Source organism: Microtetraspora malaysiensis (genome assembly GCF_001528665.1).
In the GTDB taxonomy this organism is placed as follows: Bacteria; Actinomycetota; Actinomycetes; order Streptosporangiales; family Streptosporangiaceae; genus Microtetraspora_A; species Microtetraspora_A malaysiensis.
Genome location: NZ_BBYJ01000042.1, coordinates 1 through 57671, shown reverse-complemented (window position 1 = coordinate 57671; position 57671 = coordinate 1). Strand labels below are relative to the sequence as shown.

General features: G+C 67.5%; 44 protein-coding genes and 1 pseudogene (1 of these 45 running past the window's edge). 24 read left to right on the top strand and 21 right to left on the bottom strand.

The window, feature by feature from the left end; genetic code table 11:
* Positions 1 to 2061 carry the 5' portion of an AfsR/SARP family transcriptional regulator gene (locus tag AWQ71_RS37845; protein WP_067143640.1) on the bottom strand. The gene continues 879 nt to the left of window position 1, outside the view, so 2061 of the gene's 2940 nt are visible here — the first part of the coding sequence; it begins with the start codon at positions 2059 to 2061; its stop codon lies beyond the left edge, outside the window.
* Positions 2062 to 2381: 320 nt separating this feature from the next.
* On the opposite strand from AWQ71_RS37845, the gene AWQ71_RS37840 reads away from it, so the two are divergent.
* Together AWQ71_RS37840 and AWQ71_RS42360 are read left to right on the top strand one after the other, a co-directional pair.
* Positions 2382 to 8591 (top strand): DNRLRE domain-containing protein, encoded by a 6210-nt coding sequence (locus tag AWQ71_RS37840; protein WP_169806726.1) that lies wholly within the window; start codon positions 2382 to 2384, stop codon positions 8589 to 8591.
* 65 nt (positions 8592 to 8656) lie between these two features.
* Positions 8657 to 8941, top strand: a complete 285-nt coding sequence (locus AWQ71_RS42360; protein WP_157570824.1) for a hypothetical protein — start codon at positions 8657 to 8659, stop codon at positions 8939 to 8941.
* A 207-nt stretch (positions 8942 to 9148) separates the two neighbouring features.
* Here the strand turns inward: AWQ71_RS42360 and AWQ71_RS37835 are convergent, their stop codons facing one another.
* Together AWQ71_RS37835 and AWQ71_RS44170 are read right to left on the bottom strand one after the other, a co-directional pair.
* Positions 9149 to 10552: an IS1380 family transposase gene (locus AWQ71_RS37835; RefSeq protein WP_281196512.1), complete on the bottom strand. Its 1404-nt coding sequence runs from the start codon at positions 10550 to 10552 to the stop codon at positions 9149 to 9151.
* A 374-nt stretch (positions 10553 to 10926) separates the two neighbouring features.
* A pseudogene (locus AWQ71_RS44170) lies at positions 10927 to 11115 on the bottom strand (DDE-type integrase/transposase/recombinase); the annotation flags it as partial.
* Positions 11116 to 11531: 416 nt separating this feature from the next.
* Here AWQ71_RS44170 and AWQ71_RS37830 point away from each other — a divergent pair.
* From AWQ71_RS37830 to AWQ71_RS37815, 4 genes are all read left to right on the top strand, one after another.
* The gene (locus AWQ71_RS37830; protein WP_067143632.1) at positions 11532 to 12059 is read left to right on the top strand and encodes a cupin domain-containing protein; all 528 of its coding nucleotides are present in this window, start codon (positions 11532 to 11534) and stop codon (positions 12057 to 12059) included.
* Positions 12060 to 12185: 126 nt separating this feature from the next.
* Complete coding sequence (locus tag AWQ71_RS37825; RefSeq protein WP_067143629.1) at positions 12186 to 13481, top strand: MFS transporter; 1296 nt, start codon at positions 12186 to 12188, stop codon at positions 13479 to 13481.
* A 29-nt stretch (positions 13482 to 13510) separates the two neighbouring features.
* Positions 13511 to 14926: an FAD-dependent oxidoreductase gene (locus AWQ71_RS37820; RefSeq protein ID WP_218002141.1), complete on the top strand. Its 1416-nt coding sequence runs from the start codon at positions 13511 to 13513 to the stop codon at positions 14924 to 14926.
* A gap of 119 nt (positions 14927 to 15045) precedes the next feature.
* On the top strand, positions 15046 to 16503 hold the full coding sequence (locus AWQ71_RS37815; protein ID WP_067143626.1) for an aminotransferase-like domain-containing protein: 1458 nt from the start codon (positions 15046 to 15048) through the stop codon (positions 16501 to 16503).
* 172 nt (positions 16504 to 16675) lie between these two features.
* Here AWQ71_RS37815 and AWQ71_RS43535 read toward each other — a convergent pair whose 3' ends face one another.
* From AWQ71_RS43535 to AWQ71_RS37805, 3 genes are all read right to left on the bottom strand, one after another.
* Positions 16676 to 17080, bottom strand: coding sequence for a hypothetical protein (locus AWQ71_RS43535; RefSeq protein WP_218002140.1), 405 nt, complete (start codon positions 17078 to 17080; stop codon positions 16676 to 16678).
* Positions 17077 to 17328, bottom strand: coding sequence for a PIG-L deacetylase family protein (locus AWQ71_RS43530; protein ID WP_218002139.1), 252 nt, complete (start codon positions 17326 to 17328; stop codon positions 17077 to 17079). Before AWQ71_RS43530 ends, AWQ71_RS43535 begins: the two co-directional genes overlap by 4 nt.
* Positions 17329 to 17393: 65 nt before the next feature.
* Positions 17394 to 18323 (bottom strand): glycosyltransferase, encoded by a 930-nt coding sequence (locus tag AWQ71_RS37805; protein WP_218002138.1) that lies wholly within the window; start codon positions 18321 to 18323, stop codon positions 17394 to 17396.
* A gap of 800 nt (positions 18324 to 19123) precedes the next feature.
* Between AWQ71_RS37805 and AWQ71_RS37800 the strand changes: the two genes are divergently transcribed.
* A complete protein-coding gene (locus tag AWQ71_RS37800) occupies positions 19124 to 20626 on the top strand; it encodes a serine/threonine protein kinase (RefSeq protein WP_067143623.1) in 1503 nt (500 codons plus the stop codon).
* A gap of 3 nt (positions 20627 to 20629) precedes the next feature.
* Here AWQ71_RS37800 and AWQ71_RS37795 read toward each other — a convergent pair whose 3' ends face one another.
* Together AWQ71_RS37795 and AWQ71_RS37790 are read right to left on the bottom strand one after the other, a co-directional pair.
* On the bottom strand, positions 20630 to 20917 hold the full coding sequence (locus AWQ71_RS37795) for a hypothetical protein (protein WP_067143620.1): 288 nt from the start codon (positions 20915 to 20917) through the stop codon (positions 20630 to 20632).
* Positions 20918 to 21175: 258 nt separating this feature from the next.
* Entirely contained in the window at positions 21176 to 22144 is a 969-nt protein-coding gene (locus AWQ71_RS37790; RefSeq protein ID WP_067143617.1) for a sugar phosphate isomerase/epimerase family protein, read from the bottom strand.
* A 247-nt stretch (positions 22145 to 22391) separates the two neighbouring features.
* Here AWQ71_RS37790 and AWQ71_RS37785 point away from each other — a divergent pair, with 247 nt between their 5' ends.
* Positions 22392 to 22592 (top strand): hypothetical protein, encoded by a 201-nt coding sequence (locus tag AWQ71_RS37785; RefSeq protein WP_157570823.1) that lies wholly within the window; start codon positions 22392 to 22394, stop codon positions 22590 to 22592.
* A 54-nt stretch (positions 22593 to 22646) separates the two neighbouring features.
* Here AWQ71_RS37785 and AWQ71_RS37780 read toward each other — a convergent pair whose 3' ends face one another.
* The 9 genes from AWQ71_RS37780 to AWQ71_RS37740 form a co-directional block, all read right to left on the bottom strand.
* Positions 22647 to 24290: a thiamine pyrophosphate-binding protein gene (locus AWQ71_RS37780; protein WP_067143611.1), complete on the bottom strand. Its 1644-nt coding sequence runs from the start codon at positions 24288 to 24290 to the stop codon at positions 22647 to 22649.
* A 47-nt stretch (positions 24291 to 24337) separates the two neighbouring features.
* Positions 24338 to 25771 carry an aldehyde dehydrogenase family protein gene (locus AWQ71_RS37775; protein ID WP_067143608.1) on the bottom strand — a complete coding sequence of 478 codons (1434 nt, stop codon included), beginning with the start codon at positions 25769 to 25771 and terminating at the stop codon, positions 24338 to 24340.
* Positions 25772 to 25778: 7 nt separating this feature from the next.
* Entirely contained in the window at positions 25779 to 26342 is a 564-nt protein-coding gene (locus AWQ71_RS37770) for a 2-oxo-4-hydroxy-4-carboxy-5-ureidoimidazoline decarboxylase (protein WP_157570822.1), read from the bottom strand.
* Positions 26339 to 27406: a sugar phosphate isomerase/epimerase family protein gene (locus AWQ71_RS37765; protein ID WP_067143602.1), complete on the bottom strand. Its 1068-nt coding sequence runs from the start codon at positions 27404 to 27406 to the stop codon at positions 26339 to 26341. Before AWQ71_RS37765 ends, AWQ71_RS37770 begins: the two co-directional genes overlap by 4 nt.
* A gap of 55 nt (positions 27407 to 27461) precedes the next feature.
* Positions 27462 to 28247 carry an ABC transporter ATP-binding protein gene (locus AWQ71_RS37760; RefSeq protein WP_067143599.1) on the bottom strand — a complete coding sequence of 262 codons (786 nt, stop codon included), beginning with the start codon at positions 28245 to 28247 and terminating at the stop codon, positions 27462 to 27464.
* Positions 28248 to 28256: 9 nt separating this feature from the next.
* Complete coding sequence (locus tag AWQ71_RS37755; RefSeq protein WP_218002137.1) at positions 28257 to 29156, bottom strand: ABC transporter ATP-binding protein; 900 nt, start codon at positions 29154 to 29156, stop codon at positions 28257 to 28259.
* Positions 29157 to 29232: 76 nt separating this feature from the next.
* Positions 29233 to 30108, bottom strand: a complete 876-nt coding sequence (locus AWQ71_RS37750; protein WP_218002136.1) for an ABC transporter permease — start codon at positions 30106 to 30108, stop codon at positions 29233 to 29235.
* A gap of 4 nt (positions 30109 to 30112) precedes the next feature.
* Entirely contained in the window at positions 30113 to 31117 is a 1005-nt protein-coding gene (locus tag AWQ71_RS37745; protein ID WP_067143593.1) for an ABC transporter permease, read from the bottom strand.
* A gap of 44 nt (positions 31118 to 31161) precedes the next feature.
* Positions 31162 to 32796 (bottom strand): ABC transporter substrate-binding protein, encoded by a 1635-nt coding sequence (locus tag AWQ71_RS37740; protein ID WP_084259741.1) that lies wholly within the window; start codon positions 32794 to 32796, stop codon positions 31162 to 31164.
* A 104-nt stretch (positions 32797 to 32900) separates the two neighbouring features.
* On the opposite strand from AWQ71_RS37740, the gene AWQ71_RS37735 reads away from it, so the two are divergent.
* Positions 32901 to 34472 (top strand): PucR family transcriptional regulator, encoded by a 1572-nt coding sequence (locus AWQ71_RS37735; protein WP_067143591.1) that lies wholly within the window; start codon positions 32901 to 32903, stop codon positions 34470 to 34472.
* Between the two features lie 28 nt (positions 34473 to 34500).
* On the opposite strand, the gene AWQ71_RS37730 is transcribed toward AWQ71_RS37735, so the two are convergent.
* A complete protein-coding gene (locus AWQ71_RS37730) occupies positions 34501 to 35796 on the bottom strand; it encodes an aminotransferase class III-fold pyridoxal phosphate-dependent enzyme (protein WP_067143588.1) in 1296 nt (431 codons plus the stop codon).
* Between the two features lie 3 nt (positions 35797 to 35799).
* Positions 35800 to 36807 carry a phosphotransferase gene (locus tag AWQ71_RS37725; RefSeq protein ID WP_067143585.1) on the bottom strand — a complete coding sequence of 336 codons (1008 nt, stop codon included), beginning with the start codon at positions 36805 to 36807 and terminating at the stop codon, positions 35800 to 35802.
* A gap of 652 nt (positions 36808 to 37459) precedes the next feature.
* On the opposite strand from AWQ71_RS37725, the gene AWQ71_RS37715 reads away from it, so the two are divergent.
* The 10 genes from AWQ71_RS37715 (at position 37460) to AWQ71_RS37670 (ending at position 49252) form a co-directional block, all read left to right on the top strand.
* Complete coding sequence (locus AWQ71_RS37715; protein ID WP_067143580.1) at positions 37460 to 38347, top strand: polysaccharide deacetylase family protein; 888 nt, start codon at positions 37460 to 37462, stop codon at positions 38345 to 38347.
* Positions 38344 to 39264, top strand: a complete 921-nt coding sequence (locus AWQ71_RS37710; protein ID WP_157570820.1) for a polysaccharide deacetylase family protein — start codon at positions 38344 to 38346, stop codon at positions 39262 to 39264. Before AWQ71_RS37715 ends, AWQ71_RS37710 begins: the two co-directional genes overlap by 4 nt.
* 262 nt (positions 39265 to 39526) lie before the next feature.
* Positions 39527 to 40771: a hypothetical protein gene (locus AWQ71_RS37705; RefSeq protein WP_067143574.1), complete on the top strand. Its 1245-nt coding sequence runs from the start codon at positions 39527 to 39529 to the stop codon at positions 40769 to 40771.
* Positions 40772 to 40884: 113 nt separating this feature from the next.
* Positions 40885 to 41895 (top strand): ABC transporter permease, encoded by a 1011-nt coding sequence (locus AWQ71_RS37700; RefSeq protein ID WP_067143571.1) that lies wholly within the window; start codon positions 40885 to 40887, stop codon positions 41893 to 41895.
* A gap of 5 nt (positions 41896 to 41900) precedes the next feature.
* Entirely contained in the window at positions 41901 to 42926 is a 1026-nt protein-coding gene (locus AWQ71_RS37695) for an ABC transporter permease (protein ID WP_067143568.1), read from the top strand.
* A gap of 5 nt (positions 42927 to 42931) precedes the next feature.
* Complete coding sequence (locus tag AWQ71_RS37690; protein ID WP_218002135.1) at positions 42932 to 43999, top strand: ABC transporter ATP-binding protein; 1068 nt, start codon at positions 42932 to 42934, stop codon at positions 43997 to 43999.
* On the top strand, positions 43992 to 45137 hold the full coding sequence (locus tag AWQ71_RS37685) for an ABC transporter ATP-binding protein (protein ID WP_084259738.1): 1146 nt from the start codon (positions 43992 to 43994) through the stop codon (positions 45135 to 45137). The genes AWQ71_RS37690 and AWQ71_RS37685 overlap by 8 nt, the downstream gene beginning before the upstream one ends.
* Before the next feature lie 111 nt (positions 45138 to 45248).
* Positions 45249 to 46901, top strand: a complete 1653-nt coding sequence (locus AWQ71_RS37680) for an ABC transporter substrate-binding protein (RefSeq protein WP_067143565.1) — start codon at positions 45249 to 45251, stop codon at positions 46899 to 46901.
* A 74-nt stretch (positions 46902 to 46975) separates the two neighbouring features.
* Positions 46976 to 47845 carry an ABC transporter substrate-binding protein gene (locus tag AWQ71_RS37675; RefSeq protein WP_169806725.1) on the top strand — a complete coding sequence of 290 codons (870 nt, stop codon included), beginning with the start codon at positions 46976 to 46978 and terminating at the stop codon, positions 47843 to 47845.
* Positions 47846 to 47893: 48 nt separating this feature from the next.
* Positions 47894 to 49252 (top strand): amidase, encoded by a 1359-nt coding sequence (locus AWQ71_RS37670; protein WP_169806724.1) that lies wholly within the window; start codon positions 47894 to 47896, stop codon positions 49250 to 49252.
* Between the two features lie 60 nt (positions 49253 to 49312).
* Here the strand turns inward: AWQ71_RS37670 and AWQ71_RS37665 are convergent, their stop codons facing one another.
* Entirely contained in the window at positions 49313 to 50779 is a 1467-nt protein-coding gene (locus AWQ71_RS37665) for a chlorohydrolase family protein (RefSeq protein ID WP_067143556.1), read from the bottom strand.
* Positions 50780 to 50894: 115 nt separating this feature from the next.
* Entirely contained in the window at positions 50895 to 51587 is a 693-nt protein-coding gene (locus tag AWQ71_RS37660) for a FadR/GntR family transcriptional regulator (protein ID WP_067143553.1), read from the bottom strand.
* A 206-nt stretch (positions 51588 to 51793) separates the two neighbouring features.
* Between AWQ71_RS37660 and AWQ71_RS37655 the strand changes: the two genes are divergently transcribed.
* The 5 genes from AWQ71_RS37655 to alc all read left to right on the top strand — a co-directional run bounded on the left by AWQ71_RS37655 (position 51794) and on the right by alc (position 57489).
* Positions 51794 to 52996: an amidohydrolase family protein gene (locus AWQ71_RS37655; protein ID WP_067143550.1), complete on the top strand. Its 1203-nt coding sequence runs from the start codon at positions 51794 to 51796 to the stop codon at positions 52994 to 52996.
* Between the two features lie 80 nt (positions 52997 to 53076).
* Positions 53077 to 53841, top strand: a complete 765-nt coding sequence (locus tag AWQ71_RS37650; RefSeq protein WP_067143547.1) for an aspartate/glutamate racemase family protein — start codon at positions 53077 to 53079, stop codon at positions 53839 to 53841.
* 126 nt (positions 53842 to 53967) lie between these two features.
* Positions 53968 to 55149: a DUF6986 family protein gene (locus AWQ71_RS37645; RefSeq protein ID WP_067143544.1), complete on the top strand. Its 1182-nt coding sequence runs from the start codon at positions 53968 to 53970 to the stop codon at positions 55147 to 55149.
* A 31-nt stretch (positions 55150 to 55180) separates the two neighbouring features.
* Complete coding sequence (gene allB, locus AWQ71_RS37640) at positions 55181 to 56500, top strand: allantoinase AllB (protein WP_067143542.1); 1320 nt, start codon at positions 55181 to 55183, stop codon at positions 56498 to 56500.
* Entirely contained in the window at positions 56500 to 57489 is a 990-nt protein-coding gene (alc, locus tag AWQ71_RS37635) for an allantoicase (protein ID WP_067143537.1), read from the top strand. The genes allB and alc overlap by 1 nt, the downstream gene beginning before the upstream one ends.
* Positions 57490 to 57671: the final 182 nt, after the last annotated feature.

Here is a 57671-nt window from a genome sequence, read left to right as displayed (position 1 = left end):
GTCGATGTGCCGGGCCACGTAGCAGTAGTACGCCGTGACGTAGGCGAGTTGCCAGGCGTGCGCCCGCCACCCGTGCCGGGCGGCGTGTACGACCAGCGTGACAGTGTTGTCGTGCTCGCTGTTCAGCCAGGCCATCGCGCTGTCCCGGTCGGCGAACTCCCTGACCCCGTGCGCTGGGCGCGGGACGCTCGGTGTCAGGAGCATGGCGTCCGGGTCGACGTGGGCCATGGCGGCCCTGGCGGTGTGCGCGTGCCAGCCGAGCAGCCGCTCCCACACCTCCGACTGCTCGCCTTCTTCGCCCGCGAGTTTCCTGGCGTACTCGCGGATGAGGTCATGCATGCTCACACGCTGACCGGCCCAGATCACCAGATGGGCGCGGGCGAGCGCTGTCAGGCAGCGGCGCGTGGCCTCCGTGCTCTGGCCGGTCATGGCCGCCAGAGCGTCAAGGCTGATGTCGCGGCCCGGGTGGAGGCTCACGATACGGAAGGTCGTGCGTATGGGTTCGGGCAGCGCCCGGTAGGAGGAGGCGATGGTGGCGCGCACCCCCGCGTGGGGATCCTCGGCGAAGTCGAGGGCTTCCAATCGGTTGCCGGCGCGTAGTCTGGTCACCAGGTCGTCCGCCATCGCGCCGGCGTCGCGGAGCTGCGCGGCTGCCAGGCGCAGGGCAAGGGGCAGATAGTCGCACAGGGCAGCCAGTTCCGTGATCGGCGCTGCGTCCTGTTCGCCGTCCAGGAGGGTGCGCAGCAATGCCTCAGCCTCCTCGGGCGGGAGCATGTCTAGAGTGACGACGCTGACGTCGTGGGTGGCGGTGAGTCCGCGCAGTGCATCCCTGCTGGTGATCAGTACCCGGCTCATCAGCGAGCCGGGGAGTAAAGGGCGGACCTGGTCGGCGGTGGCCGCGTTGTCAAGCACGATGAGCATGCGCTTGCCGGCGACGGCCGAGCGGTACAGGGCCGAGCGCTCATCCGCGTCCACGGGGATCTGCGCGTGCGGCACACCGAGCCCGCTGAGGAGCTGCCACAGGGCCTGGCCGGACGTGACCGGCGTGCTATGTGAATAGCCGTGTAGGTTCACGTACAGGTGGCCGTCGGGGAAGCAGGTGGCCCGGCGGTGTCCCCAGTGGACGGCCAGGGCGGTCTTGCCAACGCCGCCCGCGCCAGCGATGGCGGTTATCAGCAGGGTGCCGCCGTCGGTGGACAGAAGCGTGTCCAGAGTGCCGAGATGCCGCTCGCGACCGGTGAAGCGCACTATATCGGTCGGCAGCTGTCGCGGTATGAGGTGCGGGCGCGGCTGCGTCTCGCGGAGCCGCACCTGATCGGCGGGCTGTGCGGTGTCCGGGTTGCCGGAGAGGATGGCCTGGTGCAGCCGCTGGAGTTCGTCGCCGGGTTCCAGCCCGAGTTCGTCGTGGAAGCACTGGCGCGCCAGCCGGTACTGCTCCAGCGCGTCGGCGCGTCGGCCGTCGCGGTGCAGCGCGATCATGAGTTGGGCGCGGAAGCGTTCATGTAAGGGCGTGGTAGCGATGAGCTGCCGCAGCTCCGCGACCAACTCGGCGTGATGGCCCAGGGCCAGGTCCGCCTCGATGCGGTCGGTGAGGGCGGACAGGCGAAGTTCCTCCAGAGCGCGGCCTTCCAGGGTCTGGAACTCCAGGCGTGTACCCGTCAGAGCCGATCCTCGCCACAGATCCAGCGCGGCGCGCAGCCGTTCGGCGGCCCCCCGCACGTGGCCCGCGGCCCGGGCGGCGCCCGCGTCGGCGACTTCGGCGAGGAACGCCGCCAGGTCAGAACCGCGCGGGGGGACCTTCAGCGCATAGCCCCCGGAGCTGGTGGACAGGGCCGCGTCGGTGGCGAGGGCGCGGCGCAGGGACCACAGGTGGTGGTGCAGTGCTCTGCGGCCCGTGGCCGGCGGGTGGTCGCCCCAGAGCGCGTGTAGCAGTTCGTCGTGCGGCACCACCCGGTCGCCACGGAGGATGAGGAGCGCGAGGAGGGTCCGCTGTTTCTCGCCGACGATCGGCACCACGTTCCCGTCACGCCAGATCTCCACCATCCCCAGGACACGAAGCATCAGCCTGGTCCCCCCTTTGCGGTCACGATCATGCCCCGTGTGTCCCCATCGTGGTCCTCCTCTGTCTCGGTGCTCCACAACGGGCGATAACAGATCCACAAACGAGATCGCGACAAAGTAGAGAGAGACTCCACAGCGCCGCCCTCCATGCTGCTTTATGTCGTACTAATCCCCTCCGATCGCTTACAGATCATTATTTGGGAGGTTGGGTGTACATCCGCCGAAAGGCTTGTTTCGCCATGCCAGGAAACAGGTGGGCCTGGCGACGAGCAGCCCTCACCGCGGGGTTGGCGACCTCGCTCCTCTTAGCCACCAGCTACGTGGCGGAGGCCGCCGCCTCGGCGGTAACCGCGACGCTCGCCCCCGACCCGGCGGCCGCGAAAGCCCCGCAGGTCACCGAGCGGGCCGACCGCATCTCCGCTGCCCTGAGCGCGCGCCTGCAAGGCAGCCGGGTCCTGGTCACCGACGAGACCACGGAGACCAGCCTCACCTACGTCAACCCGAACGGCACCATCACCCTGGAGACCTCCTCCGACCCCGTACGCGTCAAGCGGGGCGACAAGTGGAGGCCTGTCGATACCACGCTCGCAGTCTCAGAAGGGCTCCTCAAGCCCAAGGCTGCTCTGGCTGATGTCTCCTTCTCGGCTGGTGGTGCGGGGCAGCCACTCGCGCAGTTGAAACGTTCCGACAAGGAGTTCTACGCCCTCGCGTGGCCAACGACCCTGCCCAAGCCCAAGGTCGAAGGCAACAAGGCCACCTATGCCGAGGCCGCGGGCCCTGGCGCCGACCTTGTCCTGACCGCGCTTCCCACCGGCTTTCGCCATGACGTCGTGCTGCGCCAACGTCCCAGCGGCCCTGTCGAGTACAAGATCCCTGTGAGGACCGGCGGGCTGAAGCTCACCGAGACTGAGCAGGGCCAGCTGAAGCTCACCGACGGCGCGGGCAAGACCGTCGCTTCGGCACCGGCACCCGTGATGTACGACTCGCCAGGCCAGGCCGCGCAGGCCGATGACTCTCGCAAGGGGAAGCTGGAGACCGAGCTCTCCGCCGAAGGCGATCAGCAGTTCCTGGTGCTCAAGCCCGACCCGGCGTTTCTCTCCGACCCTCGCACCCGCTGGCCGGTGGTCGTCGATCCCACGCTGACGCTGAACGTGCAGTCCTACCGGACCCTCTATGCGCCGTGCGACGACGGCGCCCAGCTCACCTCGGCCGAGATGGTAGCCGGCATCATCGACGGCTACTACAGCTGGGACGGCTGCGGCTCTCACAGCGAGAAGGAGCAGGACGTCCCCGCCCGGGCGCTGATCAAGTTCGACACCTCCACCCTTGCGGGAAAGAACGTGGTCGACGCTCGCCTTGACCTCAACACGACCATGGTGGGCTACGAAGGACAGCCGGCCTGCCCCGTCGGTCGCAAGCTCACGGTCCGCCGCCTGACCGGAACGTGGTCACCCACCAACGTCCGTTGGCGCAATCAGCCCGCCACAACCGACGACGGCGCCGTGACCACGCCTCCGCCCTCCGCCTGCCTCGGCGCCGACCTGGCCCAAAACGTCATGTGGAGCATCCCGATCACGCCGATCGCCCAGGCATGGGCCGGCGGCGCGGCGGGCAACGGTCTGCAGCTCAAACTGGACGACGAAGCGACGGACCGCGGCAATTTCTACTGGACCTTCAATCCCGTGACACTCTCCCTGACCTTCGGCAGCACCCCATGGACGGAGAACCTGCGGGCCGCGCCGATCACGGGTAACGACGGGGTCTTCTACACCAACACCCTCACCCCCAGCCTGTGGGCAGGAGCCAGGGACAGCGACGGCGGGTTGCTGAAGGTCGACTTCGAGGTCGAGCACGATCCCGCTGACACCGCTCACGGCACAGGTGTCATCTGGAGTGGCTCTGTCGACGGCGTCCAGGCCGGACTGAACGCCAAGGTCAAGATCCCTGAAGGCAAGATCGCGGACGCTTGGCAGATCCGGTGGCGGGCCCGTGTCTCCGACGGCGTCGAGACCTCCGACTGGTCACCCTGGCAGAAGATCACAGTGGACGCCACCCCTCCCACGCTGGTGTCGGGGAGCACGGGCTGCTCTCATCCGGAGGGTTCGTGGAAGCCGCTGAACTGGAACGGTGACTCCCACTGCTTCATGAACTCCTACTGGGGCGATCTTGACGGCTATCAGTACGGGATCGACGATCCCGCGATGCCGAAGTCGCTGGACAAGTACAGCGGAGAGTTTTCCCTCTCGTCGCTTTCCACCGGTTGGCACACCATCTACATGAGGGCCCGCGACAAGGCGCATAACACCTCTCCCGTCTTCAAGACGAGCTTCGGGATCGGGGTTGGCGGGCTCGTGCAGCATGCCTCCCGTACGTCGAGGGCGGTGACCTTGGAGACCGCCGCCGCACCCGCCCAGACCAAGGTCAGCTACGAGTACCAGATCGGCGACCCGGACGCCAACAGCCCGTGGGCGGTGTGGCGGCCCGTTCCCGCCCAGGACGTCACCGTGCCCGGCTCGACGCAGCCACTGACATCGTGGCCCCAGGTCCGCACGAACACGTCGCAGAACTTCCCGCCCCTGGTCTGGGATCTCGCGAAGACGCTCCGGAGCGAGGCGGACGACGGAGGCAAGGTCCAGGTCCGTGCCTGCTTGTCGGGCACCACCGGTGAGGAGAAGTGCTCCGACGGGAGCACCCTGATCCTCGACCAGAGCGCCTTCGGCGGCTCCTACGCCACAGCCGACATCGGGCCCGGCAAGGTCGCGGTGCAGACCGGCGACTTCGCTCTCAACGCCACCGACACCAGCCTCTTCGGCACCTCCATCAAGCGAACTCACACCACCCTTCATCCGGAGGCCGACCGGCCGGATGAGCAACTCGCTGAGAACAAGGTATTCGGACCGGGATGGCGTGCCGAGTTCCCCGCGCCGCCCACTAACGTGCCGAGTCTCGCTCCCTCGGGAGACGGTGAGTCGGGCGCGCTGCAGCTGATCGGGCCCGACGGCTCGACCTGGACGTACGTCAGGTACGGCGAAGGCTTCACGGGTGTCGGCGACGCTGCTGAGGGGTCCTTTATCACAGTCGACAACGGGCAGATGGTCTACACGGACGCGTTCGGCAACAAGACGACCTATGTCAAGGCGAACGGGAGTTGGGTGGTCGCGCGCACGGAGACGGCCGCCACCGAGTCGGCCACCACCTACTACCGGGACAACCAGGGGCGCATCACCCGGGTTCTGACGCCCGTCGCAGTGAACGTGACCTGCGGCACCGTCCTGGCCGCCGGTTGCCGCGCCATCGAACTGTCGTACGCGGCCAATACGACGGCCACCGGCGTCGCCTCGGGCTGGGGTGACTACATCGGCCAGGTCAAGAACGTGACCTACACGGCGTTCGACCCCGACACGGGCGCGATGAAGACGACCGCGATGGCCTCGTACGCGTACGACTCAACAGGGCACCTGCGGCAGGTTTTCGACCTGCGTACCGGCCTGACGACCACCTACTACTACAACGCGGAGGGGCGGATCAACCAGCTCACCCCGCCGGGGCTGGCCCCATGGCGCTTCAATTATGACAGCGCCGGCCGTCTGATCGGCGTGCAGCGGGAAGGCGGCGATATAGACCCCACCATGGCGGTCGCCTACGACATACCTATCGGCGGCGCAGGGGCACCGGTGGACCTGACCGCGACCCAGACCAGCCAGTGGGGGCAAGCCACAGACCTGCCTGTGACGGGCACCGCGATTTTCCCCGCCTCGCACGTGCCGCCGCGCCAGGAAGGCGGGAGCTACCGTCCCGGCACGTCCGACTGGGAGTACGCCTCCCTGGTCTACACTGATGCGGACGGTCGGTCGGTCAATGCCGCCCGGTATGGTGCGGGCGCTTGGCAGATCGGCGCGACACGCTACGACGACAAGGGGCGCGTCGTATGGGATCTGGACCCCGGCAATCGGGCGCAGGCTCTGGCACCGACTGAGGACACTGATCCGTACGTAGTCGGACGATCCGACTCGGCCGCTCGCGCCGACCTTCTCGCCAGCGTATCGACCTACACCAGTGACGGTGACCTCAGCACCGAGCTCGGACCAGCCAGGCTGGTTACCCTGGCGGACGGTCGCTTCGTGTCGGCACGGGCGGAGAAGATTAACGTCTACGACGAGGGCAAGCCATCCCAGGCGATCAACTACCGCCTGGTCACCACCAGTACCTCCAGACCGGTGGTACTGGATGGGACGGCCACTCCAACGGCTGAGGACAGCCAGGTGACCAAGACCGGGTACGACCCGATCGGCTCGGGCGACGCCTCAGGCTGGAACCTGCACAAGGTCACCTCCGTGACGACTGTCGTGCCGGGTGGTGCCGACATCGTGCAACGCCTGCGGTACGACGCGGCCGGACGGGAGTTCGAACGCAGAATGCCCAACTCCGCAGGCGCAGATGCCGGCACGACTGTCACCCACTACTACACCGCCAGTGCGCACCCCACCGCGCCCGAGTGCGGGAACAAACCGCAATGGGCAGGCTGGTCTTGCCGATTCGGGCCGACCGCTCAGCCGGCGGGCGCTCCACTACCGGTGCACTCCTCCACGTACAGCTATTACGGCGACACCGCCGTCCGTACTGACACCTCCGGCAATGTCACCCGCACGGTGACGTTCGGCCACGACGTTGCGGGGCGTGCCACAAGCGTCGAGACGCAGGTCAGCCCGGTAAGCGCGGGCGGCACGGCCACACCACCGACCACCTACACTTACGACGCGCTGACCGGCCTGCCCAGCCAGACCACCTCTGGCGAACAGAGCATCATCCAGCAGCATGATGCCTTCGGACGGTTGAGTTCGACCACCGACGCCAGTGGTAACACCAGTACTGTCACGTACAACATCGACGGTCAGATCGCCACCACCTACGACGGTAAAGGGCTGATCACCTTTACCTACGACGGAGTGGACGCATCCGGGCGGACGGAGCACCGCGGGATGCTCACTCGCATAGACACTGGTGCGGGGGTGTTCACGGGCAGTTATGACGAGGGCGGGGCGCTGGCGACGCAGGTCTACCCCGGCGGCTTGACAGCCATGAGTAATTATGACTCGACCGGCGTCCGAACTGGCCTGAGATACGCCAAGGACAGCAACGCCTGGCTCTCCTACGCCGCCGTTCCCGATATTCAGGGACGGATCGCCAAACGTCAAGGACCTGGTGGAAGCGCTCAGAACTACCGTTACGACGGTGCCAGCCGACTGGTCAGAGTGGAAGACGCCTACGGCGGCACCTGCACCACCCGGCTGTACTCCTTCACCCTCAACACGAACCGGCTCTCCCGAAGCGACTACTCCTCTACCGCAAGCTGCGGCACTGCAGGGACCCCCGTCGAGAAGAGCTACACCTACGACACGGCTGACCGCATCACCGGCAGCGGCTATGTCTACGACAACCTCGGCCGGACTACTCAACTACCGGCCGGTGATGCGGTCGGTGGCTCTGACGTGACCGTCGCTTACTACACCGACGACCAGGTCGCAATGATCAGCCAAGCCGGGCAGAGCAAGACCTTCACCCGGGACTCGGCAGGACGGATAACCAAGACCGTCACCACCGGCGGGCCGAAACCCGGCACGACCGTCAACCACTACACCGGAGGAGAGGACAGCCCCGGCTGGGTCGCCGAGGCTGACGGTTCCTGGACCCGGAACCTGCTCGGCCTGTCCGGCCTGGCGGCGATCCAGCGCAGCGACGGCAGCGTGACCTTGCAACTGGCAGACCTGCACGGCGACCTCACCGCGACCGCTGCCCCCACAGGCAACGGAATGGCCAGCTACACCGAGTACACCGAGTATGGCGCACCGCGTGCTTCCGCCAGCGGATCCACCCGTTACGGCTGGCTGGGCAGCTACCAGCGCGACAGTGAGGTTCTCGGCGGACTCGTGCTCATGGGCCGCCGCCTGTACAACCCCGTCACTGGACGCTTCCTGCAACTCGATCCGGTGGACGGCGGCAGCGCGAACGCCTACGAGTATTGCAGCGGTGATCCGCTCAACAAGACCGACCTCACAGGAGAAGATGATTACCTCGGCGGTCGCGGTGAGTGGTCCGACATCACGCGTGAGCGCGACACTCTATACGAGCAGGTCTACGGCACCATAGTCACGTTAACGTGCACTCGCTTTGACGTGGTATGTGGCGACAAGCTCGAGGTCTTCATCGAGGTGAATCACTACTACCGCACTTACACCCAAGTTAACCATTATCAGGAAAATAGAACGATCTACGTTTGGGTCTGTCAAAAAACCGCGCTAAGCCCCTGTGGGCGTCGCGTACGCGAGACGATACCCCAGACTAGAAGACGGACAGAGACCATCGTCACTAGCTACCACAAGACGGTCCACATAAAAGAATACAGATCGGGCAGTCTGTTAATATATAGAACTGTAAACGACTCAGGCTGGCAGGTATCGGGCCGTAAGGTGACCACCACTTATACCGCCTGGGTGAGTGGCAATGGTCCATATAGCACGAAGTTCCCGTAAGCCTCTCTGTGAATTGCTGATGCTGCACTCTCGGAGGCGGAGTGCGGCATCAGCGAAGCGTCTAAATGCATTCGCAGGAGGTGGCAAGTACATTTCTCTCAGGGTTAAATCATGTTTGGCACAGTAAGGGCAGCTCGGGCGATCACTGCATTCAATTGCTGATGACCATCCTCGGAAGCGCCATCCCGTTTCTTCCGCTCGCGATCAATGGAATCCTGCTGCTCAATTTTTTGGCCAGGGCGACGCCGATGGGTAGCAGGTTGCTCGGCTTGCGCTTGATGGGTTCGGGGTGGGGGGAAGGCTCGTTCTCGTCCGCTTCGAACATTGACGGATCAGCTGAAATTCACTGAGAAAACGTCATTATCCTCGATGACTCACGGGGTGGTCATACTCCCTAATCAGCTTCAGCTGAGGGAGGTTTCCGCCTGATCGTCACGTTCGTTGCGGGCGACTGGCACGGCGGCCTGCCCGAGACGCTCGGGTGGACGGCGGTTCCACAGGCCGCGACAGGACCGCAATCACTCCTTTCTGGGATCGACGAGACACGTTCAAGCTGGTCATGTGGGTGCCGGAAGCGCGCACAGGCGCGCCCAACACGTCAGGAACGCCTGTCTCCACGGCCAGGTAGCACTGATCTTCACAATGCGGCGGCGGGCGTGGGAGACGAGCCGGGCGGGCAGGTGCCACAGGCAGTACCGCATCGTCTGCAGTTCGGCCCGAGCCAGCTCGGCGTCGTCATACAGGCCCAGCAGGCGAGTCCAGGCGTCCAGATCGGCGGCGATGTTGGCCGCCAGCACCCACCCGACATTCACGTTCCAGGTCTTGGACGGCAGGTTCCGCAAGCCCATGGCCTTGCTGGTCCGCACCCGGTCCTCCACGGTCGCGTGCGAGCGGTGCAGCACGTCGATGAACTGCGCTTGGTGGCTACCGGGCACGCCCCGCATCCCCCGCGGGCCCATGTTGGTCGCGATGATCGAGTACTTCCACCCGGTCTGCTTCTCCAACGCCGTGAGCTTCGCCGCATGCCGGCCCGAGGGTTTGACCCGGCGCACCAGCAGACGCACCTTCCACATCCCGGCGCGGGCGTTGAGGCCGGTCAGTTCGGCGACGCCGGCCTGAGGATGCACGGTGCCGTCCTGACGCAGCGCCGCCTCCCACACCATCGTGGGCAGGGCGGCGATCGCCGCCTCATCCACCTCGGTGATCGCCCATCCGACGGTGAAGCGCACCGTCCGCCGCGTGGTGTTCAGCTTCTCCAGCCGTTCCAGCAGGTCATGGGTGGCGCCCGCACCGTCGATGCGGATCAGCAGCTTGGCCCGCCACCGGGCGGGGATCTGCTCGATCGCCGCAGCCAGCACCTCCAGGTGATCGGCCACCGTGTTCGAGCCCGCCGACCCTTTGCGCAGCAGCATCGCCAGCGATTCCTGGGCGTTGGCACACCACGCGCCCAGCGGATGAAAACCCCAGGTCTTCTTGAACGTCGCCGCCGCGCCTTCCTTGGGCGAATGCGCGGTGATGAGGGTCGCGTCGATATCGACGACGATCCAGCCGGTGAGCACCTTTCCGGCCACCTGCAGCCAGGGGAATCCGGCCTCGCGCTGCGCGATCAGCGTCCACACGTGCCGGCGCACCCGCGCCCTGGCCCGCGCGATCCAGATCCTCAGCCGCTCGCCTTCACCGACCGGTTCCAGGCTCCGCCGCACGGTGGAGTCCGAGGGTGGGGCCCCGAACAGCGCCTCTTGGTGGGCCAGCAAAACGATCTGGCGCATGCTGGTCGCCCCGAGCGTGATCGCGACCGCCAGTTGGACGAGCACGACACCCCGGTCCCATACCGGCACGGTGCCCAGCCGGGCGAACACGGCGCCCAGCGCCCCGGCCAACCCCGTCTGATCAGCGCATTTACGTAAGAGCACGGCTCCGGCGTGCCCTATCAAGCCCTTGCCGTCCACGCGCACGGACAAGCGGCGGTCCCATGCCGTACTGTTCACCCGGAAGGTGCGTCCGTTCTCTGCGATCTCGTGATCTAGGCAATCCGATCATCGCAGGCCGGAGGCACCTTCTTTCATTATTGATCTTCAGTGCGAAATGCCGACTGAATAGCCGAGGTTATCTTCATCCCGGCTGTCCGCCCGGCCCGACCAACTCGCCGCAGCCGTATGCGCCTACGCGGGCGGCCGAGCGGCCCCTGCCAGCAGCGGGGGGGCTCGGCCAGGCACGACAGCTGGGACTCACGAGCAGGCACCGCGGAACGCCCAAGGGGTCGCGACGCCTGACCTGCTTCTACCAGGCACTGTTTGCCCTGGCCTGGTTCCGCTCCAAGCCCAACCTCCGCCGCGAACTCGGCCGAGGTGTACTGACAGCCGCGGTCACCATGAAAGATCACCCCGTCGACCTGGCCGCCTCGCGCTCCGACCGCCGCCGTCAACGCGTCGCTGATCAGATCGGTCCGCAGATGGTCGGCGATCGACCAGCCGACCAGGCGCTGCGACCCGATATCGATCAGCGTCGCGAGATACAGCCACGAGTCAGTGGCGGTCGCCTTTGGTGCCGCTACCGGTCCGCAGTCGCTGCGAGGACCGGGCGGGTAAGCGTTTGACCAGGTCGGTGGCAGTGAAGGTGCCGGCCGGGGTGGCCAGGCGGTGGTCGGTCTTCACCGCGTCACATAGCGGTAGCCCAGGGTGCGGACCGACGTGAGGGTTTCCCGGCCGCCGTACACCCATGTCGACGGCGGGTTGCGGCTTGCTGAGCGGCGGAATCGGCAATCCGTCCCATCGGAGCGGAGCCACCCGAGGGACGGGACGAGCATACCGTCGCGTCGTCCGTTGACGAAGCGAGGTCAAGCGCAAGCGCAGACCAGACCAACCTTGATTGGTCTGGTGGCCGCTCCTTAGTGTGTGAGCACATCAGCCCCGCAAAAAGAATCACGGAGGAATTCGCGCAATGACCACTGTCGAAAACAGTCAACTTGTTTCCGGGATCCCGTGGCCGGTTATTCAGGGTGGTGACGATGAGGTCGTCTATTTCGATGACAAGCCGTGGGTGGAGATGCAGGACCTCGGTTATACCGGGTCCTACAGCAAGGTCATTTCGGTGGACCGGGAAAACCGCATCGTCATCTTCCTCTACGACATGGCACCCAACACGTCCTTCCCCATGCACCAGCACAAGTGCCGGGTGCTCGCCTATACGATCTCCGGTGAATGGTGGTACGACTCCCGGGAGGAGCTCGTCGAGGGGACCACGATCGTTGAGGGCATCGGGTCGACGCACATGCCGCAGTCCGGCGATCGTGGATTCCGTGCGTTCGTTGTGCTCCTTGGTGAGCGTGACGAAGAAGTTCTTCTCCGGCGGCAGCACCCGCAGACGCTGGAGACGCTCAACATGGACTTCGACTACTTCGAGCGGCTCATGACCGCCGACGGTCCTGAAGTATGTCGCGTGACCGGTTGGCCGACCGACCACGCCTGAATCGGCGGGCGCGCCCGACACCGGGCGCCGCCGCGTAGCCAGTATCGGCACATCCGCTGGCGGCGCCCGTCACACACATTCGGGGAATTTTAGATCTTCCGTGCTTCTCATTTCCCCAGGAGAGTCATGCATAGCGTCAAATCGCGCGATCAGTCGGCGCGATGGTCCAGAATCTTGCCGGTCGTATTTGTCACCTACAGCCTCGCGTTCCTGGACCGCGGAAACTATTCGCTTGGTGCCGCGGGCGGGCTCTCGGAGGAGCTCGGCATCACGGCCAGCATTTCTGGTCTGATCGCTGCCAGCTTCTTTCTCGGCTACTTCCTGTTTCAAATTCCCGCGGCGCATTATGCGGAACGGCGCAGCGCGGTCAATCTGGTCTTCTGGACGTTGATCGCCTGGGGCCTGCTCTCCTCCGTGCAGGGCCTGATCTCGAGCGTTCCGATGCTGATCCTCGCCCGTTTCTTCCTGGGTGTGGCGGAGGCTGCGGTCTTCCCCGCTCTGGTGATCCTGCTCACCCGCTGGTTCCGCAGGGACGAGCGAGGCAGGGCGAACACATTCCTCATCCTGGGCAGTCCGGTCACCGTGATGTGGATGTCCGCGGTGACCGGCTACCTCATCGAGGCGACGAGCTGGCGCTGGATGTTCATCGCCGAGGGTGTGCCCGCCATCCTCTTCGCGTTCGTGTTCAAGTGGCTGGTGAACGACTCGCCACGGCAGGCGGCGTGGTTGGACGCCGGCGACTGTGCGCGGCTGGAGTCCGATCTCGAGTCGGAACAGCGTGACCTGCCAAGGTTCGACGGTTACCTCCAGGCGTTCCGCTCCCGCCAGGTCGTCCTGCTCAGCTTGCAGTACGCGTTCTGGACCGTGGGTGTCTACGGGCTCCTCTTCTGGATGCCCACCATCATCAAGGCGGCTTCCAAGCAGGGCATCGGCAATACGGGGCTCCTCACCGCACTGCCGTACGTGGTCGCGGTCGTCTGCATGATCGCTAACAGCTATTGGTCGGACCGCTCGCAGGCTCCACGTTCCCGCTTCGTGTGGCCGTTCCTGCTCGCGAGTGCCCTCCTCTTCTACGCATCGTCCACGGTCAGCACGGACAACTTCCTGCTGGGCTACGTCCTCCTGTGCCTGGCCGTCGCGGTCGTGTACGCGCCCTACGGTCCATACTTCGCGGCTATCAGCGAACTGCTGCCGCGCAACGTCGCCGGTGCGGCTACCGCACTGGTGAACAGTCTCGGAGCGCTCGGATCGTTCGCAGGCACCTATCTCGTCGGGTGGTTGACCGGGGACTACGGGGCGCATACGGCCTTCCTCTTCCTTGCCGTATCGCTGGCCTGCTCGTCTCTGATCATGCTTCTCGTGCGGAAGCCGGACGCCGATCCCGCCGTACCCCTGCCCGTCGGCCAAGCCGCACAGTCATAGAACTACTCGGCATCTTCGGAGAAGAAAAAGTGGCACTCATCACCGCGAATCGTTGGTCTTTCTGGCTGCGAGAATCCTTGGCTTCCGAGTCGTCCCAGGACATCCAGCAAGTGCGAGGAGACACAGAGGCCGACGTCTGCATCGTCGGCGGCGGATACACCGGCCTGTGGACGGCTCTGCGCCTGATGGAAAAGGCTCCCACCATGCGTATCGCTCTCGTGGAGGCGGACGTGTGTGGAGCAGGGGCGTCGGGCCGTAACGGCGGCCTTGCCCTGTCGTGGTGGCCCAAGCTCGAGACGCTGGCGGAACGGGTCGGCGACGACGAGGCCGTACGCCTGGCACGGGCGTCAGAGGAAGCCATTGCGGAGATCGGAGCATTCTGCGAGAGGGAGGGTATCGATGCGCACTACCGGCAGAGCGGCTGGTTCTGGGTCGCGACATCGCCCGCGCAGATGAACGCCTGGTCGAGTACTGTGCGAGCGTGCGAGTCGCGAGGCGTCGTCCCATTCGTGCCCGTCGATCGGGAGGAGTTGACGTTTCGAACCGGGTCGCCTGCCGCACTCGGCGGTGTATTCGAGCGCTCGGCGGCGACGGTACAGCCCGCATTGCTGGTCCGGGGACTCCGCAAGGTGGCGATCCGCAGAGGAGTGGAGATATTCGAACGATCACCGATGATCCGGCTTGACCGTGATCGAGGTGTCGTTCACTGCCCTGACGGCAGCGTTCGCGCGCCTGTGGTCATCCTGGCGACCAATGCCTGGTTGTCCGGGGTCCCGGAACTCCGTCGCGCGGTCCTTCCGCTGTCGAGCGACGTCATCGCGACGGAGCCCATTCCAGAGCTGGCCGACGGGTCCTTGTGGACGGGAGGGGAGTGCGTTTCCAACTCCCGTCTCATGGTCGACTACTACCGGACCACGCGCGACGGCAGAGTGGTCTTCGGTCGAGGAGGTGGCACGCTCGCATTCGCCAGCCGCATGGGCACCGCGTTCGATCGCAACACGCCACGCCAGGCTGAAGTGCAGGCCGCGCTCGGCCGGCTCGTGCCCTTCGCAAGCAGGGCACGGGTGAGCGCGATGTGGAGCGGCGCCGTAGACCGGAGTACGGATGGGCTCCCGTTCTTCGGCACGCTGCCCGGCAGGGCCACCGTCGTCTACGCTGCCGGATTCTCCGGGAACGGTGTTGCGCCTTCGCTGCTTGCCGGGCGAATCTTGGCGTCGATGGTACTCGGGAGCCAGGACGAATTGTCGCGGTGCGGTCTCGCCGCGGGTGTACCTGGACGTTTTCCCCTTGAGCCGGCCCGCTACTTCGGCGGGCTCGTGGTGAGGGAGGCGGTCCGGCGGAAGGAGACCCGGGAGGACGATGGTCTGCGCGTCGGTCTCTTCACTCGGCGGATGGCGGCTCTGGCGCCGTCGGGGTTCTTCAAGATCGGCAAGGAAGACGGCTGATCCCCGTCTCGACTCCCTGTCGATCCCCCTCTCGGGGCGGCAATTCTCATCCGTCACTGGTAGATATGGGTCTGCTTGGTGCCCGGGCGATGGCCGAGCAGAGGATCGAGGAGTGAGCCGTGGCTGTTTCCGACGGCGAACGTGGGCCAAGAAGGCTCGGTACGGGCGAATTCGTTGCCCGGATCGGAAAATGGCACACAAGTTCGAAGGAGCTACACGCGGCGTTGGCCGACGCCATCCGCTCGGCGATCGAATGTGGCGACCTTCGGGCGAACTGCATCCTGCCGCCGCAGCGTGACCTGGCTCGTACCCTGGCGGTGAGCCGTAGCACCATCGTTGCCGCCTTCGAAACCCTCCGCAGAGAAGGATTGCTGCAGACCCGGCAGGGGAGTGCCACCTGGGTGTGTGACACGAGAGCGGCGACCGGCCAGACCTGGTTGGGTGTCCTCGGCATGATGCCCGTGTTCCAGCATCCGGAAGGCACCGGCGAGGCGGTCATCAACCTCGCTGCCGCTGGCGTGGGGATCGACACGTCGCTGTGGGAAGGCCGGTTACCGCGGGTTCTAGAAGCCGCTGTTCGTTGTGAGGCGGCGCACGGATACTTCCCCGCGGGACTGCCGGACCTGCGGATCGCTCTCGCCGGCCATCTCACCGCTCGGGGTCTCGCCACCGAGCCCGAGCAGATCCTCGTCACCGGCGGGGCACAGCAGGCCATCCATCTTGTGGCGGCGGCGTGGCTCCAGTCCGGCGACGTGGTACTGGTCGAGCAGCCCGTGTACGCCGGGGCGCTGGAAGTCTTCCGCGCCGTGGGGGCACGGGTCATAGGGATCCCGCCCGACGGCTCGGGACCATGCGCCGACGCTCTCTCCGCGCTGGCCGAAAGGCACCGCGCCAAGCTGCTGTTTCTCGCCCCGACGTGTAGTAACCCCACAGGACATACACTCTCCGCGGCTCGGCGTCAAGAGATCGTCCGAGCGGCTCGCAAATGCGGGCTGTTGATCGTAGAGGATGCTGCGCAGCAGGATCTGGCCTTTGGATCGGTGGAAGAGGGATACCTTGCGGGGCAGTGTTCCGAGCATGAGGTGATCGTGATCGGCTCATTGAGCAAGCTGTTCTGGGGCGGGCTGCGCGTCGGCTGGGTGCGCGGTGAGGTATCAGCGATGCGAAACCTCAGCAGGCTCAAGTCGGCGAACGACCTTGGAACTTCGGTGATCGGTCAGTTTCTCTCGCTCGAGCTGCTGGCCCGGCATCATGAGGCCCGGGTACGGCGTCACGCTCAGTTATCCGCGTTGCGTGACCTGGCCGTCGAGCTCATCACAAGCCTGATCCCAGAGTGGCAGCCGAGTCCCTGTTCCGGCGGCCTGGCACTGTGGGTTCGCCTCCCCGGAGCCGATGCCGTGGACTTCGCGCAGATGGCGTTACGCCACGGTGTGACTGTGATCGCCGGTCCGATGTTCGACGTCGGCGAAGACGCGTTCCGTGATCACATCCGTGTGTCGTTCGCGACGGAACCAGCGAAGTTGCGAACAGGGATCGAGCGACTGGCGACGGCGTGGGGATCCTACAGGCGGTGGTGAGTGAATCGCTCGTGGAGAATCGCGGCCGACGATCTGACGCTTCGCTCACATGAACCGTACGAGGCCGACGCTCGAGTGCAGGAGGTTAAGAATTCCGGAGACTAGCCGCACCACGGCAGGTAGGCGGGCTGGTGGGCGACCAGCACTTCGTGGCGGAGCGCGAGGGGGGACATCAGTACGCCAGCCGGTAGGGGATGAACCGCTCAGCGAGTGCGGCACCGGTGGCGGAGTCGATCGCGTGGATGGCCGGGATGCTCCGCGGGTGCGTGCCCTCGCGCAGCTGGGAGGCGTGGGCGGCCAGCGCCGCCTCCTTGGCCGGGCAGTGCGCTGTGGTGTCGACATACACCGTCGGAGCGGCCGCCGCCGCGTTCCAGACGACCTCCTCAGGGCCCATGTAGCCCAGGACAAACCGCGGTGTCGGCTTGGCTTCCCCGCCTGCGCGGGCGGCGGCGAAGCACGCGGCATGCACCGCCTGGTGGTCCTGGTGGAAGCCGCCCGCTGCGGGGATCAGCAGCAGCGCGGGCCGTGCCGCCGCCAGCGACAGCTCTGTCCCGGACGCGATCAGTGACGAGCTCACGCTGATGCGCGGCGGGGGAGTGGGCGTGGTCGATCGTCGGCCCAGGCGAGCAGCCGCCCGGCCACGCCGAGGGCGTCGCAGGCGGCGTTGAACTCCTTGCCGTGCAGGTCGGGGTCGCTGTAGCCAGCCCACATGGGGCCGGTGCGGCAGCAGACCGCCAGGACGTGGACGGTGACGCCGCAGTTGGCGAGCCGGTGGATGGTGCCACCGGCGCCGAGGGTTTCATCGTCGAGGTGGGGGGGCGACAACCAGGGCGACGTCGCCGGGGAGGAGGCCGAACACTACGGGCCCTGTCCGGGGAGGGGCCGTGGATCTATGCGGAGGCGGGTGGGGTGACTGCGGCGAGGAACGCCCGTGCGGACGAGGCCGGCGTGTGCCTGGCCACCTGGGCGTCCGCCTGGACGGAAGCGGCGTGGTAGGCGTCGGCGTCAAAGAGCAGGTTGAGCGTCGCCTTCCACAACTGACTGGCGGGCAGGCCGGGGGCGACCATGCGGCCTGCCGACCGGGCGAGAACGGGCACGTGCCCAAAGTCGTAGCCGACCACCGGCGTTCCAGCCGATACGGTTTCGGCGGCGGCGTTGCACCACGTTTCCGGGCTCGTTGTCGAGATGATTGTCGCGGCGGCGCCGGCGAAGAACGCCGGAACCTGCTGCCAGGGCAGCGCGGGTAGCAGCCGCACCTCGCCGGGGGAGGCCAGCGCCGCCGCGCGACGGCAGGCGGTGATGACCTCTTCCTGCATGCCGGGCCAGTACTCGAATCCGGCGGCGGCCAGCACGATCTCCACAGGCCGCCCGAGGCGGTCGGGGATCGCCTCGATGAGTTCGGCGATGCCTTTGTGGGGTTCGGCGCGGGCGACGATCCGGATCGGCCCGCGCTGGCACAGCTTTTCGCGTCGGGCGGGGCTGGGCGGCACCACGGCGGTGAGGAGCGCGTTGGGGACCGCCGCCCAGGAGCGGGTGTCGAATCCGGCGTCGCTGGCCTGGCTGATGAGGAAGTCGCTGTTGGTCATCACCACGTCCGGCCGGTGGGCGAGCGCCCGGGAGAACAGGAGGTCGGTGCGCAGCACGGCCAGTTTCAGCACGGTCCGTACGCCTGCCGGGGCGGGAGAGAGATAGCCGAGCCCCCACGAGGTGTCGGCCCAGCACACCACGTCGGCCTCGTGTTCGGTGAGCAGGTTGCGGACTTCGCGGCACACCGGCCCGGGGTTGGCCAGGGCCTCCATGAGGTCCTCCTCGACCGCCACGTTCGGGACGTGGAGGACGCCAGTCCGACCAGTCCCCCCCCCGGTCGCCCGTTCGGCGGTGGTGAGCACGGTGACGCGGTGGCCGAGCTGGCGAAGACCCTAGATCAGGGCGGCGGTGCTGCGTTCCAGCCGACGTCCCGCCGCCCCAACATATGGAATTCGAAGACGAGGAAAGGGTGCCGCCCGCGTGGAGCGGCCCTCGGAAAGACGTGCTCGGCGCCCTGATGCCCATCGAGCGGGTGTTGTTCCGCAGTGAGGGTCTGGTTTTGGTGCTCACTGGGCTCGTTTCATCCTGAAATCCCACTGTTTGCCCGCGCGCCGCTCACGGCTCAACTACAACAGAATGTGGGCCAGTTGCTCGGGTTCCTCGGCCTCGCCGATCGCATCGACGATCAGGACGGCTCCGTGACCGAAGTAGCCGCGGTGGTGGCCCGCCAGTGGGAGCTGCGGGATGCCGTCGTTCGACAGAGCCCATGGCCCGTCTGCTCGCGGGCCTGCGCTGTGACGGCCACTTCGCCGCACTGCTGGCGAGCGCCCGTGAGGCGTGGTGAGCGCCTTCCCGGCCGTGTTCTGGACGGTATCGAGGCCGAGGCGGTCGGATCTCCGGCTGATATGGCGAAGCGTCAGGTTGCCGTCCTACCCTCGGTGGGGGCGAACGCGACGCACGGTCGAGTCGTGAGGTATCCCGGGGCGGGAAGACGAGGGGAGCGCTTCATGTCGAGGGCGGCATTTCGGTTTCCTGCACTGCAGTCGCACGATCCGGACAGTCTCGGGGACTTCCGGCTGGTGGCGCGGGCGGTATGGGGCAGGTGTTCCTAGCCCTTTCCCCCGGCGGACAGCCGGCGGCTGTGAAGGTGATCCGTGACGAGTTCGCCAGGGACACGGAGTTCGGGCAACGGTTCGCGCGCGAGGTGGGCGCCGCGCAGAAGGTGCGCGGCGCCCACCTCGCCCCGCTGCTGCACGCTGACCCCCAAGCCGAGCGGCCGTGGCTGGCCACGACGTACGTGGCCGGGCCGTCCCTGCGGGACCTGGTGGTTGAGCACGGGCCGCTGCCGAGCGGTCAGGTAATACTGCTGGCCTGGGGCGTCGCCCACGCCCTCGCCGACATCCACGCCGCGAAGGTGGTGCACCGGGACCTCAAGCCCGGGAACATCATCCTGGACGAGAGCGGTCCGAAGGTCATCGACTTCGGCATCGTCAAATCCCTGACGCAGTCAGTGACCTACAACAGCCACTCCACCCGGATCGGCACCCCGCTGTACATGTCGCCCGAGCAGGCCGTGGGCCGCGCCGTGGGCGCGGCCTCCGACGTCTTCGCCCTCGGCTCCACCCTGTACTTCCTCGCCACCGGCCGCGAGGCGTTCGCGGCGGAGAACGAGTGGGCCGTTGCCCACCGCGTCGTCGCTGACACCCCGGACGTCTCCGTCCTCGCCCCGCCGTTACGCCAGCTGGTCACCGCCTGCCTGCACAAGGACCCTGATCAGCGCGCGACACCGTTACGTGTGCGGAGGTGGTGCGAGGAGGAGTTGGGTGACGCGCTCGGCCCGGGCGCCTGGATGGGCATCACCGGTGCCCGGGCGGCAATCCAGGAGCGCACCACCGCTTTGCGAGCCCTCACCGCCCCTGACACGGAAGCGGTCGGCACCGTCTCCGGGGATCAACCCGATTCCTCCGGTGTCACAGCAGACAACGAAGGCGGCAAAACACCGAAGACGACCGGGCCCGCCACGGTGCGCGGCGTGATCGCCACACATGTGACAGAGATCGTCCTGGCAGCGGGAGCGCTCGTTTGGGCGAGCTCCCTGCCGATCATGTCGGAGACCTGGAAGGAGAATTCCTCCGGCACCCAAGTGGTGCGTGTGACCGAGGCCTTCAACTGGCACCACCCATGGGAACCAATTCCCACCGGCATTCCTGGAGTGGAAACAGCCTGGCAGTTAATACCGGTCGGGATCATTGGTACAGCAGCCGCGCTTGTCCTAGCAGTCCTCTTCTTGCTGAGGCTTGCCAAGGACCATGACCTCAAGATGTGCGGCCTGGCGGCGGGCGTGATCTGTGGCATCTGGATCGTCCCCGTCACGGCCATCAGCGCTGCTGTGCTCGCTATGACATTCGGTCTGGAGTTCACGGATGGCCCGGAATATACGGTTCGCGCCATGTACCTGGCTGGGGGATGGGTGCTACTCCTGGCAAACGGCCTGATGGTCGATGCGCTCCGGCGCACACAGGGATACCTCGTGACGCGGGCGTCGGGCAGCGCCTCAGGGCCGAAGCCTGTTCACATCGTGAGCCCGAACCACTGAAGGTCATGGGCGGCGGTAGTGCTGGATGGTCTCGACGACGTTGGTCCAGCCGATGGCGCTGATCAGGCCGATCGCCGGGTTGCGGAAGGCGGCCATGGCGCGGGGTGTGGTTCCGGTGCTCACGTGTGAGGCGTCTTCGGCGTAGATGACGTCGCGGACGTGGTGCAGAGCTTCGACCTGCCAGTGCCCGCGCATGAGGTCGCCGGTCCGGGCAGGGGTGATGCGTCCGGGTTCGAGGCTGGTGACGGCAACCGCCCCGATCTTCACGGCGGACATGCCGGGGTTGGCCATCAGCGCGGCCCATACGGCGTCCGTCGGGCCGTTGACCGCCCGGGCGGTGTCCAGATTCGGCGTGACACCATCGGGACTACGCTGATTTGGGATCAGACCGCGTGTGGACGAGCCGCATACTGAAGCGCCCCGGCAAGATCCGCACCACCACCGGCCGATTCCGCGATGACCGCGGTGATCGATTCGGTCACGTTGAAGTTGAGAACCAGTATCCGGATCGGGCTCTGTGCCTTTTCGCATGGGCGAGTTCGTGATGCCTCATCGGGCCGGATCCCCTTCAGAGCACGAAGCCAGGACGGAACGCACGTGTCCGATGCTGCGCAGGAGCTCGGCGCGGCGTCCGTCGGCGTCGGCCTGGGACGAGAGGTCCTCAAGCCTCGGGCCTCGCCCCTCGGCCGCCGAGCGTTCACACCGCACCGCGGCCCGGACCAGGCGTGCCAGCTCTCGGGGGCACACGTGTGGCTCCGAGTCGAACCAGTCGTCCAGGAAAATCTCGGTGTCGAACTGTCCGCGGTGCTGCTCGAAGACAAGGTGCGTCACGGGCGAGTCGTGGACGAGGCTGCGAAGGATCGCGGTCCAGTCGAGCACACCGTCACCGCAGGGCCGTAGTTTGCGGCGAAGACCCGCGCCGGCGAAGAACAGCGCGACGTCCTCCAGATGGCTCTGATGGACGTGCGGCGCGAGGCGTCGTGTCACATCGCCCGGGTCCTCGGCGCGTACGACAAGGTTCGCGACGTCGAGGCTCACCCCGAAGACATCGGGCCCAGCGGTCTCGACAAGCTGGAGCACCTCGGTCGAAGCGAGGTCCTCGTGCGTCTTCACGTTGAGCCGGAGACCGTGTTCCATGAGCACCGGGCGAAGGGCGGCCAACGTTTTCCCGATCTCCCCGAGTTGCTCGCGATGGGAGGGGGACGTGCTCCGCCGATTCGTCATGGTGTAGGCGTAGAACTGGTCGCAGCCCAAGGCGACGGCCGCGTCGACCATCCGGGTGAGCTCGGCGAGGCGATCGGCGAGATCACCGTGCGGGCCCAGGCATCCGACTCCGACCTCGACGAAGAGGCCCTGGTGGTCGGCGGCCTGGCGGGCGTCGCGCAACTCGGCCCGGTCCAGCGACGGGCTGACCGCGCGCGGGGTGGGGAACATCACGCCGTCGAGGCCCAGCTCGCGGACCAGGTCCAGGGCCGCAGGCCAGTCGCCTTCCTCGATTCCCTGCGTCGGTCCACACATCACGCCGAGGCTCTTGGCGATGCTCCGGCGTGCGGCTCGGCCGGGGATCGCAGCGGGCTCCTCTCGAAGGGAGGCGATACGCGGGGGAATCTTCATATGACTTGGTTACCAGACGTCTGATGCTTCTGGATAGGGGGTCGATGGACTTACCTAAAAGGATTGAAACCGCCCATCACGCCGCTTCCAGCACTGCCCGGCCGGCGAGGGCGCCCACGACCACAGGGAGGACGGGGAAGTATGTGCCAACGTGAACCGCGTCTCCGCTATGCAGGCGGCGATCGACGAGATCCGCACCAAGATCCGTGAAAGGGACTGGGTTCCCGGCGACCCCGCCGACCTCGTCATCCTTTCGGGAGAAACCGTGACCAGTGCCGTGATGGACAGGCCGTACGACCGCATTGTCGTCCACCACGGCAGGGTCGTCGCCGAGAACGGCGTCCTCATGTGAGGACGCACACGACTCGGCATCACACCGCCTGAACCCGCCGGGACATCCGCGTGCCTAGCCGATCATCTGCTCCGGTTTGGTCTCGCCTCGGATCGGCGCCAACGCCTCCAGGTCCACGTCGATCAGGTAGGGCCCGTCGGAGGCGACCGACTTCGCGAACGCCGCTTCGAACTCAGCCACGCTGCTCACCCGGCCGGCCTGCACGCCGACCGACTGGGCGAGTCCGACGAAGTCGGGAGTGTGCAGGTCGAGGTCGTCGAACGGCGCTTCGGGGAAGGTCGAGGTCTGGATCCTTCTGAGCACTCCGTACCCACGGTCGTTGAAGACCAGGACGGTCAGGGGGATTCCGCGCTGTGCCGCGACCACGAGTTCGCCGATGGTGAGCATGATCCCGCCATCACCGTGGATCACCACCGACCGTTCCGCTCTGGCCAGGGTGGCGCCGATGGACAGCGGCAGGCCGGGGCCGATGGCGGTCGAGACCGGGTGCATGGTCGTGCGCGGCTCCAGCGCGGGGAGCAGTCGGTCACCCCAGTTGTACGCGGGAACGGTGACGTCGCACACCACCGCGCCGCTCTCGGGAAGTAGCTCGCGGATGATCCGCACCAGGGCTTGGTGGTCGGGTCCGATCACCTCCCGGGACTGCGTACGTCCGGCCTCGGCGGCGGCCGTCAGGCGGGTGTTCCACCCCGTCTCCGCCTGGGTGCCGGTCACCCGATCGCGCAGGGCACGCAGGGTGGTCGCGGCGTCGCCGGCGAGGGCGACCGACACCGGGTAGCTGCGTCCGAAGGCGGTGGGCTCCACATCGATCTGGATCAGGGTCGGCGGCAACGCGAGCTGCCAGGAGCACGTGTCGGTCATCCGGAACCGCGTCCCGACCGCGAGCACGAGGTCGGACCGCTCCAGGCCCTCGCGCAGCGGCGCCTGGCCCATGAACACCCCGAGCGACAGCGGGTGGTTCTCGGGGAGGGCGCCACGCCCCTGGCGCGTGGTCACGACCGGGATGTCGAGCGCCTCGGCGAGGGCACGCAGTTGCGCCCATGCCTCGCCGCGGACCACCCCGCCACCGGCCCAGATCACGGGCCGCCGGGCGGACGCCAGAAGCTCGGCCGCGCGCGCGATCCGGTCCTCCGGTGGAGAAAGCGGGGGCACGGGCACCGGGGGCGCCACGATCTCCTCGGTGGGAGCGTACTGGAGGTTGATCGGGATCTCGACGGCGGTGGGGCCCGGCCGGCCGCTGAGGGCTTCGACCCCGGCATTGACCACCGTGGCGCCCAGAGTGGCGACCCGGCTCACCGACCACGCCTCTTTGGTCACGCTACGCAGCATCGGGAGCTGCCGCTCGGCCTCATGCAGGTATCCCCGCCCCTGACCGTAGAAGCGGGTCTCCACCTGGCCGGTGAGTATGAGCACGGGGGAGGACGCGGAGTACGCCTCGAACAGCCCGCCCACCGAGTTCGCCGCTCCCGGGCCGGTCGAGGTGATACCCACGCCGAGTCTGCCGGAGGCCCGGGCGTATCCGTCCGCAGCGTGGACCACCGACTGCTCGTGCCGCATGTTGACCACGTCGATCCCGCCATGGCGTCGGATGGCCTCCAGGATCGGCAGGTTGTGCACGCTGGCGACCACGAACACCCGGTCGACGTCCAGCGCCCGCAGGGCGTCGTAGATCGCGTCTGCGCCGTTGCGTGGGGTCATCGTTCTATCGCTCCGCTCGGTCTTCGCGTTCTGTCTGTGCTTGCTCGTCATCCCGCGGCCGGCCCGCGGTACTCGATCGCCTTGAACTCGGTGAACTCGAGAATCCCGTGGACGCCGCCTTCGCGGCCGTACCCGGACTGCTTCCATCCCCCGAAGGGGGCCTGCGAGTTCCATGGGGCGCCGTTGATGTGCACCACACCGGCCCGTACGCGCCGGGCGGCGTCAAGGACCGCTTCGGGGTCGTCGCCCCAGATTCCGGCCGCGAGCCCGTAGACCGTCCCGTTGGCCATCTCGACCGCTTCCTCAAGCGTCCGGTAGGAGCTGATCACCAGTACCGGGCCGAAGATCTCCTCCTGGACCAGCCGGTGCGTCTGGTCCTCAATGTGGAAGGCGCTGGGTGGCACGAAGTACCCCTGGCCGGGAAGTGACTCGCGGGGATACTGGAACACCGTCGTCGTCTCGCCGTCCGCGGCGCAGGCCAGGAACTCCTCCACCGTCCGCCGCTGACCGGCGTTGGCGACCGGCCCCAGATCCGCCGTGGGGTCTTGCGCGGGCCCGACCTTGTATCCGGCCATCGCGCTCGCCACTGCGCGTTTGGCTTCCTCCAGCATCGGCTCGAAAACCAGCAGCCGGGTCAGGGCGGTGCAGGTCTGCCCGGAGTTGCCCATCACCGAGGCGACCGCGGCGGACGCGGCCGCCGTCACGTCCGCCTCGGGGAGCACCAGCATCGGCGACTTGCCGCCGAGCTCCAGCGAGACCCGCTTCACCGAGCCGGCGGCCAGCGCGGCCACGCGCTTGCCGGCCCGGGTCGACCCGGTCAGCGAGACCATGTCGACCAGGTGGTGTCCGACCAGGCGCTCGCCGACGTCGGCGGCCCCTGTGACCAGGTTGAAGGCGCCCGCGGGAAGTCCGATCCCGTCGATGATCTCGGCCAGGATAAGGGCGTCGAGGGGGGTGACCTCACTCGCTTTGAGTACGACGGCACAGCCCGCTGCGAGCGCGGGGGCGACCTTGTTCATGGCCTGGCTCAGCGGGAAGTTCCATGGCGTGATGGCGGCCACCACCCCGATCGGCTCATGCCGCAGGATCGAGTCCCCGTCCTGGCTCGTGAACGCGAGCCCCGCCAGCGCGTCCCGGGTCGCCACCACGATGCCGCGAGCGATGTCCACCTGGACGGCTTCGGAGCGACCGCGGGGCATGCCCATCGAATCGGAGATCGCGATCGCGAGTTCCCGCCGGCGCTCCTCAATCCCGGAGGCCAGCCGGTCGAGCAGCGTGAGCCGCTCCTCGACGGTCAGGCGATTCATCGCCGGCAACGCTTTGTGCGCCTGCTCCACCGCCAGGTCGACCTGGTCCGGCGTGCTCGCCCAAACCTCCCGCACCACCTGCTCGGTGCTCGGGTCGATCACGGTGATCCGCGAGCCGGTCTCGTCGCTCTCCAGCCATCGCCCACCCACATAGGTGCCCGGCAACGGGTTCATCGGTGGTTCACTCCTCTGTCTCCCCGCCATCGAGATCGGCAAGCTCGTCGAGCAGCTTGGGGATCCGGACCGCGAGCAGCTTGCTCAGTTCGCCTTTGATCACTTGGTCTTCTGTGGCCCGGTCGTGGTGTAGCCGGGTCTGCATCGACTCCAGGATCTGTTCGGCGGTGAGACCGGTGGCGCTGATCAGGAGCACGTGGCCGAAGCGTGCCTCGTATGCCTCGTTTCCCTCCGCCAGCCGAGCGAGCGTCTCCTGGTCGCGGCGAACCTGGGCGACCTCCGCCCGTGACCAGCGGGCCTCCCGATCATCGCCGCGCACCCCGCTGCCGATCCGGGAGAGACCTTCGTGGGCGGCGCGCACCTCATCGCTGGTCAGCGCCCGCACCCGCTCCTGGGCGTAGGCCACCAGCGACTCACGGTCCGGGAACGGGCGTGCCCCGGACACCGCGTCCGCCCAGGAGGCCACTGGCAGGTGGCAGGATCGGTAGAGCAGGTCGGCCAGACGGTGGGTCGGCATCGCGTTGAACCGGGTCATCCCTGGGGCCGGTGTTCCTGCGCCTGTGCTGGTCACTTCTGCTCCTCGATCTCGGCGAGGGCCGCCCGCAGATGGGTCGCGCTCGCGCTGATGTAGTGCAGGGCCGCCGCCTCGTCGAAGTCCTGCTCGAAGTACTGGCGCCACCCCGGGATTCCCTCGTTCCGGCAGCGGCGCTCGTACTCCATGACCATCCGCATGTACGCCGTGAGCTCTTCGACGGTCAGGTCGGGGTGAGCCTCCAGGAACCCGTCACCGTACAAGTCGACGACCATCTGGATACGGGGCGCAGGACGGTCGGCGGCGGCCTGTTCGTTCTCGATGGTGAGGTTCACCGTGGGGTTGGCGTCCCTGATCACCCGCAGCAGCCGGGTGAAGTCGATGACGCCCTCGCCGCACGGCCGCATCTGGTAGGTGAGTTCGCCGTCCACATGGGTGAGGCCGGCATCCTTGATGTGCGTCTGCCGGACGTACGGCGCCACCCGCTCCGCGGCCATGATCGGATGTTCGATCCGCTGCAGCACGTTCGCGGTGTCGAAGACGATGCCCATCACGTCAGGCCCGACCGCCTCCACCATCCGGATCGCCTCGAACGAGGTGATGTCCTCATGGGTCTCCACGTTCATGTGGATTCCGAGATCTCGGGCGATCGGTGCGAGCCGGTGGAGGAAACGAGTAGTGGCCTCCAGCTGATCGGCCCAGTCCACATCGGTGCGGAAACGGTCGTAGGTCCAGCGGCCGCGGTAGTCCAGCTTGAAGCTTGCGGTGCCGATCCAGAGCTCGCGACAGTCGATCGCGGCGCAGGCCTCCATCATCCTGCGAAAACCCAGAAGCACGTCTCCGTCGCCGACCGACCGGAGCTCGGGGGTTTCCGGCGAGGCGTAGGGGTTCACCTTGCCGAGGCCGGTTTCCAGGTACAGGCCCAGTTCGTCGGCGCGGCGGCGGATTCCGGCGAGATCGTGCGGGTTCAGGCTCGGACTCATGTCCAGGACGGTCCGGAAGAACGCACCCTCCATCCCCAGCTCCGCCGCCTTCTCGAGGCTGCCGATGGGGCCGAGCGACTGGCTTCCGGGAAGCTTGCGTCCATCTACACCGATCTTCATCGAATCAACTGCACTCTCTCGTGGAACAGGACATGTCGGACAAGCTGACACCGGGTCAGCGTCGGACTGGCGTGGGCACTGGGACGGCCTCCAGCAATGCCCGGGTGTACTCGTGCTGGGGATCTCCGAAGATCTGCTCGCGCGGTCCCTCTTCGACGATGGTTCCTCGAGACATCACCATCACCCGTGGGCAGAGGTACCGCACCACGGCCAGGTCATGAGCCACGAAGAACAGGGAGATGCCCAACTGCTCCCGCATGTCCGCGAGCAGGTTGAGGATCTGCGCCTGGATCGACACGTCTAGCGCTGAGACCGCTTCGTCGCAGACGAGCACTCGGGGGGACACCGCCAAAGCCCGGGCGATGGCGATCCGCTGGCACTGGCCGCCGGAGAAGGAAGAGGGCAGGCGCTCCATCTGATCGGGGTCGAGACCGACCAGGCTGAGCACCTCGGCCACGCGTTCGGTGCGGCCGGACCGATCGCCGGCCAGTCCGTGGATCACCAAGCCCTCTTCGACCAGTTGGCGCACCGTCATCCGCGGGTTGAGGCTGGACACCGGGTCCTGGAACACCAGCTGGACGTCTTTGCTGAACCCGCGGCGGGTGCTACGACTGGCTGACGAACGCTCGACTCCCTCGTAGAGGACGTCACCGCTGTCTGGCCGCTCCAGACCGACCACGATCTTGATCAGGGTTGTCTTGCCTGAGCCGGACTCACCGACCAGGCCGAGCGACTCACCTGCCTCCAGGGCGAACGAGACGTCCCGAAGCACCGGGATACCGGAGGAACGGCCACGACCGCCATAGGACTTGTTGACATTGCGCACTTCAAGCAGGGACATAGCGTTTCCTCAGATCCGGCCGACCACATCGCAGGCGACCTCTCCGCCTTTCGCGAGCCGGCGCAGACTGGGCACCTGACGCGAGCATTCCGGCGCGGCAAGCTCACATCGCGGGTGGAAGGCACAACCGTTCGGCCGGCCGGCCGGGTGGGGCGGAGCTCCGGGAATCGTCTTGGGACGGGTGACCGGGCGATCCAGTCGGAGCACCGTGGCGAGAAGGGCCTGCGTGTAGGGATGGGCGGGCTGCTCGAACAGCTCCCAGCATCGACGGTCCTCGACCTTGCGCCCGGCGTACATCACCGCGACCCGATCCACGAAGTTCGCGACAAGCCCAAGATCGTGGGTTATCAGGAGCACCGCGAGACTACGGTCGCGCGCGATCCGGTCCAGCAACTGCAGCACCTGCCGCTGGACCCGTACGTCCAGCGCCGTGGTCGGCTCGTCGGCGATCAACAGGTCGGGCTCGCCGATCAAGGCGATGGCGATGGCGACCCGTTGGCGCATCCCGCCGGAGAACTCGTGGGGATAGGCACGCAGGCGCTGGGCCGCGTTGGGGACACCGATCTCCTCGAGTATCGCGACCGCACGCCGGACGGCCTCGGACTTGCCTACACCTTCGTCCCGTAGTGACTCCGTCAGTTGGTCGCCGATGGTCATCAACGGGTTCAGCGCGCGCATCGGGTCCTGGAAGACCATGCCGATCCGGCGGCCGCGGAGCCGAGTCATCGCCCGCTCGGGGAGAGATCCCAGATCGAGGCCGTCGAACTCGATGCTGCCGGAGGTCACCGTCTGAGGGGCGAGCCGCATGATCGCCCGTGCGGTGATGGACTTGCCGGAGCCGGACTCACCGACCAGAGCCACCCGCTCGGCCGGGGCGATGTCGAGCGAGAAGCCGTCGACCAGCCGCACCGACCCGGCCTTGCCTGGGACATCGATGCAGACGTCGCGCATCCGCAGCAGGGGGCCGTCGCTTCGGATCATCACGTCACCTCGCCTTCAACGCCGGATTGAGTCGGACCTGGAGTACCTCGCCGAGGAGTCCGAACGCGGTAGCCGAGAAGGCGATCGCCGCGCCAGGAGCCAGGGCGACCCACCAGGCGGTCGAGACATAGCTGCGGGCCTCCGCGACCATGGCACCCCACTCTGAACTCGGCGGTTGGGCGCCGACGCCGATGAACGACAGTCCAGCCAGGATCAGCACGGTGAAGCCGATGTCGGCCGCCCATTTGACGATCAGGACGTCCATCGAGTTGGGCAGGACATGCCGGAACGTCACGCGCCACCGGGAAGCACCGAGTACCCGAGCGCCGGAAATGTAGGGCTGCGTCATCGCCTCGCGCATGATGCCGCGCAGCAGACGCGCGGTCATCGGCCAGCCGACCAGCACCATGGCGATGATGGCGCTGCGCAGACTGGGGCCGAGGGCCGTCGCGAAGCCCAGCGCGACCACCATCCCCGGCAGTGACAGGGTCATGTCGGTGAGCCGCATGAGGAACTCGTCGGCCCACCGGCCACCCAGCGTCGCGAAGGTGGCGACCAAGGTGCCGATGGTGCCGTAGCAGGCCACCACGAGCGCGGCTGAGAGCAGCGTCGGCCGGGCGCCTATGATCAGGCGCCAGAGCACGTCGCGCCCCTGCTCGTCCGTGCCCAGCCAATGCTCGGCGCTGGGTGGCTGCATCGCGTTCAGCAGGTTGGACCGGTTCACCCCATCTGGGGCGAAGATGGGACCGAAGATCACCATCAGGATCAGGAACCCGACCGCACCGATCACGATCGCGGTGAACAGGCGCTGACCTCCCGCGGTTCGCTTGCCGCGGCGGCGAACCCGTGTGCGGGCACCGCGCAATGTCGTGGAACTCAACTGCCTATCCATTCGACTGGACGGCCCGGATCCGGGGATCCCTGGCTACTTGAATGACGTCGATGACGAGGTTGGCGACGATCACAGTGGCGCCGAAGAAGAGCACCGAGCCCAGTACCGCGTTGACGTCATGCTGGGCGACCGCGCGCTGAAGGTAGGAGCCGAGCCCGGACAGGCCGAACACGGACTCGACCAGGATGGCACTCGCCATGAGCAGCCCTATCTCAACACCGACCAGGGTGAGGGCAGGACTCAGCGCGTTGGGGAGAGCGTGCCGGGTCGTGACGCCACGGGCGCTCAGACCCTTGGCTCGGGCGACGGCGATATGCTCGCGGGCCAGCACACCTAGCATCTCAACGCGGAGCACCCGGAACAGCTGCGCGGTCACCGGGATGGCGAGCACGCAGGCCGGCAGCACCAGGTGATTCAGGGCATCCATAAAGACTGGCAGGCTGCCGGTCAGCGCCGAGTCGACCAAGGTCATCCCGGTACGGAGTGGAACGATCACGCCCGTTGTCAGCTCACCCGAGATCGGCAGTATCCGCAGGTTGCTACCGAGCCAGTACTGGAGCATCAGACCGACCCAGAAGACCGGGAGGCCACTCGCCAGCAGCACCAGGGCCCGGCTGACGACGTCCATCGGGCCTTGCGCGCGCAGCGCCGCGAACGCCGCCGCCGTAAAGGCCACGATGATGCTGATCAGTAGGGCGAGCAGCACCAACTGAATGGTTCCTGGAAACACCTTGCTGATGTCGGACAACACCGGCCGATGCGTCGCCGTGGAGCTTCCCAAGTCCAGGTGCAGCAGCCGGCCCAGGTACCGCAGGTACTGCACGGCCAGGGTGGAGTTCAGTCCGAGCCGCTCACGGACCGCCTCGATCTGTTCTGGGGGGGCACCCTCCCCGGCGACGATCTGCGCCTCGTCGCCGGGGACGGCCTTGATCATGAAGAACACGATTGTCACGAGGCCCCAGAGCGTCAGCAGGGTCGTGCCCAGCTTGCCGGCCATTCTCGTTGCCAGCCGTCGAGCTCGCGTCATCGTCATACTCTTTGCTACTTGATCCGGAAGTCAGGTACCCACGGGCCGAAGCCCATAGCGGTCTGGTGGACACCGGTGACCCGGGAGGTATGAGCCATCGGGCGCACCAGGGTATACATCGTCAGCGCGGAGGCGTCCTCGGCGAGGACCGTCTGAGCCTTCCGGTAGATCTCACACCTTTGATCGGCATCCGCATTCGAACGAGCCTCGTCCAGCAGAGCGTCCAGCTTCGGGTTGTTCAGACCGGAGCGGTTGCTCCCCACGGAACGAGAGTCGTAGTACGGCACGAGCATCGCGCCGGGGTCGGGGAACTGGGCGAACTCGGTCAGCAGCATCATCTGCGGGATCTTGGCCGGGTCGCGCAGGCGCGTCAGGTAGTCCGGGAACGCGATCGGTTCGAGCTTCAAGTTCACACCGATGTCGGCCAGGTTCGACTGGAGCAGGGTTGCCTCCTGCCTGGCGTTGGGCTCCGTGGGCTGGTAGCTCAGCGTGAGCTGGAGCCCCTTCTTGCCAGCGCTCTGCAGCAGTTCCTTGGCCTTCTCGACGTCCCGCTCGGCCGTGGGCAGGTCGGGACGGCAGGGCATCGTCGAGGGAAGTGGACCGTTCGCGACCTCGCCCATGCCGGTCCGGATGGCGCTCAGCGCTCCGTTGTAGTCGAAAGCCAGCTGCACCGCACGCCGGACCGCCGGATCGGCGGTCGCGCCGGTCGAAGTGTTGAAGTAGACGACCGCTTGCAGGCTCATCAGCTGCTTGATGACCTGGACGTCGCCGTTCTTCTCCAGGGTGGCCACATCCGGGTACGCGATCGTCGGGGCCACGTCGACGTTGCCGGCCAGCACCTCGTCGCGCTGGGTGGCCGCCTCCTTGATCAGCCGATAAACGATCTCGCTGGGCCGTTTGTCGTCGAAGTCCCAGTACTGGGGGAAGCGGGTCACGGTGAAGCCGCCGCCCTGCCCCGCAGCAGCCAGCTGGAACGGGCCACTGCCTGCGTCGTGGCTGGACAGCCAGCTCTGTCCCTGGTCGGACCCGGCGTTCTTCTCCACCAGGGCCGAGTTGAGGATGTAGACCTTGGCGAGGCCTCCGAGGAACAGTGAGTTGGGCTTGTCGAGCTTGATCGTCAGCTCGGTGTCGCTGACCACGTCGGTTCCCTTGTAGTCCCGGGTGAAGTTAGCCACGCCGGTCCCGATCTTGGCCACTCGGTCCAGGGTGGATTTGACGTCCGCAGCGGTGAGCTTGCGGCCGTCGTGGAAGGTGACATCGTCCCGCAGGGTGATGTTGATCGTCTGCGCGTCGTCGCCCATCGTGAACTTGGTCGCGAGGCTGCCGACCAGCTTGTTCTCGGTCGTGTAGGTCACCAGCGTGCTGTAGAGCGACTGCACGACAGAGTTGGTCTGGCTGAAGTCCGCGCTGATCGGATCCAGCGAGTTGACATCGTTGTTGTACGCTATGACAACGCGTCCACCGGCATCCACCCCAGAGGGTGCCGTGGCGCTGGAGCAGGCGACTGCGAGCGAGCCGGTAACCGCGAGGGCGGCGGTTGCGGCAATGAGTCGAGCACCTCTCTGTCGAGGCAGGATATGGGGGGTAGCCACCGCTTTCCCTCCAGACTTAGGTGCGGCGCTGAGCACCGGACGTGTGGTGTTGACCATCTTGAGACCGATAGTGTCCGCGCTGCGAGTCTCAGTCGGCATTGGAGAATATCCGAACCGCACTGCTGGGCTTCGTCGCTTCAACCAACAGCCGGGAGGGCGCAGTGCTTCTGCATCATCCGCTGTCCGAGACAGGTCAATCCCCTGCCCCGTCCTCCGCCACCAGCGGGTTCACACTGCCGGACCTGCTCGCCGTCAAGGAATTCAACCTGGTGCTGCATACCGGCGACGAGGCGGCCCTCGCCAAGCCGGTGCTCGGCGCGCACAGCATTGACATCCCGAACCCTACCCGCTGGCTCCCGGCCCGCTGGATCGTCCTGACGACTGGGCTGAGCATCCGGGGTGCGGCGAAGCAGCGGGAGCTCGTGCAGGAACTCGCCGGGGCGGGCATGGCCGCTCTGGGCTACGCCGCCGGGATCAACACCCGGAACGTGCCCGCGGCGCTTGTCGACGAGGCCAGGAAGCTCAACTTCCCGGTATTCACGGTTCCGCATGCCACTCACGTCTACTTGGTGATCGACTACGTGCGGCGCTCGGTGCTGCGCAACGATCCCCAGTTCCTGCAACAGATCGTGGACACTCATGCCTACCTCACCGGTAGCGGCGCGCTGGAACTGGCCGACCGGCTGGACGAGCCGATGGAGCAGGCGATCCTGCGCCGGGTCGGATCGCTCCTCAACGCCCAGGTCGGGCTCCTCGACGCCCTGGGTTCGCAGACCTGGCTGGGTGAGAAGGCGTTGTCCCAGACCAGCCTCAACCGGCTGCTGAACGGCAAACTGGACGCGCCGGCGGAGTTCGCTGAGGAAGGCAGTCCAGTGCACGCCCTGCCGATTCGGCGGGACAACCGGCACGTGGGCTGGCTGGTGGTGCGATGGCACGACATCGCGCACGAGAACCTGCTCCCACTGGCGTGGGCCGCGGCCAATCTGATCTCGTTCGTCTACGACACCAGGTCTCGCGCCTCGGACGCCGTCGCGGTGCTCAGGGCCGAACTCTTCGACCGGCTGCTAAAGGGCACCGGCCACCTCGGCGATCTCTCCAGCGAGCTTCGGCAGATCGGGTTCACCGGGATGTGGGAGTGCCGAGTGGTGCTACTGGGCGCCCGTTCGGACCACTCCGACGCCGCACATGCGTTCCAGAGGGCCCTGCGTCATGCGAGCATCCCGTTCCTGCTCAGGTCGGTTCAGCAGTCGAACGCCTTTTTCGTCCAGGCCGAACTCCCCCAGTTGCTGGATCTGCTCCGTGCCGTCCACGGCCGGGCCTACGTGGGACGGCCGGTCACCGCACCGTCCGACTTGGCCCTGTCCATGCACAGCGCGGAGTTCGTGATGAGGGCGACTCGGGATCGGGACGGCGCCAAGGGGGTCGCGGTCTGGGACGAGCTGCCGATGACGGCCTGGATGCTCTCCACGCAGGAGGCCGACCAGAGCCTCGATCAGGCGCGCAAGCTCCTGGAACCGCTTGAGGCGCAGCCGTTGGTCTTGGAGGCGGTGGTGGCGTTCCTGCGCTGCAACCTGGATGTCGTGGCGGCCGCTCGGATGATCCATCTGCACCCCAACTCGTTCAGGTACCGGCTGAGCCGCGCCGAAGACCTGCTGGGTGCTCCATTGCGGCAACCGTCCGTGGTGGCCGACCTCTACGCCGCCCTGGTGCTCATCGGACAGCTCGAACCGTAGGGGCTGGGCTCGCCCCTTGACCCGGCTCCTATGCCGGCAACGCCTGGAAGGCGGTGGCGAGTTCTGTGGCGAGGAGATCGGCGTGCTGCGCCTCGAAGATCAGCGGAGGTCGGATCTTGACGACGTTCCCGTTGACCCCCGTGGTCCCGACCAGTACTCGCCGGTCGCGTAGCCGCTCGACCACGGCGGCGGCCGTGGCGCCACCTGTCGCGACGTCGCCGTCCGTGCCGGTGAGCTCGATCCCGATGAACAGCCCGCTGCCTCGCACGTCGACGACGCACGGCACGTCCGCGGCTACCTGCGCGAGAAGCGTGCGCAGATAGCCGCCGACCTCGGCCGCGTGGGCGACCAGGGCGCGGTCCTCGATCTCTCCGAGTACGGCGTCGCCCACAGCCGCAGCCACGGGGTTGCCGCCGAACGTGTTGAAGTACCGGGTTCGAGCAGCGAAGGCGGCACAGATCTCCGCTCCGCTGACCACGCCCGCGAGGGGATGCCCGTTCCCCATCGGCTTGCCGAGCGTGACGATGTCGGGGACCAGGGCATGGCGTTGGTAGCCCCACATCCCCGCCCCCAGCCGGGCGAAGCCCGCCTGAACCTCGTCGGCTATCCAGAGCCCCCCTGCCGCTCGGACGGCCTCAACCGCCGGCCCGATAAAACCGGGTGGCCCGTCGATGACGCCGTCACTGGAGACGATCGAATCCAGCATCAGTGTGGCTGTGCCGAACCCTGCTTCGGCCAGTTCCGCGATGGCCGCCCGCGTCCGTTCCAGCAGAACCCGCGCCGCGTCCGGGCCGTCCGCCACTCGCAGATCGTCGATCCGAACGGTGCGCACCCAGGCATCTGTCCCGGTTCCCAGGGAGGGTGAGATGCCGGCCGTCGTCGTGGTGGAACCGTGGAAGGCGTGCTCGGTGACGATCATCCCCTCGGCGCCGGTGGCGCTGCGGGCGAGCCGACAGGCCAGGTCGTTCGCTTCGCTCCCGCTGCACGTGAAGAACACCCGGTCCAGCGGATCAGGGAAATGTCCGAGCAGGCGCTCGGCGTAGTCGAGGACCTTCGTGTCGAGGTAGCGGGTATGGGTGTTGAGGGTCGCCGCCTGTCGCGTCATCGCCTCGACCACGCGGGCATTGCAGTGCCCCACCGAGGGCACATTGTTGTAGCAATCCAGGTACCGCGTCCCGGCGCCGTCCTGGAGCCACACCCCCTCGCCTCGGACCATGTGCAGGGGAGCGTTGTAGAAGAGCCGGTAGGAGCCGGGGAAGACGGCGCGACGACGGCGCCGCAGGATTTCCAGTGATTCCTCTGTCTGTCCAGGGGTGTGTGTCACGCGTCATCCCTCCAGATGCGAGCGGAAGTAGTCAGCGGCTTGCGAGCAGTTGATCTCGGCGAGGGCCGTCAGGGCGGCGCGAGCGGCGGCGTTGTTGCGCAGGAAGTACCGACTGTTTCCGGGATACCGCCGCGACATCCACTCCGACATACGGACGATCAGCACCAGCCGTGCCAGCATCAGGTCGAACAGCACCCGCACCTCCCCGTCCAGCAGTGGCGTCCGATCGTGGTAAGAGCGGATGATCTGGGCGGGACCCGCCAGCGGATGCTCCTGCGTGGTCACGTGGTACGCAGCGAGGGTCGCCAGATCCTGCGCCCGTGAAGCACGCACCAGATCACCGAAGTCGATGATCCCGGTCACCCGTGTGGGATTGTCCTCAGCGACCAGGATGTTCTGCGGGTTCATATCGTTGTGGATGACCTGCTGCGGAAGTTTCGCGGCGGCGGGCAGTGCATGGTCGAAGACGTGATCGAGCTGCCTGGCCGCAGCGGAGTCGAGGTCGTATCCGTCCCAGCGACATCCCAGCTCGGGGAGCCTGCGGACATCCCAGAGCACGTCATCACGAAACTCCGCGACCGGCACCACGCACGCGTTCAGCGCCGCGTCGAGAGTTGCGAGCGCCGTACCGAGGGCGGCCCGGGTCAGTGCCCCAGGGGAAACGTTGGCCACCGGTGTGCCGGTCAGGAAGCTGTAGCACCGGACTCGCACCGGCGGTAGGCCGAGCTCGCCGGGCCGCTCCCAGACCGCGAAGTGGGTGCCGGTCAGCGGCTGGTAGGGCTGGGGCAGCCGCAGCGTCGGATCGACCCGCTGCAGCTCATGGAGTACCAAGCACTGCGTTAGGGTGCTGGTCTCGTGCTCACTAGGGTGCACGAACTTGATCATCCAACTGGTTCCCCGGTCCAAGCGGAGCCGGAAGTTGCAGTCGCGGTCTCCGCCCATGAGGGTCAGCTCGCCGCGCAGCCCAAAAAGCTGTTCGATCGCATCACACGCCTCGGCCGCCGAGATCAAGAGGGGCGCTCCCTCAGCGGGGTCCCTGACTAGTTGACTGTCCGACAATTCCATTCCTGCCTTGCTCCCAGGCGGGCAACGAGTTACGTGGTGCCAGGTGGACGCCGTCCATACCCGATTTCGGTCCCAGCACCATGAGTCTTGGGCCTGAGCCGACACGCGGCACTGGGAGCGTCACCAAACCCTCGATACCGTTTCGTAGAAACTCTGAGAGTGCTCGTGGCCTCCACGTCGCATAGCGAGGGGAGCTCGGTCCGGTCGGGAAGCCGTCAACTGCGACGCTGCGCTCCAACCGCGTCGAAGACGATTAATGAGCGCGAGGGCCTGAGCAGCTCGAAGCGCCTGGAGAACCGCCGGCTGGTGATTTCGCCGGTGTCAATCCAGACAGGACGGGCATTCGTCGCCTGGACCCAGCCCCGCCTCACCCCGCTGTCCGACGCCACGTTCGCCATCGGTGCGCAGGCCGGTGACGGGACGCTCATCGGTGTCGCATTGATCGGATGCTCACCGCGGCGGTCTTCGACGACGGTGACACCGCCGAGGTCATCGGCCCGACCTCCGCCGCGGCGATCGAGATGGGTTGCCTGCTTGTCAGACCTCTGGCTAATCTGGCGGGCCGGTTGTCCTGCGCCAAGCGAGGAGTAGCCAGCACATGCACCGATACGTCGACTACAGCCCGATCGTGAGCCGACCAGTGTTGCGATGGCCGGATGACAAACGTCTCGCCGTGAACGTCGTGGTGAACGTCGAGCACTACGAGTTCGTCCCGCCGAGGAACCCGCATCGCGACTACTTCTACCGGGTTCCCGCGGCGCCGGACATCGTCGGGTACAGCTTCCGCGACTACGGGAACCGGGTGGGCTTCTGGCGCATGCTGGAGGTCCTGGACCGCTCACCGGCCAAGGTGACCTGCTCGCTCAACGTCGAGACGCTCAACCTGTTTCCGGAGATCCGGGACGCGATGGTCGAGCGTGACTGGTGTTTCATGAGTCACGGCACGTACAACACCCGGTTGTTGTACGGCGCGACCGCCGAAGAGGAGCGGGAGTTCTACCGCTACACGATGCGGACCGTGCGCGACCTGACGGGCAAGGAACTACGGGGGATGCTGGGGCCGTCGTTCACCGCCACCGAGCGCACCCCCGAGCTCATGGCCGAGGCGGGCATGGTCTACACGATGGACTGGTTCATCGACGACCAGCCGTTCGAGGTCAAGGTGCCGCGTGGCCGCCTCATCGGTGTGCCCTACAGCCGGGAGTTGAACGACGCACTGCTGTTCCCCGGCTATCCGATGTACGCCTTCGAGGGTGACTACTTCGAACAGATCTGCCGCGATCAGTTCGATCTGCTGTATCGCGAAAGTGCCGAGAGCGGACGGGTGATGACGATCGCGCTGCACCCGCTGTACATGGGGCTGCCACACCAAGTCGGTTATCTGAACAACATGCTCGAATACATAGGGCGGTACGACGACGTCTGGTGGACGACCCCCGAAGCCATCGCGGACCACATGCTCCAGGAAGGGGGGTGGGCCGCGTGACCGAGCTTCAGCCGGCGATCCAGTCCGAGTACGTCTCATGGTCGGCGCTGCCCACACGGCCCAGGCTGACCTGGCCGGGCGGGGCCAAGCTCGCGGTCTGCGTCCTGCTCCACCTGGAGCATGCCGAGTTCCTGCCGCCCGCGGGGACGGTGCCCCCCAACAGCCTGGTCCGGCGAGGCCCGTACCCGGCCCTGTCCGACATCCACTCGACCTCCGTGAACGAGTACGGGAACCGCGTCGGGATCTTCCGGGTCATGGACGCCCTCGATACCCACGGGGTGCGCGCCACCGCCGCGATCGACGCGGTCGTGGCCTCGCGGTATTCCGAGATCGTGTCGCGGTGCCGCGAGCGGTCCTGGGAACTGATAGGCCACGCCACCACCGGTAGCCGGCTGCTGACCCAGTCCATGACCGAGGCCGAGGAGCTCGCTTACCTGCGCAACGCGCTCGACGCGGTCGCCGAGGTCGCAGAACGGCGACCTCGCGGCTGGGCGGGCCTGGACTACACCGAGACCACCCGTACGGCACGGCTGCTCGCCGAACTCGGCGTCGACTACGTGTGCGACTGGCCGAACGACGAGCAGCCCTACGACCTGGTCGTGCCGACCGGGCGGCTCACCTCGTTGCCGGTCGCCATCCACCTCGACGACGTCTTCACTCACTACAAGCGCGGCATCCCGATGGACCGGTGGGCGCGCTCGGTGCGAGAGGCGTTCGACCAGCTCGTGATCGACGGCGCGGGCTCGGGCCGCCTGCTGGTGCTCGGCCTGCACCCGTGGCTTGTCGGCCATCCGTTCAGGATCGGCCACGTCGAGCGGGTGCTGGCCCACATGGCCGCCTCGCCCGACGTGTGGCTCGCCACCGGCAGCGAGGTCGTCGACTGGTTCCGCGGGCCGGACGCGTATCGATCGGCCTGAGTGGAGGGCTTTCCCCAGCGTGGATCCCGGCCGCCATGCGTCGTGGTCCACGGTCGGTGATCCGTCTGATCGCCCGGCCGCGGGCCCGCGCGTCGGGCGACGAGCTGCTCGAACCGCGGTCCAGCGATGGAATGGATCGCCCTCCACCGCGCGGGGACGTGCCGTGACGCTGAGTCGATTAAAGGGTTCACAAGTTGTAAGAGGTCTGCTATTAATACATTTCATCCGAAGTCGGACCTACCGCTATGAGGGGAGTTGAAGCATGTCCGCGCACCACGACGAGCCGCGATCCGGCACCGCCGCCAACCCGAATTCCGAGGTGGCAGGGAGTTCCCCGGGTCAGATCAATCTGAGCTCCAAGCGGCTCGGAGCGGGCGTCATGGGGTGCAACGACGAGTTCTTCGGATTCGCCGACAACCTCATCCTCGATGGGGAGCCGGTGTCCATGCGGGCGCACCGTGGGCCCCGTGGCGTACCGGTGGACGGCTGGGAGACGCGACGTCACGGTCCCGGCCACGACTGGGCGCTGATCCGGCTGGCCACCCCGGGCGTGGTCGATCGCGTGATCGTGGACACCGGCAACTTCATCAACAACGCGCCGGTGCGGATCTCCGTCTCGGCGGCGTACTTCGACGGGCACCCGCGTCAGGCCCGGCTTCGTGCCCATGAGGACTGGGACACCCTGGTCGAGGACTCCGCGTGCCGGGGGAACACCCAGAACGAGTACGTGACCGGCAGCTCGCGGGTCTACACGCATCTCCGCCTCAACATCCACCCGGACGGGGGAGTGGCCCGCGTCCGCGCCATGGGGTCCGTGCTGCCCGACCCGCGCCTGATGCCCACCCGGGGGAACGTCGCCGACGTGCTCATGGGCTGCGTCGTGCTGGACTCCAGCGGCGGGTTCGGATCGCCGATGAACCTGGTCCTGCCCGGTACCTCACACGGGATCCACGACGGGTGGGAGACGCGACGCCGAGGCGACACGGACGACGACTGGGTCACCTTCCGGCTGCTCGACGAGATCAGGCTCACCGCGGTCGGCGTGCACACGACGCATTTCATGGGCAATGCCGCGGAGGCCGTCGCCTTCGAATACGCGTGCGTCGCCGACGAGGCGCCGGCCGCCACCGCGCTCTGGACGACCCTGGTCCCGCGTAAGGAACTGGTGCCGGACGCCGTTCACCGCTACGTGCTGGACACCCCGGCCGACGCCACCCACCTGCGGCTACGGATCTTCCCCGACGGTGGGGTCAGCCGGGTCGAGGCGTACGGCGAGTGGGCGGCACCCCAGCGTGACCGGATCATCGGCCGCTGGCTGACCGCCCTTCCTCGGATGTCGCTCGGGGACGTTCTCCGGGGGGCGGGCCTGACCGACACCGGCGTCGAAGCGGTGCTGTCGGCGTGCGACGTCTCCGGCGCCGATCCGAAGACGGTGGTGAACCGCGTGCGGGGTGTTCTCGCAGCCGTGGACCGAGAAAGGCTCGATGGAATGTTCTTCCGTCACTAGCCTCGCCCGCGCAACGCGCCGCCCGCTGGCGAGCCGGCGCGGGACGCGGTGACGTTTCGGTCAGATATCCCCGGACCAGACCGTGAACTGGTCCTCTGATCTAGGGACTGCCTGTGCTCGGCTACCTAATACGCAGAATCCTTCAGATGCTCCTGGCACTAGGGGTCCTCTCCATTCTGTTGTTCGCCTGGTTGCGGCTACTCCCGGGTGGCCCGGTCTCGGCGCTCCTCGGTGACCGCGGTACCGACGAGGACCGTGCCAACCTGGAGGCTGCGCTCGGCCTCGACCAGCCGATCTACGTTCAGTATCTGAAGTTCATGGGGCGGATCTTCCACGGAGAGTTCGGCCCCTCCACCGGGGTACGGCCTGGGTACGACGCCATGGAGATCTTCCTGGATCGGCTTCCGGCGACGATCGAGCTGAGCTTCCTCGCCATGCTCATCGCGGTGTCGCTGGCGATCCCGCTGGGATATCTGGCCGCCAGCAAGCGCGGACGGCTGCTGGACAACGGCCTGATCGCCGTGTCGCTCGTCGGCGTCGCGATCCCGGTCTTCTTCCTGGCCTTCGTGCTCAAGTACTACTTCGCGGTCAAGCTCGGCGTCCTGCCGCCGTCGGGCCGGAACTCGATCGGGATCGAGGGCACCCGGGTGACCGGGATGTTCCTGCTGGACGGTGTGCTCACCGGGGAGTGGGACGTCGCCTGGGACGCGGCGAGGCATCTCATCCTCCCGGCGCTGGCGCTGGCCACGATCCCGTTCGCCGTGATCTTCCGTATCACGCGGGCCTCTGTGCTCGAGGTCCTGGACGAGGACTACGTCAGGACCGCCCGGGCGAAGGGCCTGACCAGCCGCGTGCTGCGCGGCCGCCACGTCCTGCGTAACGCTCTGATCCCCGTCGTGACGACCATCGGTCTCCAGATCGGCGCCCTGCTGTCCGGCGCGGTGCTGACGGAGCGGGTCTTCAACGTCCGGGGGCTGGGGCAGGCACTGGCGCTGGGCTTCGAGACCCGTGACTACACCGTCTTGCAGGTGCTCGTCATGATGGCCGCGCTGATCTACATCGTGGTCAACCTGATCGTGGACCTGACCTACGCGTTCATCGACCCGCGTGTGCGGCTGGGGTGAGGTCAATGGGTATCCCGAATGGCCCCCGCACGTGGGCCGAATCAAAGAAGAAGCGTATCGACACGCTGGCCGCGTCGGCCGGCCGGTCCGGACGGGGCGAGGGCGCTGGAGACGGGCCCGGCGGCCCGGCCACCGGCGAGGCCGGGGCGCTCAAGGGGGCGGAGGGCGTTAGCCTGCTCGCCGCCGCGTGGCGCCGATTGCGCCGGAACGCCGTGTTCCTGATCGGTGCGGCCATCGTCCTGGTCTTCGTCGCGCTGGCGATCATCGCGCCGTGGATCGCTCCACATGATCCGGCCGGACGAATCCTGGTGGACCAGATCCGGCCGAGTAACCCGATTCCCCAGCCGCAGCCCGGCTTCCCCCTCGGCGGCGACAGCTCCGGCCGTGACCTGCTGTCGCGGCTGCTGGTCGGCGCCCGGCAGACCCTGTTCGTCGGTGTGATGGCGACGTTGGGCGGGCTTTCCGGCGGGGTGCTGCTCGGCACGCTGGCCGGCGCCTTCGGCGGCCCGATCGACTCGCTGATCATGCGGATCGTCGATGTCATGTTGTCGATCCCCGCCCTGCTCATGGCCTTCACGATCGCGGCGATGTTCGCCAAGCCGACGCAGTGGACGGTGATCATGGCGATCGCGATCGTGCAGGTACCGATCTTCGCCAGGTTGCTGCGTGGGTCGATGCTCGCGCAGAGACGTAGCGATCACGTGCTCGCGGCCCGTGCGCTCGGGGTCAAGCAGGCGCCCATCGTGATCCGGCACATGCTGCCCAACTCCTTCGGCCCGGTCATCGTGCAGGCGACGCTGGTGATCGCCGGCGCCATCATCGACGCGGCCGCCCTGTCCTTCCTGGGACTGGGCAACCCCGACGACCGCAGCCCCGAGTGGGGCCAGATGCTGGGTAAGGCGCAGGAGTTCTTCAACACGTTCCCGCACCTGGCGATGTGGCCTGCTGCCTGCATCATCGTCGTCGCGCTGGGCTTCACGCTGATGGGCGAGTCGCTGCGTGAGGCCCTCGACCCCAAGAGCCAGAGGTGACCATCATGGGGCGACCGCAGTCAGTCCCGCGCCGGACGGCGCAGGCCGCCGGGGAGCCGATGCTCCGGGTCGAGGATCTCTCGATCAAGTTCGTCCGTCGTGGCCAGGAGCCCACCATCGCCGTCGACTCGATCAGCTTCGACGTGCAGGCGGGTCAGACGGTCGGGCTGGTCGGAGAGTCGGGGTGTGGCAAGTCGGTCACCGCGCTGGCGATCATGGGCCTGCTCCCGCCACGCGGTAACCGGGTCGAGGGGGAGATCCATTTCGACGGCACCGACCTGCTGTCGCTCTCCGACAAGCAGATGCGTGATCGGCGCGGCCAGGAACTCGCCATGGTCTTCCAGGACCCGCTGTCCTCGTTGAACCCGGTGGTCCCCCTCGGCGTTCAGGTGTGCGAGGTGCTCGAACGGCACAAGGGGATGCGCCACGGCGCGGCCCGTCGCCGTTCGGCCGAACTGCTGGACAAGGTCGGGGTGCCCGATCCGACCCGCCGGTTGGACGAGTACCCCCACCAGCTCTCCGGCGGCATGCGCCAGCGCGCGCTGATCGCCATGGCGCTCGCCTGTGAGCCGCGGCTCCTGATCGCCGACGAACCCACCACCGCCCTGGATGTGACGATCCAGGCCCAGATCCTCGCGCTGCTCAAGGAACTCGTCACCGAGTCCGGCACGGCGCTGGTGATGATCACCCACGACCTCGGGGTGGTGGCCGGGCTGTGCGATCAGGTGAACGTTCTCTACGGTGGCCGCATCGTGGAGCGGGCCGACCGCTTCGAGCTGTTCGCCAGGCCTCGCCATCCCTACACGAACGGACTGCTGGCCTCCATCCCGCGGCTCAACAGCCCTCGCGGGCAGCGGTTGAAGCCCGTTCCCGGATCGGTCGCCGACAACATCCCGTGGCAGGTGGGGTGCGCCTTCTCTCCCCGTTGCGGGGCGGCGAGCGAGTTGTGCCGGGCGGAGGCTCCGCACCTGGAGCGGGACGAGGGCGGCGCGGGCCACGAGATCCGGTGTCATCACCCGGTGGGCCGTCCCTCCGAATCCGCGGACGACGCAAGGAGCGCACAGGATGAGTGAACCGACAAGCGCCTCCCCCGCCGCCGAACCCGGGACCCGGCCCGGCGACTCACCCGTCACGTCCGGGGCGGAGGACGTCCTGGTCGAGGTGCGCGATCTCAAGGTGCACTTCCCGATCAGGCGGGGCTTCCTGCGCCGTACCACCGGGCACGTCAAGGCCGTCGACGGCGTCGACCTGACCATCCATCGCGGCAATACCTACGGCCTGGTCGGTGAGTCGGGTTGCGGCAAGTCCACCTTCGGCCGGGCCGTACTCCAGCTTGAGCAGGTGACGGCGGGCCAGGTGATGCTCGACGGCATCGATCTGGCGACGTTGAGCGGTGAGGCGCTCAGGCGGCAGCGCCGGCACATGCAGATGGTGTTCCAGGACCCCCTTGGGAGCCTGGATCCGCGGCAGTCGGTGGAGTCCCTGCTGCTGGAGGGCATGAAGGCCCACAGCATGACTGGGGACGCGAACCAGGCCCGGGCCCGGCTGCGTGAACTCCTGTCGGCCGTCGGCCTGCCGATGTCGGCGCTGAACCGCTACCCGCACGAGTTCTCCGGCGGCCAGCGGCAGCGGATCGGCATCGCGCGTGCCCTCTCGGTCGAGCCGCAGTTGATCATCGCCGACGAGCCGGTGAGCGCCCTGGACGTGTCGGTCCAGGCGCAGGTCATCAACCTGCTGGAGGACCTGCAACGCGAACTCGGCCTGACCTACCTGGTGATCGCGCACGACCTCGCCGTCGTACGGCACATCAGTGACCAGGTGGGCGTGATGTACCTGGGCTCCATCGTGGAGGAGGCGGACGCCGACGAGTTGTACTCGCGGCCGCTGCACCCTTACACCCGCGCGTTGATGTCGGCGGCGCCGGTGCCGGACCCCGAGGTCGAGGGCCGGCGTGAGCAGATCCTGCTGTCCGGTGATCTGCCCAGCCCCGCCGATCCCCCCGTGGGATGCCGGTTCCACACACGGTGCCCCTGGAAGCAGGACACCCTGTGCGCCACCAGCCGTCCCACGCTTCTTCCAGTGAACCTTCCCGACGTCCCGGCCGCCCACAAGGTGGCCTGCCACTGGGCCGACGAGATCGAGCGTGGCGTGATCAAGCCTTCCTCCTCACGCCAGGCCGAAGGCCCGCAGACCGGCCAAATTCCGGAGTAGTCCCCCATCCGTCCGTCGCCACTCCCGGGTCGATGCCGGGGTGCCAGTCACCCTTTCTGCGCATCGGGTCATTCCCGGCACGGGCCGCACGAAGGAAAGTAGGTCAGGCTCATGAGAAAGCAGAGATTTCTCATAACCGTTACGGCAGTCGCGTCGCTGGTTTCGCTCGCCAGTTGCGCCTCCGAGGAGAAGAAGCCGCAGGGAGGCGCAATCACCGAGGGCGACGTCTTCGTGTTCGGTTCCGTGGGCGCGCCCAAGGTGTTCGACCCCTTCTACTCCAGCGACGGCGAGAGCCAGCGGATCTCGTCGCAGATCTTCGAGTCGCTCCTGCGGCTCAAGCCGGGTACCTCCGAGCTCGAACCCTCGCTCGCGACCGAGTGGAAGGAGGAGGACGGCGGGAAGAAGTGGACGTTCGAACTGCGCCAGGGCGTCAAGTTCACCGACGGCACCGCCTTCGACGCCAAGGCCGCCTGCTTCAACCTCGACCGCTGGTACAACCAGAAGGGCGTGGCCCAGAGCCCCGGCGTGACCCAGGGCTGGAGCAACGACTTCGGTGGCTTCGCGGGCCAGGACAAGCCCTCGCTGTTCAAGTCGTGTGAGGTCAACAACGACTTCAACATCTCGGTCAGCCTGACCCGGTACGCGAACTTCCCGCTGATGATGTCGTACGTGGGCTACGCCATGGGCAGCCCGACGGCGATGGAGAAGTACAACGCCGACGAGGTCGTGGCCCAGGGCACCGGCTTCAAGTTCCCCGACTACGCGCTCAAGTACCCCACCGGCACCGGCCCGTTCAAGTTCGTCAGCTATGACGACGCGGCCGGCACTGTGACCCTGGAGCGCAACGAGGACTACTGGGGCGACAAGGCGAAGGTGCAGAAGGTCATCTTCCGGATCATCCCGGACGAGACCACCCGTCGTCAGGAGCTCGAGGCGGGAACGATCCACGCCTATGATGTCCCGAACCCGGTCGACTGGACCTCCCTGCGCGACGCCGGCATGCAAGTGTTGTCGCGTGACGGCTACAACATCCTGTACATCGGATTCAACGCGTCCACCGCGCCGGAGCTGAAGGACTTCAGGGTGCGGCAGGCCCTGATGTACGCGACGAACCGCGACCAACTCGTTCAGACCCGCATGCCCGAGGGAACCGTCGCCGCGACCCAGTTCATCCCGCCCCTGGCACCGGGCTTCAACCCGGACCTGAAGGCCTACCCGTACGACCCGGAGAAGGCCAAGGAACTGCTGGCCGAGGCCGGTCACCCGAACCTCGAGATCGAGCTGTGGTACCCAACCGAGGTCAGCCGCCCGTACATGCCGAACCCCCAGGCGGTCTTCGAGGCCGTCCGTGACGACTGGGAGAAGGTCGGCATCAAGGTGAACCCAGTGGCCAAGCCGTGGAACGGCGGCTACCTCGACGGCCGCGACCAGGGCAAGGCTCCGGCGTACCTGCTCGGCTCGATCTGGCACTACGGCGACTCCACGGTCGGCACGTTCTTCGGTGTCACGGACAACGCGTTCGCCACGAAGCTCTACCCCTTCGGTAAGGAGCTGGCCGCCGAGGTCATCGCCACCGACAGCGAGTCGGACCCCGAGAAGTCGAAGGAGAAGAACCACCAGCTCCAGGCCAACATCATGAACAAGTACCTGCCGAGCCTGCCGATCGCCCACGTGCCGTCGGCCATGGCGGCGGCCGGGAACGTCAAGGGCCTGGTGCCGAGCCCGTTCGGCAACGAGATCTACTCGTCGGTCTTCTTCGAGTAGCCGACCGGAAACACGACGGCGCCGCCGGGGACGATGACGGACCCGGCGGCGCCCCGCACCTTTGGGATATGGCCATGAGATTGGACGAACTTCGGGTCGCCTCCGCGCGGTCGTTGTCGTACGCACCGCAGTATGTGGCCGCGGAGCTCGGCTACTTCGCCGACGCCGGTCTCGGCGTGAGATTCGTCGACTACCCGCCAAGCATGTCCGACCTGGCCGCTACGGTGCCGAGGGGCGCCGACCTGCTGCTGGGCAGCCTGTTGTACGCGGACGGGCTGCAGCGACACGGCATCGACGCCGTGGCGGTGGCCCAGTGCAACCAGCAGGCCACCGCCCTGGTGGTCACGCGGACCGCGCTGGACGCGCCGTTCCATTGGGACATGCTGCGCGGCGCCGCGGTCGTGTTCACCCAGACCCGCACGCCCACGACCTGGCTCGCCTTCTGTCAGGCGCTTCGCGAGCAGGGTCTCACCCTGGACGACCTGCAGCCCGTCGTCGGATTCGCCTCCGAGGACGCGATCGAGGAGTTCCGGGCCGGTTCGGGGGACTTCCTGGTCACCGACGTGGAGACCGGGCTGGCCAGTGGACTCGCCGAGGCGGCGTCGGTGTCCGACGGTCTGGGGCCGATCCCGTGGAGCGTGTATCTGGCCGAGGCCGAGGCGGCGGAGCGCCGGCGCACGGAGTACGACGCCTTCCGAAGCGCGATCGGCCGTGCTCAGGACTGGCTGCGCCAGGCCGGAGGCGCGCGTGCCGCGACGGTCCTGGCACCCCACTTCCCCGACGACTCGCCCGATCGCGTACGGCAGGTGGTCGACCGCTTCCTGCGCATGCGGCTGTGGGTCGAGGAAGGTGGGGTTCAGCCCGACCAGATGCGCCGCTGGGACGCCGTCCTGCGCCGGGCACGGATCCTCGGCCGGCCGCCGACCCCGTGGGTGACGGCCTGACCCGCCGCACCCACCATGCACAACCGCACAACGCAGGGAGATGTTACGTTGTCAAGTCCCGCGCCCGATGCGCTGACCGGGCTGAGCATCACCGATGCCGCTCGTATGCTCGCCGACGCCGAGGTGTCGGCCGCCGAGCTCATCGAGGCCGTACTGGCGAGGGCGGAGCAGACAGAGCCGACGCACCACGCGTATGCCTTCCTGGACCCGGAGCTGGCCCGCGCGCAGGCGCGGCAGTCCGATGCGCGCCGGAGCCGTGGAGACGCCCGCGGCCCCGTCGACGGCGTCCCGTTCGGGATCAAGGACCTATTCCTGACCGCGGACATGCCCACCGGTGGCGGCTCACACTCCGAACGCGCCTTCGAGGGCCGCCGGGTGGACGAGCCGCAGGTGACGCTGTTGCGCGACGCCGGTGTGGTGTTCGTCGGGAAACACACCACGAACCATTTCGGGTCGGGTCGCTGCCCCTCGCCCGCGCGGAACGCGCTGAATCCCGAGCTGTTCTCCGGCGGATCCACCTCCGGTGGCGGTGTCTCCGTCGCGCTGGGGTCGAGCCTGGGCGCGCTGGGCAGCGACGGTGGTGGCTCGATCCGGGTCCCCGCCGCCCTGAACGGGGTCGTCGGCTACCTGCCGTCCTTCGGCCAGTTTCCGGAGGGGCCGGAGGGGCTGTTCGGCCCGAACACGTACGGCTCGGGCGGGTTGATCTGCCGGACCGTCGCCGACGTCGAACTCGTCGCGCCGATCCTCGGCGCCCTGACCGCGGGCCGCGGACTGCCGGACGGTTCCGCCCCGGCGGAACGCCCGTTGGAGGGGCTGCGCATCGGCGTGGTCGATGCTCTGATGAACGGGGCGACGCCGGCGATCCACGCCGTCGTCGAGCGCGCGATCACGCGGATGGCCGAGGCCGGGGCGCACGTGGTGAACGGGCGCATCCCCGAGGTGGAGCTGACCAGTGAGGTCTTCGACGTGGTCGCCGGATACGAGGTGCATCGCGGCCACCAGGACATGCTGGTCAACCACCGGTACGCCTACTGCGAGCGCACTTTGCCGGGATACCTGCGCGGGGCCGACATCAGCCGGCAGCGGTATGAGGCCGCGAGTGCTCAGCGGGCGCGTGTCAGGGTGGCGGTGGAGCGGTTCTACGCGGACAACCAGGTGGACCTCGTGGTCGGCCCCGTCACGGGGATCCCCGCGGTACCGATCGAGGGCATGGAGCCGGCCCGCGACCTGGTCTTCTACGCCATGTACACCGCGATCGCGAACCTCACCGGACAGCCCGCGTTGAGTGTGCCCTGCGGGGTCCTCGATGACGGGATGCCCGTGGGACTGCACATTCTCGGCCGGCCGAACCGTGATCGGCGCATGCTGGGCTGGGCCCGGCGGATCGAGGCGGTCCTTCCGTCCTGATCACTAGTGGACGCCGAAGGGGAGGGACGATGGTTTCGTCCCTCCCCTTCTCTGTGGTCGCTATCGCCGCGGGAAGACGGGCGGGAAGAGCCGGTCGACGTCGTTGTGGAGACGGTCCCGCTCCGGGTACGCCGCACGCATCTGGTCGAAGAGCCGTTGGCCGGACTCGTGCAGTGCCCGCAGATCGACCCCGGGTACGACGCCGTCGCGCATCACGACCCGGCCGGCCACCATCGTCATCACCGCGTCCCGCGCGGTGCCGTTGAGTACGAGTGTCCGCAGGGGGTCCTCCCGCACGCCCATCCGGAAGTCGTTCAGGCCGAACGCGGAGATGTCCGCCTGTGCGCCCGGGGCGAGCCGGCCGAGGTCCGGGCGGCGCAACGCCGCGGCGCCACCGAGCGTGGCGGCCTCGAAGTAGCCGGACAACTGGTGGTTGCCCAGGTCGCCGGACTGCACCTTAGCGGTCTGCACGCCGACGTCGATGCCGCGGATCAGGTCCGGCGGGAACGAGTCCGTGCCGAGGCACAGATTGACGCCGCGCTTGCGGTAGTCGGCGAAGGTGTGCAGCAGGTGCCCGTAACGGGCGTTGGTCAGCGGGCAGTGCACGATGGACGCCCCCGCCGCCGCCAGGCGCCCGACGTCGCCGGTGTCCCGGCCCAGGACGTCCGGGTGCACGTCGAGCACGATGCCATGCGGAACGATGAGCCGCTCGTTGAGCAGCCCGCAGTCCTCGATGAGCTGCAACGGCGTGCGCTGGTACGTCTCCTGGATGTAGTCGCGCTCGAACTGCCCCTGCAGCGCGTGCAGGCGCACGAGTACGTCGCGTTCGGCCGAGACGGCCGCGAGCGAGCGCATCAGGTCCGGAAGGACGGTCTCGATCCGGCAGGGGAGCAGGACGCCGGTGATGAGCGGATTGCCCAGCTTGGCGGTGTAGTCCAGGAACCGGACCGCGTCCTCCAGGCCGCGCTTGCCCTGCTCCTCGTCGTACCGCACGGTGCGGGAACCGTCCGGCAGCGTGACGTTGACTCCGGAGCGGAACGACGGGCCGAGGAAGCCGCGCAGCCCGAGCCGCGCCGTGAGGTCGGCCGCCGCCACGAAGTCGTCGTAAGTCTCGGCCCAGTCGCTGTGGACCTCGGACGCGATCGGCATGAACGTGGTGATGCCGTGCATCGCGAGCTGGACCAGCGCGTACTCACGGACCTGCCGGCGCTGCTCCGCGGTGAAGACCGCGCGGCGGGCCTCGAAGTACTCGGAGGACCAGGTGAAGGAGGCCGAGTGGCCGGCGGAGGCCCAGGAGTCGAGGATCAGGTGGTCGATGTCGGTGAGCGCGTCGAGATCGATCAGTCCGGGCAACAGCACCGCATCACCGAGGTCGATTCGCTCGTCGACCTCGGTCTTCGCCAACTCGGCCTGACCGCCCACATCGAGGACGGTGTCCCCCTGGATGAGCACGGCGGCGTCGGGGGTCTCGACATGAGACTCCCCGTCGTGCGCGATCACCCAGGCCGCACTGACCAGCTTCCTCAAGGCATCTCCTTCGGGTACGCGGCAGCCGACGTTCCGGGCCGTCGCGAGAGTGTGTGTGGGGGGTTCTCGGCGCGCGGCCCGGCTCGTCCTGGGTGGGCGCGGAGATCAGGAGGGTTTATTCATCGACGCGGCCACGCACGGCGATCTCCTGGCTGTCCAGGATGACGAGAGCGAGCGCGGCGGCCTGGGCGGGATCCTGATCGCGGATGGCGGCGAGCTGGTCCTCATGGTCGCTCGACAGGGTCTGCTCCGCGGGGTCAAAGCAGTCACGCAACTCCACAGACGCTTCGAGGGCGTTGGAGAGGCTGCGGTACAGGTCGCTCAGCACACCGTTGTGGGCGGCGTTGGCGACTCCCAGATGAAAGTCCAGATCGGCCTGACGGAAGGCGGCCTCGTCCCCGGCGGACGCGGCGACGTGCCGCCGCTTCAAGGCGTTGTCCAGAGCCTTCAGGTCGTCGTCGGTGCGCTGGAGCGCCGCGCCCCTGGCCGCGGCCACGTCCAGCCCACGCCGGACCGCGATGATGTCGACCACCTCGGCGGTGCGCAGCCGCCGGCGCAGGGCCGTGTCGGTCTCGTCGAGTGCCACGACGTAGGTGCCGTCGCCCTGCCGTGAGGCCAGGAGGCCCGTGTGGACCAGGGCGCGGGTCGCCTCACGTACCGGCGCGCGGCTCATCCCGAGCTGCTCGGCGAGCTTTATCTCCGACGGCAGCCGGTATCCGACTGGCCATGTCCCGGCGCGGATCTCGCTCCGTATCTGCTCGATGGCCAAGTCGACGAGCGACTTCCTGTTCCTAGCGACGGGTTGCATGCGTTCCTTCCACTCGCCCTCGACGCCAGGCCCCCGGGTGAGGAATGAGCCCAGGCATTCGAACCTTTGGTTGCGCTTGCCAGCCTTCTACAGCGATCCTATGATACACCAGACATCTGGTCCTCATACAAATATTTGGTCCTCTCGACTCTTCCGGTGGTCCGAGAGCTCTGACCGCGGACTCAGCATGGAGAGAAAGGTCATCGATGATCATTCGTGACGTCCGCCCCTGGGGTGGTCCGCGCAGCGATGTGGAAGTCATCGACGGTAAAATAGCCGCGATCCGTCCGCACGACGAGAGCGCACGCACCGCCGGCGACGTCGACGGCCGTGGCCGCCTCCTGTTCCCGTCGTTCAGCGACGTTCACGTGCACCTGGACTCCTCGCGCGTCGGTCTGCCGTTCCGCCCGCACACCGGCGCCCCCGGCGTGTGGGGGATGATGCTCAACGACCGCAATAACTGGCGTACCGCCGAGATCGGGCTCCCCGAGCGGGTCGTCGGCACCCTGGAACGCATGATCGCTCGGGGCACCACCCGAGTCCGCACCTACGCGCAGGTCGACGTCGACTGCAAGCTGGAGAAGTTCGAGGCCGTCATGGCGGCCAAGGACAGGTTCGCCAAGCAGGCCGACGTGCAGGTGATGACGTTCCCCCAGGCGGGCATCCTGCGCGAGGAGGGCACGGTCGACTACCTCGAGGCGTCGTTGCGGGGCGGGGCGGAGGTCATCGGCGGCATCGACCCGTGCCAGCTTGACCGGGATCCCGTCCGGCATCTCGACATCGTCTTCGGGCTCGCCGAGAAGTACCAGGTCGAGGTGGACATCCATCTGCACGAGCCCGGTGAGCTGGCGGTCTTCTCGACGGAGCTCGTCCTCGAACGAACCCGCGCTCTCGGAATGCAGGGCAAGGTGACCATCTCCCACGGGTACGAGCTGGGTTCGGTGTCCGAAGCCGTGACCCGCCGCGTCATCGACGACTTCGCCGAGCTCGACGTCGCGATGACGACGATCGCGCCCGCCGGCCGGGGACAGTTGCCCCTGGTGGACCTCGTCGCCGCCGGTGTGCGCGTCGGACTGGGTGAGGACGGCCAGCGAGACTACTGGAGCCCGTACGGGAACTGCGACATGCTCGACCGGACGTGGCAGCTCGCCTTCACCCAGAACTATCGGGCCGACCACCTCATCGAGATGGCACTGGCCATCGGCACCATGGGCGGTGCGTCCATCATGAGCCGGGACGTCCCGCGGCTGGCCGGTGTCGAGGACCGGCCTGGACTCGGCGTCGGTGACCGCGCCGATCTGCTCATTGTCGATGGCGAGACCCCGACCAGCGCCGTGATGGACCGTGGTACCGACCGCACGGTGATCCACGACGGCGTCATTGTTGCGGACGGCCTCGCCCTGGTCTAGCGGTACAGCCGACCGTCGGCCGCCCGACAGCGGCCCGCGGCCCTGCCGATCGACTCAACCGTGAGGAAACGACCATCACTGTGAGCACCACCCGCATTGCCGTCCTGAACTGCAACACCAGTACGTCCATCAGCGAGGTCATCGAAGCGTCCGCCCGGCAGGCCGCGGAGCCGGGGACCGAGGTCATCACCCTGACCCCCTCCTGGGGGGTGGAGTCCGCCGAGGGGTATCTCGACAGCCAGCTCGCGGCGGTCGCCATGCTCGACACCATCCGAAACCACGACGGCGAGTACGACGCGGTCGTTCTCGCCGGCTACGGCGAGGCCGGTCGAGAAGCGTTCCGAGAACTGCTCGACGTGCCCGTCGTCGACATCACCGATGCCGCGGCGCACGTGGCGCTCATGGTGGCGCCGAGGTACGCCGTCATCACCAGCCTGTCGCGGACCGTCGTCCAGATCGAGGACAGCCTGCGCAACGCCGGGGTCCTCACGCACTGCGTCGGCGTGCGCGCCGTCGAGCTGCCGGTGGTCAGCGCCCCCGGCATGACAGTGGAACCGGACGGAGCGTTGGTCACCGGCGCGCGCCGGTTGGTCGAGTCCGGCGCGGAGGCTCTGGTCCTGGGGTGCGCGGGATTCTCGGGCCTGGCCCGTGCCCTCTCCGGGTACCTCGGGCTCCCGGTCATCGACCCGGTCATGGCCGGCGTCACGATGGCCGAATCGCTGGTACGGATGCGGCTCAGCAGCAGCAAGGTGTGCACGTACGCCCGGCCCCGGCCCAAGGCCCGGCCCGGCTGGGACACCCCCGTTTCGGAGACGGCCGTCACCGGCATCGCCGCCGTCTCCTGAGCGGCGCCGTCATCAGCACGCGAACTCAAGTCAGCGAAGGTGGGTTATGCCGATCGAAGAACGTCCGTTCCGGCAGGTGAGCGACATCGACTTCCTGACACCCCCGGCTCGCGGGGCGGTGGTCCGGTGACCTTCCTCGACCGGCTGACCCGCGAACTCGACGCCCGGCTCGCAGGGGCGGACGCCGAACTCGCGGCAAACTACCCGGGCGAACGCGGGGTGCGGCAACCGGTGCACACCGTGTACGTGCCCGCGGACAGATTCGATGCCGGAACGATCCAGTCGTACGGCCGGGAGGCGGCGGCGGTGCTCGACGAGTGCGCCGACGTGCTCTCGGCGGACGACGACGTGCGGGAACGGGCGCGGGCCAAGCTTGCCGAGGAGCCCGTCGAGGACCTGCGCATCGACTTCGAGGACGGGTACGGCATCCGGTCCGACGAGGAGGAGGACCAGGCGGTCCGCGACGCGGCCAGGGCGTTGCGCTCGTGCGCCCGGCCGCCCTTCTCCGGGATTCGGATCAAGGCGTTCGAAGCGCCGACCCGCGCGCGCGGGCTGCGCACCCTCGACCGTTTCCTCGCCGAGGCCGGGGACGTCGGTGACGGGTTCAGAGTCACGCTCCCGAAAGTCACCTCGGTCGATCAGGTCGAAGCGATGGTGCTCGCCTGCGCTCGGCTGGAAGAGGAATACGGAATCGAAAGGCTCCGTTTCGAGCTCCAGATCGAGACCCCCCAGTCCATTGTCGGCGTGGACGGCAGCGCCCTGGTGGCGCGCATGCTGCACGCCTCGGAGGGCCGGTGCACCGGGCTCCACTACGGCACCTATGACTACTCCGCCGCCTGCGGGGTCGCCGCGCCGTACCAGAGCATGGAGCACTCGGTGGCCGACCACGCGAAGGCGGTGATGCAGGCCGTCGCCGCCGGGACGGGCGTGTTCGTCTCCGACGGCTCGACCAACGTGCTGCCGATCGGTGACCGGGCGGCCGATGCCTGGCGGCTGCACGCCCGGCTGGTACGGAGGTCACTCGAACGCGGCTTCTACCAGGGATGGGACCTGCATCCGGCTCAGTTGCCGAGCCGCTACCTCACCACGTACGCGTTCTTCAGGAACGGGCTGGCTGCGGCCGCCGAGCGTACGCGGGCCTACGTGTACGGCGGGGACTCGGCCTACCTCGACGAACCCGCGACGGCGGCGGCGCTGGCCGGCTTCCTCCTGCGCGGGGTGGAGTGCGGCGCGATAGATGAGGCCGAACTCGGGATCGGGCGCGACATTCTGCACCGGCTCGCACGACGCGAAGGGGGACTGCCGTGACGCTCAGGCAATCGACGGGGGAGAGCGACTGATGCCGGACACGGTGTTCAGGGCGGCGCGCGTCGTCACGCCCGAGGGCGAGCGGACCGCCGACGTGGGGGTCAGAGACGGCGTGATCGTCGCGATAGGGCCGGAGCTCGACGCACCCCGCGTGGTACGGCTCGGCGACGACGAGGTGTTGCTGCCCGGTCTCGTGGACACCCACGTGCACGTCAACGAACCGGGACGTACGGAGTGGGAGGGGTTCGCCAGCGCGACCCGCGCGGCGGCCGCCGGCGGGGTGACGACCATCGTCGACATGCCGCTGAACAGCATCCCCCCAACCACCGAGGTTGCGGCACTCGACGTCAAACGCAAGGCCGCGGCGGGGCAGTGTTTCGTCGACGTCGGGTTCTGGGGCGGAGCCGTGCCAGGGAACGTCCGGCACCTTCGGCCCCTGCATGACGAGGGCGTGTTCGGGTTCAAGTGTTTCCTGGCCGACTCCGGGGTCGAGGAGTTCCCGCCTCTGGGGCCGGCCGAGGTCGAACAGGTCATGCGTGAGCTGGCCGCGTACGACGGCCTGCTCGTCGTGCACGCCGAGGACGCCGAGCGGATCGCCCCGGCCCCGGCGAGCAGGAGGTACGCCGACTTCCTGGCGTCGCGCCCCCGGTCCGCGGAGAACCGGGCCATCGCCGATGTGCTGGCGTTGTCGAAGGCGACTGGTTGCCGGGTGCACATCCTGCACCTGTCCAGCTCCGACGCGGTGCCGCTGCTGCGGCAGGCCCGCGCGGACGGAGTCCGGGTCACGGCCGAGAGCTGCCCCCACTATCTGTTCTTCGACGCCGAACACGTCGCGGACGGTGCCACGCAGTTCAAGTGTTGCCCGCCCATCCGCGAAGGCGTGAACCGGGAAGGACTGTGGCGGGCGCTTCGCGACGGAGTGATCGACCTTGTCGTCTCGGACCATTCCCCATCGACGGCCGATCTCAAGGGCATGGGCTCTGGCGACTTCGGCGCCGCCTGGGGTGGCATCTCATCCCTGCAACTCGGCCTCTCCATCGTGTGGGCCCAGGCGCGGGCGCGGGGTTTCGGCCTCACGGACGTCGCCCGGTGGATGTCACACGCCCCGGCGCGTACGGCCGGGATGCGGGGGAAGGGCGGCATCGTGATCGGCAACGACGCCGACTTCTGTGTCATCGCCCCGGAGCAGACCTTCCTGGTGGACGTGGCACGACTTCATCACAAGAACGCGGTCACCCCGTACGACGGGCGTGAGCTGGTCGGCGTGGTTCGCGGCACCTGGCTGCGCGGTGAACGCATCGACCTCGGCGCCGAGCCGCGCGGCCGTTTTCTGCAGAGAGGAACAGCATGATGAAGGCCCCTTCGTTCACGGAGTATCCGGACCTCGCCTCGAGGCTCCTGGCCGGAAGCGTCGTGTTCGCCAACGACGAACTCTTCGCCGAGCGGGAGAACCTCATCAAGCCGGGCCCCTCCGTCTTCTCCAAGGAGGCGTTCGGGCACAAGGGCAAGGTCTACGACGGCTGGGAGACCCGGCGGCGCCGTGACGAGTCCGGTAACGACTTCGCGATCATCCGGCTCGGTGTGCCCGGTGTCCTGCACGGAGTCGTGATCGACACCTCGTGGTTCACCGGCAACTATCCGCCGTACGCCTCGGTTGAGGGCGCGAGCATCGAGGGGTATCCGTCACCGGAGGAACTGGAGCGGGCGGAATGGACGACGCTCGTCGCCAAGTCGGCGATCAGTGGTGATTCGGAGAACTTCTTCGAGATCGCCGATGAGGGCCGCTACACCCATGTGCGGCTCTCGATCTACCCCGACGGTGGCGTCGCCCGGTTCCGGGTGCACGGCACGCCCCGGCCCGACCCGCGCCTGCTGACCGGTACGGTCGACCTCGCGGCGTTGGAGAACGGCGGCCACGTGATCGACTGTTCGAACGCCTTCTACTCGTCGCCGAACAATATGTTGCTTCCGGGCCGCGCTCGGATCATGGGTGATGGCTGGGAGAACGCCCGCCGTCGCGACGCCGGCAACGAGCACGTCACCATTCGCCTCGCGGCGAAGGGCAGGGTGCGCCGGGTGGAGATCGACACATCGTATTTCGTCGGCAACGCGCCCGGATGGGCGAGTCTCACGGGAGACGACGACGTCGTCCTGGTCCCGCGTACCCGGTTGCAGCCGGACACGCGCCACTTCTTCGTCGTGGAATCGGCGCTGGTCAGTCAGGTCCGACTCGACGTCATCCCCGACGGTGGGCTGGCCAGGCTCCGTGTGCACGGCGAGATCGAGCCCGACGTTCTCGACCGGCTGCTCAGCCTGAATGCGCCGCGTGATTTCTTGTGATCGATTCCTGGTCCAATTCGGTCGCGAGGGCCGTTGCGCCAGGTGAAGCGCTGTTTCCAGGCATCGGAGAGCCGCTGCGCGCGGGCCGCAGCCTGTCCACGTGTCCAAAGGCTCGGGGCGGGGGTTCATGCGCCGGTGGCGCCGGTGGCGCGAGTGGCGCGGGTGGCCGTGGGGGTCGCGGT

Coding starts and splice junctions, on each gene's coding strand:
- AWQ71_RS37680 (WP_067143565.1), top strand. CDS start 45,249: ATGAGAAAGCAGAGATTTCTCATAACCGTTACGGCAGTCGCGTCGCTG.
- AWQ71_RS37800 (WP_067143623.1), top strand. CDS start 19,124: ATGGGGCAGGTGTTCCTAGCCCTTTCCCCCGGCGGACAGCCGGCGGCT.
- AWQ71_RS37660 (WP_067143553.1), bottom strand. CDS start 51,587: ATGCAACCCGTCGCTAGGAACAGGAAGTCGCTCGTCGACTTGGCCATC.
- AWQ71_RS42360 (WP_157570824.1), top strand. CDS start 8,657: ATGCATTCGCAGGAGGTGGCAAGTACATTTCTCTCAGGGTTAAATCAT.
- AWQ71_RS37715 (WP_067143580.1), top strand. CDS start 37,460: ATGCACCGATACGTCGACTACAGCCCGATCGTGAGCCGACCAGTGTTG.
- AWQ71_RS37745 (WP_067143593.1), bottom strand. CDS start 31,117: ATGGCCGGCAAGCTGGGCACGACCCTGCTGACGCTCTGGGGCCTCGTG.
- AWQ71_RS37825 (WP_067143629.1), top strand. CDS start 12,186: ATGCATAGCGTCAAATCGCGCGATCAGTCGGCGCGATGGTCCAGAATC.
- AWQ71_RS37695 (WP_067143568.1), top strand. CDS start 41,901: ATGGGTATCCCGAATGGCCCCCGCACGTGGGCCGAATCAAAGAAGAAG.
- alc (WP_067143537.1), top strand. CDS start 56,500: ATGAAGGCCCCTTCGTTCACGGAGTATCCGGACCTCGCCTCGAGGCTC.
- AWQ71_RS37740 (WP_084259741.1), bottom strand. CDS start 32,796: ATGGTCAACACCACACGTCCGGTGCTCAGCGCCGCACCTAAGTCTGGA.
- AWQ71_RS37690 (WP_218002135.1), top strand. CDS start 42,932: ATGGGGCGACCGCAGTCAGTCCCGCGCCGGACGGCGCAGGCCGCCGGG.
- AWQ71_RS37705 (WP_067143574.1), top strand. CDS start 39,527: ATGTCCGCGCACCACGACGAGCCGCGATCCGGCACCGCCGCCAACCCG.
- AWQ71_RS37675 (WP_169806725.1), top strand. CDS start 46,976: ATGAGATTGGACGAACTTCGGGTCGCCTCCGCGCGGTCGTTGTCGTAC.
- AWQ71_RS37795 (WP_067143620.1), bottom strand. CDS start 20,917: ATGGCCAACCCCGGCATGTCCGCCGTGAAGATCGGGGCGGTTGCCGTC.
- AWQ71_RS37775 (WP_067143608.1), bottom strand. CDS start 25,771: ATGAACCCGTTGCCGGGCACCTATGTGGGTGGGCGATGGCTGGAGAGC.
- AWQ71_RS37790 (WP_067143617.1), bottom strand. CDS start 22,144: ATGTGTGGACCGACGCAGGGAATCGAGGAAGGCGACTGGCCTGCGGCC.
- AWQ71_RS37780 (WP_067143611.1), bottom strand. CDS start 24,290: ATGACCCCACGCAACGGCGCAGACGCGATCTACGACGCCCTGCGGGCG.
- AWQ71_RS37760 (WP_067143599.1), bottom strand. CDS start 28,247: ATGTCCCTGCTTGAAGTGCGCAATGTCAACAAGTCCTATGGCGGTCGT.
- AWQ71_RS37685 (WP_084259738.1), top strand. CDS start 43,992: ATGAGTGAACCGACAAGCGCCTCCCCCGCCGCCGAACCCGGGACCCGG.
- AWQ71_RS37765 (WP_067143602.1), bottom strand. CDS start 27,406: ATGAAGATCGGTGTAGATGGACGCAAGCTTCCCGGAAGCCAGTCGCTC.
- AWQ71_RS37830 (WP_067143632.1), top strand. CDS start 11,532: ATGACCACTGTCGAAAACAGTCAACTTGTTTCCGGGATCCCGTGGCCG.
- AWQ71_RS37655 (WP_067143550.1), top strand. CDS start 51,794: ATGATCATTCGTGACGTCCGCCCCTGGGGTGGTCCGCGCAGCGATGTG.
- allB (WP_067143542.1), top strand. CDS start 55,181: ATGCCGGACACGGTGTTCAGGGCGGCGCGCGTCGTCACGCCCGAGGGC.